We start from the raw sequence: 55,785 nt of genomic DNA, 5'->3' as shown, positions 1-55,785 counted from the left end.
CCGCGGCGAAGATCGCGCACCTGCGCGGGGACCGTACGACCGACTACTTCGGCTCGGACGCGGCGCTGCTGAACCGCCCGGGCGACCTCGACCACCTCCCGACCACGCAGTGGTCCCGGTCGGTTCCGGACGGCGGGGCGATCGGCGTGTTCCTCGGCGCCCGTACGCCGGTCCCCGACTGGCTGCCCGCATTCTGCCAGGGCCTCTCCGACCGCCTGGGCGCACCGCTGGAGTGGCTGCCCTGGTTCGACCGGGACGTCCCCGCCCCGGTCGGTCACATCGCGGCCCGCCCGGGCGCGCACACCATCGGCGACCTGGTGGGGGTCCTCCCCCGCTACCGGCTGGTCATCACGGACACGTACCACCTGGCCGTCAACGCGTGGGGCGCCGGCACCCCGGCGGTGTGCGTCGGCGCGCCCGAGCCGACCCCGAAGACGCACGACGACTACCTGACGCTGAGCGATGTGAAGAAGCACGTCTTCCACATGGCGTACGACGCGACGGACTTCTACCTGTCCACCCGGGAGGGGCAGGAGCAGGAGGCCGAGGCCGACCGGATCGTCCACCTGGTGGAGGGCGGCGGAGCGGACGCCGTCGCGGCGCGCATCCGCGAGCACGCCGACCACTCGGCGGCGGCCTTCACGCGGACACTGGCCTCAGTACTCGGCTAACCCCGCCCCGCCCACCCCGACCGCCCCGACCGCCCCGCTCGCCCCGCCCCGGGCCCGTGACGGCATCCGCCGACGGCGCGGCGGTCGTCGTCGGCATCGACGCCCGGCTCCGCCTCTCGGAGCCCCCGGTCCGCACCCAGCTCTCCCCCGCCGTCGGCACGACAGGCAGCACCCTCAATCGCGGGGAGGCCCTACGCGAGGCCCGCCGTCAAGGCCCCGCCGGGGCCGGTTCCGAGTCCCGCGTCCGCCGGAAGAGGGCGGTCCACAGGAAGGACTCCCCGAACCGCTCCGACTCCTCCGGCTCGTCCCGCATCCGCCGCAGTTCGACCTCGCTCAGCCCGGAGAAGATCCCCCGCAACGCCTCGGGCGTGTAGGCGAGGCCGCCCCGCAGTCCGCCGCCCTCGCGGTAGAGGTCCGCGTCGGACACCTCCGCCCCCATCCCGCCGTCCCCGGCGGCGAAACACGTGAGGCCGAACAGGCCCCCGGGCGCCAGGACCCCCTCCAGCAGGGTCAGGTAGCTGACGCGGCGGTGCGGGGGCAGGTGGTGGAAGCAGCCGGAGTCGTAGACGAGGTCGTACGGTCCGGTGAGGTCCCCACCGGCGAGGGCGAAGGCGTCCCCGCAGTGGAACCGCACGCCCTCGGCACCGGCTTCACGGGCCCGCTCCCGGGCCCACTCGACGGCCACCGGCGCGAGGTCGACCGCGTCGACCTCGAACCCGAGCGCCGCCAGGTACAGCGCGTTGCGCCCCGGGCCGCACCCCAGTTCGAGCGCACGCCGCCCGCCGATCAGCCCGTTGTCCGCCCAACTCACCAGGTTCTCGTCCGGTTTCGCCACGAAGAACGGCACCGGCCGGGAGCGGTCGGCGTAGAAGCCGTCCCACCAGTCGGCTCCGCGCTCCGTCCACCGGTCGGCGTCGGGCGTGAAGAGCCCGTCGAGCAGGGCGAGTACATCGTCGACGGTGCGTATGTTCCGGTCCATCCGGCCCCCTTCCGCGTCCCCCAACCCTAGGCCGAGGGGGATCGAAACGCCAGGTCAGAGGGGGTTGGCGGGCGTGATCGGGAGGCGCTCCACGGCCCGTCGCGCACCGGGGGCGCCGGTCGCCGGAGGACCACCCCACCCCTGCCCCGAAACGCCTTCGGCGCGCCGTCCAGGGGCCGTCACGCGGCGGTTCGGGACCACGCGTCAGGCGTTCTTCTGGCCCGCGTCGGCGGCCCTACCGCTCCCCCGTCCTGCGGGGCAGCCAGACCCACATCAGCAGCACTCCCGCTCCCAGCACCGCGGCGGCCACCCGGAAGGCCAGCGCGTAGCCCTCCGTCAGTGCCTGTGGTGTGGCGCTGCCGGCCGAACGAGCCGCCGCCAGGGTCGAGAGGACGGCCAGGCCGAGTGAACCCCCCATCGTGCGGGAGGTGTTGACGAGGCCGGAGACCAGTCCGGCCTCCTCGGGCGCCGCCCCGGACGTGGCCAGGGAGGCGAGCGGGGTCGCCGCCAGGCCCGCGCCGAGCATCATGAGGATGCCGGGGAAGAGGATCGCCGTGGCGTAGGAACCGTGGGAGGTCATCGTGGACTGCCAGGCGAAGCCCGCCACCGCGACCAGCGTGCCGAGCGCCGCCACGTTGCGCGGGCCGACCGTCGGCATCAGCCGGGGCGCGAGCTTGGAGCCGAGGATGACGGCGACGGAGCTCGGGACCAGGGCCAGGCCGGCTTCGAGCGGGGTGTAGCCGAGGACGTTCTGCGCGTAGAGGGTCATGAAGAACCACATGCAGAACATCGCGGAACCGCACAGGAACATCGAGACGTTCGCCGAGGCGACCGAGCGGACGCGCAGGAGTCCGAGCGGCATCAGCGGGCTCGCGGTGCGGGCCTCGACCGCGAGGAACGACCCGAGCAGCACCAACCCGGCGAACAGCGGCAGCAGGGTGGCCGGGGCGGTCCAGCCCGCCGCCTCCGTCTGGGAGATGCCGTAGGCCAGCGTGCCGAGCCCGGCCGTCACGAGCAGCGCGCCGGGCAGGTCGAGCCGCCGTCCGTCACCGGCGCGGCCCTCGGTGAGGAACCAGGCGGCGGCGCACAGCACCACGGCCCCGACGGGCACGTTGATCAGCAGCACCCACCGCCACGACAGCGTCTCCACGAGCAGCCCGCCGACCAGCCCGCCCGCCGCGCCGCCGCCGGCCCCGACCGCCGTCCACGTCCCTATGGCCCGGGCCCTGGCCGCCCCTTCGGGCACCGACGCCATAAGGATCGTCAGCGTCGACGGCGCCAGCACCGCCGCGCCCAGCCCCTGCACGGCCCGTGCGACCAGCAGCTGCCACTCCTCCTGCGCCAGCCCGCCGGCCAGCGAGGCGAGGGTGAACAGGCCGAGCCCGACGAGGAACATCCGCTTGCGGCCGTAGAGGTCCCCGGCCCGCCCGCCGAGCAGCATGAACCCGGCGAAGGCGATGGCGTAGGCGTTCACCACCCACTGCAGGCCCTGCTCGCTCAGCCCGAGACCGGTCCGCATCGACGGCAGGGCCACGTTGACTACGGACACGTCCAGCACGACGAGGAACTGACCGGCGCAGGTGAGCGCCACCACGAGCCACATCGGCGGCGTGCCGCGCGCACGCAGGCGGGACAGACGGGACCGGTGGGCGGCTGCGGGGGCGGGATCTGCGGATTCGAGCATGGGTGCATGCTCTCAACCCGCTTCCGCCCCGTGCATCGGGATATCGCCGGGCCCGGTCCTCGGTCCCGGGACTTACGACCGGGGCCGGCCCTGGCACCCAGGGCTCCATCGGCACGTCGGTGTCGAGCGCCGTGATCGGCATGGTGCTGGCCGGCACCGCGAACACCGTCGGCGGCGTCGAGATCCCGACCATGCACGGCTTCCGCGTCTCCTTCCTGATCGCGACGGGCGCGGTCGCCGTCGGCCTGCTCCTGGCGCTGTTCCTGCCGGGCCGCCGCCCGTCGGACAAGCAGCGGTTGTGTGCCGGCGGCGAGGAGGACGCGGCACTGGAGCGGGCCGAGCAGGTCCTGCGCGGCTTCCAGGGCCGGGTGCCGGCCGCCGACGGCTCCCCGGTCGCCCGCGCCAAGGTCACCTTGACCGACCGCCGCGGTCAGCAGGCCGGCGCGACCCTCTCCGCCGAGGACGGCAGCTACGCCCTCACCGTCCCCGCGCAGGGCTCCTACGTCGTGGCCGCCCGCGCCACCGGCCACGGCCCGCACGCCTCCTCCGCTTCCCACGCGGGCGACGAGCGGCCGGTCGGCCTGGACCTGCCACTGCCGGGCGAGACGGTCTCCGCCTGACCCCGCTCCCCACCCGTCCGGGCCCCCTGTCACCCCCGCGCCGGGAGTACGGGACCATGGGCGCCCGGACCGTCGTACGACCGAGAGGAACCCCATGACCGCGGCCCCGAAGCCCGAGATCCTGGCCGCGTTCGAGGCGGCGAAGGGGTTCATGCCCGTGGGCGAGGGGCTGGCCCTGTACGCGGCGGCGGTGGAGGCCGGGCGGCTCGGGCTGCCGCTCCTGGAGGTCGGCACGTACTGCGGCCGGTCCACGGTCCTGCTCGCCGACGCGGCCCGGGAGGCCGGGGTCAGTGCGCTCACCGTCGACCACCACCGCGGCAGCGAGGAGCAGCAGCCGGGCTGGGAGTACCACGACCCGGAGACGGTCGACCCCGAGCTCGGCCTGATGGACACGCTGCCCACGTTCCGCCGCACCCTGCACCGGGCGGGCCTGGAGGACCACGTGGTGGCCCTGGTCGGCCGCTCCCCGCAGATCGCGGCGATCTGGCAGACCCCTCTCGGCTTCGTCTTCATCGACGGCGGCCACACCGACGAGCACGCGACCGCCGACTACGAGGGCTGGGCCCCGCACGTGGCGGAGGGCGGTCTGCTCGTCATCCACGACGTCTTCCCCGAGCCGGAGGACGAGTTCACCGGCCAGGCCCCGTACCGCGTCTACCTGCGGGCGCTGGCCTCCGGCGCGTTCACCGAGGTCTCGGCGACGGACTCGCTGCGCGTCCTGCGGCGTACCGGGGCGGGCGTCTAGCAGAACGGCTGGGCGGGTGAACCGCGCGCGCCTCACCCCCTCCCGGTCGGCCCACGGGCGGCGTGGCGCGTCGTTCGGGCGACCGCCGCTGCCCAAGGATCCGGGCGCGTGGCACACACCTTCGCAGAGCTCGTCGAGAAGCAGCGCGCGGCGGACGAGGCGTACGCCCGTGTACGTCACCTGCAGGACGCGTACGGGCCGCCCACCCAGACCACGTGGAGCGGGCGCCAGACCACCACCTGGGAGACGGCCTGGCGCGCCTGGCGCGACCTCGCCCGGGACGTCCAGGCGGCGGTGACGGCGTACGCGAAGCAGGAGGAGACGCCCCGCCAGGAGGTGGAGGCCCAGGTGAAGGAGGCGGTACGGCACGGGGACGGCGGCGGGAACGACGCGTAGCCGGCACCCGTCGGGCCGCGCTCGGCCCGCTCTCCGCCCGGCACGGCCGCTAGGGTGGCAGACGTGTCGTACGCAGGCCCGGACTTCGAACCTCCCCAGCCCCGCCGCTCCCGCCGCGGCCCCCTGACCGTCGCGCTCGCCGCGCTGGTGCCGGGGGCGCTGCTCGGCTGGCTGGCGTACGCGACGGTGGGCGGCTCGGGGGACGGAGGGAACTCGGGGCGGGCGGCCGTACGGTCCTCCCCGCCCGCCGCGGCGGGCGCGCCCTCCGACGACGCCAAGGAGCCGAGCGCCTCCCCGGCGCCCTCCCAAGCGCCCTCGAAGTCCGCGCCCGGCGCCTCCGGACCGCTGAAGGGCAAGGTCGTCGTCATCGACCCGGGGCACAACCCGGGCAACTTCCAGCACGCGTCCGAGATCAACCGCAAGGTGGACATCGGGACGAACTCCAAGGAGTGCGACACCACGGGCACGTCCACCAACGACGGTTACACCGAGGCGCGGTTCACCCTGGACGTGGCACACCGGATGCGCACGCTCCTCGAAGAGCAGGGCGCCACGGTGAAGCTGACGCAGGACGGCGACCGGCCCTACGGCCCGTGCGTGGACGAACGGGCGCGGATCGGCAACGCGGCGAAGGCCGACGCCGTGGTGTCGATCCACGCGGACGGCTCGGGCGCCGGCAACCGCGGCTTCCATGTCATCCTGCCCGGCGCGGTCCACGCGGGCGCCGCGGACACCCGGGCGATCGTCGCCCCCTCCCGCGACCTCGGCGACCACGTCGTGGGCCGCTTCGCGGCCGTCACCGGCAGCGCGCCGTCCAACTACACCGGCGACGGCAGCGGTCTCGTCACGCGTAAGGACCTCGGCGGTCTCAATCTGTCAACGGTTCCCAAGGTGTTCATCGAGTGCGGCAACATGCGCGATAGCAAGGACGCGGCGTTGCTCACCAGCGGCGCGTGGCGACAGAAGGCAGCGCAAGGGGTCTCTGAAGGAATCGTGAGCTTCCTGCGCGGGTAGTCCCGGACCGGCGGATCCCGGCGGACACCCTGATCGGGCTGACGATAGGGTCCTCCTTACGATGAGGGGCCACCTCCGCGCTTCACACCGGAACCTGACGGCGGCATGGTGACAGCGACGCCTCTACCGACGACGAGACGACCTACGAAGGACCTGAAGTGAATATCCGCTCCCTCACTCGAGGCGACGGCGTGGTGATCGGAGCAGCGGTGTTGCTGTTCATCGCGTCGTTTCTCGACTTCTACTCGTCCGACGGTGCTCCGGAGGGCCTGGAAATGCCCAGCCTGTGGGGCAGCGGCCCGGTGCTGATGGGCGTTGTACTCGCGGGCCTCATCGGCGCCGCGCTCGTCGTCGTCGGCCGCGCTCTGACGCAGGCCCCGAAGGTCGCCGGTCTCGAACTCGGCCAGGTCGGCGCCGTCCTCACGGTCTTCGCCGCGTGGAGCGCCCTCGGTAACATCTTCGACCCGGCGAGCGCCAACAACAACTTCGGTAACTCCTCGGACGGTCCGGACGCCGGCATCGGCCTGATCCTCGCCCTGGTCGCCACGCTGCTGATGGCCGCCGCCGCTGTCGCCACCCCCCTCGTCCCGGCCCTCAAGGGCGCCCTCCTCCCGGCGCCCCGCCCGGCCGCCCCGCAGCCCTACGGCGCCCAGCCCCCCGGTGGTTACGGCTACCCGGGCGCGCAGCAGCCGGGCGGCTACGGCCAGCCGCAGCCGGGGCAGCCCGGACAGCCGGGACAGCCCTACGGCGGCCAGCCCCAGCAGGCGCAGGCCCAGCCGCAGCCCCCGGCCGGGGACTTCTCCCCGTTCTGGTTCGCGGTGCCGGTGCCGCGTCCGCTGTTCGCCGAGGACGGCTCGCCGACGCCCATCGCCGAACTCGCCCCGGGTACCTGGTACCTGGCCGTCGAGCAGCGTGGCGCGGCCCTGGTCGCCCAGACGCAGGACGGCCGCCGCGGCGTCCTCCAGGACACCTCGGGCATCCAGCGCGGCTGAGCGCCTTAGAGTCCTTAAGCGACGTACGGCCCCTCGCCCTTCCGGGTGGGGGGCCGTTGCCGTACAGTCGCCGCCGGAGCTGACCAACCGTCAGGTCATGAGCCTGGGAGGCGTCATGCGGCTCGGTCTCGCGCTCGGCTACTGGGGCCGCGGCCCCTCCCCGGACCATGTGCCCCTCGCGCGGGAGGCGGAGCGCCTCGGCTACGACTCCGTCTGGACGGCGGAGTCCTGGGGCTCGGACGCCTTCACCCCGCTCACCTGGATCGCGGCGCACACCTCGCGCATCCGCCTGGGCACGGCGGTCGCGCAGATGGCGGCCCGCCCGCCGACCACGACCGCGATGCACGCCCTCACCCTGGACCACCTCTCCGGCGGCCGCGTGATGCTGGGCCTCGGACTCTCCGGCCCCCAGGTGGTGGAGGGCTGGTACGGCCGCCCGTTCCCCTCCTCTCCGCTCACCGCCACCCGCGAGTACGTCGACGTCGTACGGCAGGTGCTGCGCCGCGAGGCCCCCGTCGAACTGTCCGGCCGCTTCCACTCCCACCCCTACCGGGGCCCGGATGCCACCGGCCTCGGCAGACCCCTCAAGCCGATCACCCATCCCCTGCGCCCCGGTCCGCCGGTCCTGCTCGGCGCGGAGGGGCCGAAGAACGTCGCCCAGACGACCCGGATCGCCGACGGCTGGCTGCCGCTGTACTGGTCGCCGACGCGGCCGGAGGCGTACGGCCCTGCGTTGGCCGACCTGCCCGAGGGTTTCCTGGTCGCACCGCTGGCCCAGGCCCGGGTCTGCGACGACGTCGGCGAGGGCCTGCTGCCCGTCAAGGCCATGCTCGGCTTCTACATCGGCGGCATGGGCCACGCGACCCGCAACTTCCACGCCGATCTGATGGCCCGCATGGGGTACGAGGAGGAGGCCCACCGCATCCGGGGGTTGTTCCTGTCCGGCCGCCGGGAGGAGGCGGTCCTCGCCGTCCCCGACGCCTTCGCCGACGAGATCTCCCTGGTCGGGCCGCCTGAACGTATCGCCGAGCGGCTGGAGTTGTGGCGCGAGGGCCCGGTGACGGACCTCCTCGTGCTCAGCTCCGACCCTCATACCCTGCGCATACTCGCGGAGTTGAACTCCTGAGCGAATCTCCGGGTTTCATCCGGACTTCAGGGGCAATCCGGAAGGTATGTCCCCTCGATATCGCAACGGTGCGACTCAAGCCGGCACGATCGTCGCGGTCGTGGCCGACATCATGGCCCTCATCCTGGGTCTGTGGATCCTGATGTACCTGCTGGACGCCAACCCCGGCAACTCGTTCGTCCAGTTCATCCACGACGCGGCCCGCTGGCTGGCGGGCTGGTCGCACGACCTGTTCACGTTCGACGAGGCGTGGGCCCGAGTGGTCTGCGGCTACGGTCTGGCAGCGGTGGTGTACCTGTTCATCGGCCACGCGATAGCCAATCGGGCCCACCGGCACTGAGAACGCCGCTCGGGGGCTCGTCCTCAGGGGCGCGGGGAACCGCGCGAGCAACCACCCGCTGCGCGCGCCCGCGAACCCGGCGAGCCCCCGAGCGCTCAGGCGCAGCAGTCCGCCTCGAGTCCCAGGGGCAACTGCTCCCCGCCGAACACCGCACAGGTCGCCTCGTGCCCGCCCAGCGCGGCCACGGCGAGCAACAGCGACCCGGCCGTCCACGTCGTGAGTTCCTGCGGCCAGATCGCGCCGTCGTCGAAGACGTACCCGGTCCAGTACAGCCCGCTCTCCGGATCGCGCAGGTGCTGGATCGACTGCAGGATCTCCAGCGCGCGGTCCGATTCCCCCATGGCCCACAGCGCGAGCGCGAGTTCGGCGGACTCACCCCCCGTGACCCACGGGTTGGGAACCACGCACCGCACCCCGAGTCCGGGGACGACGAACCGGTCCCAGCCCTCCTCGATGCGGGCCTTGGCGTCCGCGCCGGTCAGCGCGCCGCCCAGTACGGGGTAGTACCAGTCCATCGAGTACCGGTCCTTGTCCAGGAACCGCTCGGGGTGGTGCCGTATGGCGTGCCGCAGGGCGCCCGCGGCCAACTCCCAGTCCGGTTGGCCTTCTTCCCGTTGCTCGGCGATGGCCAGGGCGCAGCGCAGGGCGTGGTGGATCGAGGAGGATCCGGTCAGCAGGGCGTCAGCGGTCTCCGTACCGTCGTCGTCGCGCCGCCAGCCGATCTGCCCGCCCGGCTGCTGCAGGCGCAGCACGAACTCCACCGCCGCGTACACCGCCGGCCACATCCGCTCCAGGAACGTGTCGTCGCCGGTGGAGAGGTAGTGGTGCCAGACGCCGACGGCTATGTAGGCGACGAAGTTGGTCTCCCGGCCCCGGTCGGTGACATCGGTGAACTCCCCGTCGGCGTAGGCCGCGTACCAGGAGCCGTCCTCGTTCTGGTGCCGGGCCAGCCACAGGTAGGCCCGCTCGGCGGCCTCGTGCTCACCGGCGGTGTCGAGGGCCATGGCCGCCTCGACGTGGTCCCACGGGTCGAGGTGGTGCCCCCGGAACCAGGGGATCGCGCCGTCCTCGCGCTGCCCGGCGAGGATGCCGGCGACGGTCGCGGCGGCCTGCCCGGCGGTGAGGACCCCGGGCAGGACCAGATGTTCCGTCCGGGGAGTCGTCACGTGGCGTCCGCCCCGTTGCCGGAGAGACGCGGCAGGTGCGGCTTGGTCGCGTACGCCACGAAGCTCTTGCCGATCAGCGGGTTCAGCGCCTGCTCGGCGACCCGGGTGGCCAGGGGTTTCTTCATGATGTCCCAGACCAGCAGCTTGTGATACGCCCGCACCGGCAGCGCCTTGTCGTTGTCGACGCCGAACGCGCACTTCAGCCACCAGTAGGGCGAGTGCAGCGCGTGGGCGTGGTGGGTGCCGTAGGGCTTGAGCCCGGCCTCGCGGATCTTCGCGAGCAGCTCGTCCGCCCTGTAGATGCGGATGTGGCCGCCCTCGACCTCGTGGTAGGCGTCGGACAGGGTCCAGCAGACCTTCTCGGGGCCGTAGCGCGGGACGGTGACGGCGATGCGCCCGCCGGGCTTCAGCACCCGCACCATCTCGGCGAGGACGCCCTTGTCGTCCGGGATGTGCTCCATCACCTCGGAGATGATCACGACGTCGAAGGACTCGTCGGGGAAGGGCAGCGCGAGGGCGTCGCCCTCCATGGCCGTGGCGGTGGCGCCCTCGGGGGCCTCGCCGGCCTCCTTCATCGCCGCGAACCACTTGGCGACCTCGCGGATCTCGTCGGCGTTCTGGTCCAGCGCCACGACCTGCGCGCCGCGCCGGTAGCACTCGAACGCGTGCCGGCCGGCACCGCAGCCGAGGTCCAGGACACGGTCGCCCGGGGCGAGCGGGAACCGGGAGAAGTCGACGGTCAGCACGTGGCCCTGCTTTCGGAGTTGACGCCTGCTACATCTGTCGGTGCCGGAGATCCGGCACCTGCCGGGGCCGCGGGTTCGGCACCCGCCGGAGCCGCGCGGCCGGCAGCCCCCGCGGTCACGGAGGCGGCGCCCGCCGGCCTGGCCGGCCCGGCCCCCGTCGAGGCTGCGGGGCGGCCGGGCGTCCGGGGCGCGGTGCGCGCCGCGGAGCGTCCTGCCTCGCCCCCGGCCCGGGACATGGCCTCGCGGTACCGAGCCACCGTTCCCTCCGCGGCCCTGGCCCACGTGAAGTGCCGCAGTACCCGCTCCCGCCCGGCCGCCCCGAGCCTCGCGCGCAGCTCCGCGTCGCCGAGCAGCCGGCCGAGCCCGGCGGCCAGCGCCCCCGCGTCGCCGGGCGGCACCGCCAGGCACGTCTCGCCGTCGCGGCCCGCGACCTCGGGAATGGCACCACCGGTCGTGGCGAGCAGCGGCGTCCCCGTCGCCATGGCCTCCGCGGCCGGCAGCGAGAAGCCCTCGTAGAGCGACGGCACGCACGCGACCTGCGCCGAGCGCACGAGGTCGACGAGTTCGGCGTCGGAGATGCCCTTGACGAACTCGACGGCGCCGTCGAGCCCGTAGCGTTCCATCGCCTGGGCGACCGGCCCCTCGGCGGGACGCTTGCCGACGACGACGAGATGGGCCGCCGGGTGCTCGGTGCGTACCTTCGCCAAGGCCTCGACGAGGTGTACCAGGCCCTTCAGCGGGACGTCCGCGCTGGATGTCGTCACGATCCGCCCCGGCACGACCGGCACGGACGGATCCGGCGAGAACAGGTCGGTGTCGGCGCCGATGTGGACCACGTGGATGCGGTCCTGGCGGACGCCGAGGTGGTCGATGATCTCCTGGCGGGACGTACCGGAGACGGTGAGCACGGAGGGCAGGCGCCGCGCCACCCGCTTCTGCATGCGCGTGAAGGCGTACCAGCGCCGCACCGACCAGCGCCGCTGCCACCCGTCCGCCGCGTCCAGCTCCAACTGCCGGTCGACGGTGATGGGGTGGTGGATGGTGGTCACGAGCGGCGCGCCGACATCGCCCAGGAGGCCGTAGCCGAGGGTCTGGTTGTCGTGCACGACGTCGAACTCGCCGCGGCGGGCGCGCAGATGGCGGCGGGCGCGCAGCGAGAACGTGAGGGGCTCGGGGAAGCCGCCGGTCCACATCGTCCCGACCTCGAGCGCGTCGACCCAGTCGCGGTACTCGTCACGGCCCGGCGTGCGGAAGGGGTCCGGCTGGCGGTACAGGTCGAGGCTGGGCAGCTCGGTGAGGCTCAGCCCGTCGTAGCCCTCGTCGAGGACGGGGTACGGCTGGGCGCCGATGACCTCGACCCGGTGGCCGAGGCGGGCCAGTTCGCGCGAGAGGTGCCGGACGTAGACGCCCTGGCCGCCGCAGAACGGGTTCCCTTTGTAGGTGAGGAGCGCGATGTCGAGCGGTCGCAAGCCGTCGGCAGCGGGGTCCTCCGGGGCCCCGGCCTCCCTGGCCTCAGCGGTCACTCCGGGCCCCCTTCTCCCTGCACTGTCCCGCGAGATTACGCCGGGACGCTAATCTAGAACAAGTTTCAGACTTGATCGTCCGGAGGCTCTGAATCTACCGGCAGGTAGGGGCGCTGTGACCAGTGGATCAGGTGATTCACGCCACGGCCGGTGCCGTGCCATGCTGTGTGATCACTCGTCCTCACGGACGGTCACGGAACGGGACCGAGACATGCCCGCAGAAGCCAAGGTGAGCGCCAAGGTGAACAAGCCGGCCAAGGTGGAAGCCAGAGCCGCGACCGCCGACTCCCCTCCCCTCACGGAGCGGCAGGAGGCCCGCCGCCGCCGGATCCTGCACGCGAGCGCGCAGCTGGCCAGCCGGGGCGGGTTCGACGCCGTGCAGATGCGCGAGGTCGCGGAGTCCTCGCAGGTGGCGCTCGGCACCCTCTACCGCTACTTCCCCTCCAAGATCCATCTGCTGGTCGCCACGATGCAGGACCAGCTGGAACACATGCACGGCACGCTGCGGAAGAAGCCCCCGCAGGGGGAGACGGCGGCCGAGCGGGTCGCCGAGACGCTGATGCGGGCCTTCCGGGCCCTGCAGCGCGAGCCGCATCTGGCCGACGCGATGGTCCGCGCGCTGACGTTCGCCGACCGCAGCGTGAGCCCGGAGGTCGACCAGGTCTCCCGGCAGACGACGGCGATCATCCTGGACGCGATGGGCCAGGAGCACCCGACCCCGGAGCAGCTCTCGGCGGTCCGGGTCATCGAGCACACCTGGCACTCGGCGCTGATCACCTGGCTCTCGGGCCGCGCCTCGATCGCCCAGGTCAGGATCGACATCGAGACGGTGTGCCGGCTGATCGACCTGACCGCCCCGGAACGCCCCTGACACGCCGGGGACCTACGAGACGGGTTCCCTTCGCCGGCATGGTCCGGATCAGGTGATGGGGGTCGCCTTCCGGGCGCCCGGCCTTGCGGCCCTGCGTCCTTCCGGCCTCTCAGCCCTACAGTCGCAGTCGGCACCAGCGGAAGCCGAGGCTTCCGGCTGACGTCGGCTACTCCGGTCGGACTCCCTCACTCGCCTCGTAGGCCTATTTCGAGTATAGAACGCCCATGCGGGAACGTAACCCCTGAGAGCATGTTTTTCCGGGCATTCCAGGATGCCAGGCCAGGGCGACGCGGTTACTACGAGGACCGCCCCCGGGCGCTACTCCTCCGGCGGGAACACCGCTTCCCCGCTGCCCCCGAGCGTGATCACGATCGCCTCCACCGGGCAGCTCTCCGCCGCCTCCAGCACCCGCTCGTTCGCGTCCGTGTCCGCGGCCGCGGGACGCGACTGGCGGGCGGAGTCCAGGCGGAAGCCGTCCGGGGCGTGGTGGACACACTGGGCGGAGCCGATGCACAGGGAGCGGTCGACCTCGACGTGCCACCGGTCGCCCATCGCTACGCTTCCGCCGGCAGGTGGATCATCTTGTGCTCCAGGTACTCGCCGTACCCCTCGGGGCCGAACTCCCGCCCCAGCCCCGAGTTCTTGTAGCCGCCGAAGGGGCCCAGCATGTCCAGGCTGAAGGTGTTGACCGAATACGTGCCCGTGCGGACCCGCCGGGCGATGTCGATGCCGTGCTCGACGTCCGCGGTCCAGACGCTGCCGCTCAGCCCGTAGTCGGAGTCGTTCGCGATCTTCACGGCGTCGGACTCGTCGTCGTAGGGCAGCAGGCAGATCACCGGGCCGAAGATCTCCTCGCGGGCGATGCGCATGGAGTTGTCGACGTCGCCGAACAGGGTCGGTTCGACGTACCAGCCGCGGTCGAGGCCGGCCGGGCGTCCGCCGCCGGTGAGGATCTTGGCGCCCTCCTCCTGCCCGATGCGGATGTAGTCGAGGTTGCGCTGCTGCTGCCGCCGGGCCACCAGCGGGCCCACCTGGGTCGCCGGGTCCAGCGGGTCGCCGACGATCAGCGCACCGGCCGCGGCGGCCAGCGCGTCGGCGAACTCGTCGTAGCGGGAGCGCGGCAGGAGGATGCGGGTCTGGGCGACACAGGCCTGGCCGTTGTTCATCCAGGCCGCGGGCGCGATGCCCGCCACGGCCGTCTCGACGTCCGCGTCGGGCAGCACCACGGCCGCCGACTTGCCGCCCAGTTCCAGCGTCACCCGGGTGAGATTGCGGGCGGCGACCTCCATCACGCGCCTGCCGGCCGCGACGGACCCGGTGAAGGACACCTTGTCGACGCCGGGGTGCCCGACCAGGTACTCGCTCACCTCCCGGTCGGCGGGCAGGATGGACAGCACGCCCTCCGGCAACCCGGCCTCACGGGCGATCTCGCCGAGCAGATACGCGTCGAGCGGCGACTCGGGCGACGGCTTGAGCACCACCGTGCAGCCGGTGAGCAGCGCGGGGGCGAGCTTGGCGGCGGCGACGAACTGCGGGACGTTCCACGGGACGACGGCCGCGACGACCCCGACCGGCTCGCGCCGCACGAGGATCTTCCCCAGCACGCCGTCCCGCCGCTCCTCGTAGGGGAAGTCCCGCGCGACGGTGATCGCCGCGTCCCAGACCATCACCGCGCCGAAGGCCTGGGCGAGGACGCTCCAGGAGTACGGCGAGCCGTTCTGGGAGGAGATCACGCGGGCGATCTCCTCGTGCCGGGCGACGATCCCGTCCTTGATCCTGCTCACGACCTCGATCCGCTCGTCGAGGCTCGTCCGCGGCCAGGGCCCCTCGTCGAACGCCCGCCGCGCCGCCGCCACGGCCCGGTCCACATCCGCCGTCGAGGCGTGCGGGACGCGTCCGATGACCTCCTCGGTGTGCGGCGAGATCACCTCGATGACGTCCTGGCCCAGGGGGTCGGTCAACTCCCCGCCGATGAACAGCTGTCCGTGTTCCACGAGCTCGGTCATGGCCGACTGCCTCCCCAGGGACACTCTCTGACGATTCATCAGATACGCCCACTGATACCAGCCCCGCCCCGAGGAGTCCACGGACCGCACACCACGGGGAGCCCTCCCATGAGAACCTGTTCTAGTTATAGTGACGGGGAGTCGGCGACAGGGGAGTCCATGACACAGGTGACCGACCACCGCGGAGGCGTCCGCTCCCTCCGGGTCCCGATCCCGGACAACCCCCTCGGCCACACGCTGGTGTACGTCGTCGACACCGACCGCGGACCGGTGCTGATCGACACCGGCTGGGACGACCCGGAGTCCTGGGACACGCTCACCCGGGGCCTCACCGCGTGCGGCACCTCGCCGGCCGAGATCCACGGCGTGGTCGTCACCCACCACCACCCGGACCACCACGGCCTGTCCGGCCGGGTCCGTGAGGCGTCGGGCGCCTGGATCGCGATGCACGCGGCGGACACCGCGGTCGTACGGCGGACCCGGGAGGCCCGCCCCGAGCACTGGTTCTCGTACATGACGGACAAACTCGCCGCCGCCGGTGCGCCCGAGGAGCACCTCGCCCCCCTGCGGGCGGCCCGGCCCCGCGCCCTGCCCGGCCTCTCCCCCGCCCTGCCCGACCGCGACATCGCCCCCGGCGAACTGCTCGCCCTCCCCGGCCGCCGCCTGCGCGCGATCTGGACCCCCGGACACACGCCGGGCCATGTCTGCCTCCATTTGGAGGAGACCCACCCCGCCCAACTGCCGGGCCACGGCCGCCTGTTCTCCGGCGACCACCTGCTGCCCGGCATCACCCCGCACATCGGCCTCTACGAGGACCCGGACGACACCACCGTCACCGACCCCCTGGGCGACTACCTCGACTCCCTGGAACGCGTGGGCCGCCTCGCCCCCGCCGAGGTGCTCCCGGCCCACCAGCACCCGTTCCCCGGGGCCGCCGCCCGCGTGCACGAACTCCTCGCCCACCACGAGAGCCGCCTCACCGCCCTGCTGGCCCTGCTCTCCGAGCCCCTCACCCCCTGGCAGCTCGCCGAACGCATGGAGTGGAACCGCCCCTGGGACCAGATCCCGTACGGCTCCCGCACCATCGCCGTCTCGGAGGCCGAGGCCCACCTGCGCCGCCTGGTCAAGCTCGGCCGGGCGGAGGCGGTGCCGGGGAGCGAGCCGGTGACGTACGTGGCGGTGTAACGGGTCCTCCACCTTCCCTTCGGCGGACCCGCACCGGCGCTGAACGTACCCGCCTCATAAGGCACTTGGCGGTGTGCAGAGCCCCCTAGGATGGCCGGACGCAACACTCGCACGGGGAGAGATGCCCATGGGCACCGAACAGGCCGCACGCACCACGACCGGCGGCAGGGCCCTGGACGACCGGTCGGCCGGGCCCATGGTGCCGCGGCTGGTGCTGGGCGCCCGGCTCCGGCGACTGCGCGAGGAGCGGGGCATCTGCCGGGCGGACGCGGGGCACGTCATCCGCGCCTCCTCGTCCAAGATCAGCCGGATGGAGGCCGGCCGCCACGGCTTCAAACTGCGGGACGTCGCCGACCTGCTCACCCTCTACGGCGTGACGGACGAGGCCGAGCGCGCCACGCTGCTGGCGCTGGCCGAGCAGGCGAACACCCCTGCCTGGTGGCGGTACTACAGCGATGTCGTCCCCGCCTGGACCCAGACCTACCTCGGGGCCGAGCAGGCGGCGAGCGTCATCCGCTCCTTCCACGTCCAGCGTGTCCCGGGCCTGTTGCAGACCCCCGACTACGCACGGGCCTCCGTCCGGCTCGCCCACCCGGACGCGGGCGAGGGGGAGATCGAACGCAGGGTCGCGTTGCGGATGACGCGTCAGCGCGTCCTGCACCGGGAGTCGCCGGCCCGGCTGTGGGCCGTGATCGACGAGGCGGCGCTGCGCAGGCCGATGGGCGGCATCCGTGTGATGCGCGCCCAGCTCAAGCAGCTCATCGAGCTCTGCCGGCTTCCGCAGGTCACGCTCCAGATCCTGCCGTTCAGCGCGGGCGGCCATGCCGCGGAGGGCGGTCCGGTCACCATCCTGCGGCTGCCCGGTGGGCAGTTGCCCGACATCGTCTACCTCGAACGGCTGACTACGGCCGTCTACCCCGACCGGCCGGCCGAGATCGAGTGCTACTGGGATGCCATGAACCGGCTGGTGGTCGAAGCCGAGTCACCGGACGAGACGCCGACGACCCTCCACCGGATCCTTCAGGAGACCTGAGGCGTCAGCCTGGAGACGTGCGGCGTCAGCGTTTCCGGGCGACGCCGCCGTACTGGTGCACCTCCGCGGGCAGGCCCAGGGCCGCCGCGTCGGGACGCCAGCGCGAGCAGGAGGCCACGCCCGGTTCGAGCAGTTCCAGACCGTCGAAGTAGCGGGCGATCTGCTCGGGGCTGCGGAGGATGTAGGGGATCGAACCGCCGTCGTTGTACTGCTGGATGGCCCTGACGTAGTCCTCGCTGGTGTCGGTGGAGTCGTACTGCACGAGGTAGCTGCCCAAGGGCAGGGCGTCCACGAGCCGCCGCACGATCGAGCGGGCCTCGTCGTGGTCCTCGATGTGGCCCAGGATGCCCATCAGCATGAGGGCGACCGGCTTGTCGAAGTCCAGGGTCCGGCCGGCTTCCCGGATGATCGTGTCCGGCTCGCGCAGGTCGGCGTCGACGTAGTTCGTGACGCCTTCCGGTGTGCTGGTGAGCAGCGCGCGGGCGTGGGCCAGGACCAGCGGGTCGTTGTCGACGTAGACGATGCGGCTCTCCGGGGCCGCCCGCTGGGCGATCTGGTGGGTGTTGTCGACGTTGGGCAGCCCGGTGCCGATGTCCAGGAACTGGCGGATGCCCTCCTCGGCGGCCAGGTGGCGTACGGCGCGGGCGAGGAAGTAGCGGGCGGCGCGGGCCCCGGACTCGATGCCGGGGAAGGCCTCGCGGAACGCGTCACCGGCCACCCGGTCGACCTCGTAGTTGTCCTTGCCGCCCAGCCAGTAGTTCCAGATCCGGGCCGAGTGCGGCACCGAGGTGTCGATCTTGGGGAACGGCTCCTGCGTGGCGTTCTCCACCTGGTCGGTCATGGACGGCTCCTGGGTGTGGTCGGGAAGGCCCACGCTAGCCTGTCCGCGCCCCGGAGAGGATCAACTCCTCGGCAAATCGCAGGAGTTCGGCCTCCACCTCACTCGGCCAGGGCCTGCCGCGTGGGAGGGGCGGGCCGGCGAGGAGGGCTCGCGGCGCAGCACCCACGCCTCGTCGATCTCGTACACGTCGGCCCGGCGGCCCGAGCCGAGCAGCTTCCCTGGTGGTGTGGTCGGCATGGGGCGAAGCCGCCCCGGCCCAACCGGCGCCCTCGGCCGGTTTTCTACCGACAGGTACAGTAAGCGGGTCGTCATCACACCGTACGGGGGGAAGCCGGTGCAATTCCGGCGCTGACCCGCAACCGTGTACCGCCCGCCGAGGCGGTGAGCCGGATCGCCCCGTACGGTTCGTGACCGGCTCACGTGCCCGGCAGCCCGCCGGTGCACGGCACCGTCGAGGTATACGGAGCCGAGCCGCCGGGGTGTCCCGTGCTGCCCGGCTCCCCCACAGGGAGAGGCACCCGCCGATCATGAACGTCCGCCGCAGCGCCGCGGTCCTGGCCGCCGTCGCCGTGATCGGCGCCGCCACCCCGGCCGCCGCCGCCCCGTCCCCGTCGCCGTCCCAGGCGCTCCCCTCCGCCCTGTACGGCGACAAGGACCCGAAGTTCGACGGCGTCTGGCGCCAGTCCCTCGCGCTCCTCGCGCAGGACACGGTGCGGGTGAGGCCGGCCGCGAAGTCCGTCGAGTGGCTGGTGCGGCAGCAGTGCGCGGACGGCGGCTTCGCCCCGTACCGCCCCGACCCCGCCACGGCGTGCGACGCCAGGACCATGCTGGACACCAACGCCACCGCCGCCGCGGTGCAGGCGCTGGCCGCGCTCGGCGGGCACGACGACGTCACCGGCAAGGCCGTCGGCTGGCTGAAGTCCGTCCAGAACAAGGACGGCGGCTGGGGTTACGCGCCCGGCGGTGCCAGTGACACCAACTCGACGTCGATCGTCATAGGCGCGCTCGCCGCCGCGGGCGAGAAGCCGGACCAGGCCGAGAAGGACGGCGAGTCCCCCTACGACGCCCTGCTGAAGCTCGCGCTGCCGTGCGGCGGGGACGGCGACGGCGCCTTCGCGTTCCAGCCGGACAGGGAGGGCAAGCTCGCCGCCAACGCCGACGCCACGGCGGCCGGCGTACTGGGCGCACTGGGCAAGGGCATGGTCGTCAAACCCGGCAAGGGGCCCGAGGCGACCTGCGAGAACGCCACAACGCCCCAGCAGGCGGCGGCGAACGGGGCTGCCTATCTCACCGCCGTCCTGGCCAGGGACGACGAGCATCTGGTGTCCGCCCTGGGCGGTGCCGAGCCCCAGCCCGACCACGGCAACACCGCCGACGCGGTCGTGGCGCTCGCCGCGCGGGGTGACACGGCGCAGGCGGAGAAGTCCGTGCGGTGGCTGGAGAAGAACTCCGCGTCCTGGGCCGCGCGGAGCGGTCCGGCCGCCTACGCCCAGCTGATCCTCGCCGCCCACGCGACGGGCACGGACCCGCGCGACTTCGGCGGCGCTGACCTCGTCAAGCAGCTCAACGCGACGGGCCCGGCCCCGCTGAAGGCCGAGAAGCCGAAGGCCTCGGACTGGGAGCAGGACTCGGGTTCCTTCTTCGGGATCTGGTGGTACGTCGGCGTCTGCCTCGTCGCCGGCATCGGCATCGGGTTCCTGTTCACCGGCCGCAAGAAGAAGCAGCAGCCGTGATCCGCCGGGCCGTTCTCCTCGTCCTGGCCTCGCTCCTGCTCCTCTCGGGCGCGGGCCAGGCCCAGGCAGCCGGTTACCGCTACTGGTCGTTCTGGGAGCGCGACGGCGACCGCTGGGTCTACGCCACCCAGGGCCCGTCCACGACCCGCCCCTCGGACGGCGACATCCAGGGTTTCCGCTTCGCGGTGAGCGAGGACTCCGGGGACGCGGCCCGACCGCGCGGCCGGGCCGACTTCGCGACGATCTGCGCGAAGACGCCCGCACGGGACGGCGAGAAGCGAGTGGCCCTGGTCCTCGACTTCGGCACGCCGGGGGACGCCCCCCGGGGCGAGTCCCCGCCCGCCGCGAGAACGGCCTGCGCGCAGGTCCCCTCCGACGCGACCACGGCGGACGCCCTGGCGACGGTGGCCAAGCCGCTGCGCTACGACACCAACGCCCTCCTGTGCGCCCTCTCGGGCTACCCGGAGCAGGGCTGCGGGGAGCAGGTGTCGAAGAAGCAGCCCACGACCACGACCGAGCCCTCGCCCGCGCCCGCGCCCGGGAAGGACACGGCGGACGACGGCCCGTCCCTGGGCCTGTGGGCGGGAATCGGCGCGGTGGCGGCCCTGGGCGCGGCAGCGGTCTGGCAGGTACGACGGCGTGACCATGGCCAGTCCTAGCGGCACCCCACTGCGCCGGGACGCGCGAAGCCCCCGCCCCCCGGGCCGACACCCGGCGTCTCTCCATCCCGGCGCCTGGTGGCTCTGGGCGCTGTCCCTCGGCACCGCGGCCACCCGCACCACGAACCCCCTTCTCCTCACCCTCCTCATCGCGGTCTCCGCCTACGTCGTGGCCACCCGCCGCCCCGAGACCCCCTGGTCCCGCTCCTACGGCGCCTTCGTCAAGCTCGCCCTCGCCGTCCTGCTCATCCGCCTGCTCTTCGCGACGGTCCTCGGCTCCCCCGTCCCCGGCACGCACACCCTGCTCACCCTCCCCGAAGCCGGCCTCCCCGCCTGGGCCCAGGGCATCCGCCTCGGCGGCGAGGTCACCGCGGAGGCCCTCGCCTTCGCCCTGTACGACGGCCTGAAACTGGCCACGCTCCTCATCTGCGTCGGTGCCGCGAACGCCCTCGCGAACCCCTCCCGTCTCCTCAAGTCCCTCCCGGGCGCCCTCTACGAGATGGGCGTGGCGGTCGTCGTGGCCCTCACCTTCGCCCCGAACCTCATCGCCGACGTCCAGCGTCTGCGCGCCGCCCGCCGGCTGCGCGGCCGTCCGGACAGGGGCGTCCGGGGTCTGCTGCACGTGGGCCTGCCGGTCCTGGAGGGCGCGCTGGAGCGCTCGGTCGCCCTCGCCGCCGCGATGGACGCCCGCGGCTACGGCCGTACCGCGCGGGTCCCCGCCGCCGTCCGCCGTACCACCGCCGCCCTCACCCTCGGCGGTCTGCTCGGCGTCTGCGCCGGAACGTACGGGCTGCTCACGGCCGAAGGCGCCGGGTACGGCGTGCCCGTCCTGCTGGCCGGGCTCGCCGCCGCCCTCGCGGGCCTCAAACTCGGCGGTCGCCGCTCCCTGCGCACCCGCTACCGCCCGGACCGCTGGGACGCACGCGCCGGGCTGGTCGTCGCCTCGGGCGTGGCGGTCGCGGCCCTCCTCACCCTCGCCTCCGTCCGCGATCCTGCGGACCTGCACCCCGGCGTGGTCCCGCTCGTCGCCCCCACGCTCCCGCTCTGGCCGGCCGCCGCCGTCCTCCTCGGCCTGCTGCCCGCGTTCGTCGCCCCCGATCCCAAGGAGCCGTCGTGATCCGCTTCGAGGAGGTCTCCGTGACGTACGACGGGGCCGCCGAACCCACCGTCCAGGGCATCGACTTCGAGGTCCCGGAAGGTGAACTCGTGCTGCTGGCGGGCCCGTCCGGGGTCGGCAAGTCGACCGTCCTGGGCGCGGTCAGCGGGCTCGTGCCGCACTTCACGGGCGGCACCCTGCGCGGCCGGGTCACGGTCGCGGGCCGCGACACCCGCACGCACAAGCCGCGCGAACTGGCCGACGTGGTGGGCACGGTCGGCCAGGACCCGCTCTCCCACTTCGTCACCGACACCGTCGAGGACGAACTCGCCTACGGCATGGAGTCGCTGGGCCTCGCCCCGGACGTGATGCGCCGCCGCGTCGAGGAGACGCTCGACCTGCTCGGCCTCGCCGACCTGCGCGGGCGGCCGATCGCCACGCTCTCCGGCGGCCAGCAGCAGCGCGTGGCGATCGGCTCGGTCCTCACCCCGCACCCGGGCGTGCTCGTCCTGGACGAGCCGACCTCCGCGCTCGACCCGGCCGCCGCGGAGGAGGTGCTGGCGGTGCTGCAGCGGCTCGTGCACGACCTCGGCACGACGGTCCTCCTCGCCGAGCACCGCCTGGAACGGGTCATCCAGTACGCCGACCGGGTCGTCCTCCTGCCCGGCCCGGGCGCGCCCCCGGTGCTGGGCACCCCGGCCGAGGTGATGGCCGTGTCCCCGGTGTACCCGCCGGTGGTGGACCTGGGCCGGCTGGCGGGCTGGTCCCCGCTGCCGATGACGGTCCGCGACGCCAGGCGCAGGGCAGCCCTCCTGCGCCGGCAACTCGACCACGTGCCTCAGGGGCGCCGGCTCGACCACGTGCCTCAGGGGCGCGGGGAACGGCGCGACCAGCCACGACCGCCCCTCACCCGCCGCTTCTCCGCACGCCCCGCCGCGGCCGGCGCCACCCCCCACACAGCCGAGGTCCGAGCCCTCTCGGTGACCCGCGCCCGCATCCAGGCCCTGCGCCACATCGACCTCACCATCACCCCCGGCGAGACGATCGCCCTCATGGGCCGCAACGGCGCCGGGAAGTCCACCCTGCTCAACTCCCTGGTGGGCCTGGTCACCCCCGGCTCGGGAACCGTCCGGCTCGGCGAGGCCGTCCCTCACCGCACCGCCCCGAAGGGCCTCGTCCGCAAGGTCGGCCTGGTCCCTCAGGAGCCGCGCGACCTGCTCTACGCCGACACGGTCGCCGCCGAGTGCGCGGCGGCCGACCAGGACGCCGGCGCGGACTCCGGCACCTGCCGGGCCCTGGTCACCGAACTGCTCCCGGGCGTCACCGACGACACCCACCCCCGGGACCTCTCGGAGGGGCAGCGGCTCGCGCTGGCCCTGGCCGTCGTCCTGACGGCCCGGCCCCCGCTGCTCCTGCTGGACGAGCCGACCCGGGGCCTGGACTACGCGGCGAAGGCCCGGCTGGTCGGGGTGCTGCGCGGACTGGCCGCCGAAGGGCACGCCATCGTGCTGGCCACGCACGACGTTGAGCTGGCGGCGGAACTCGCCCACCGGGTCGTGCTGCTCGCCGAGGGCGAGGTGATCGCGGACGGGCCGACGGCGGACATCGTGGTCTCCTCGCCGTCGTTCGCCCCGCAGGTCACCAAGATCCTGGCCCCGCAGCAGTGGCTCACGGTCTCCCAGGTCCGCGCCGCCCTCCGTCCCGAGGCCACCCCGTGAGCACGCAACGGCAGGCGAGGGCCGTCCGTCTGGGCCCCCGCTCCCTCGCCGCCCTGACGCTGGTCAGCGGGGTCGGTGTGGCCGGTTTCGGCTGGCCCTTCCTCGCGCCGCCCACCTCGCGGCTCAGCGCGCACGCGCAGGACGCCCCTTGGCTCTTCGCGGGCCTGCTGGTGCTGCTCGTGGCGGTCGTGGCCGCGGCGATCTCGGAGTCCGGGCTGGGCCCGAAGGCGGTCGCGATGCTGGGCGTGCTGGCCGCCACGGGTGCGGCCCTGCGGCCGATCGGCGCCGGGACCGCCGGCATCGAGCCGATGTTCTTCCTGATGGTGCTGAGCGGCCGGGTGCTCGGGCCGGGTTTCGGGTTCGTCCTGGGTTCGGTGACGATGTTCGCGTCCGCGCTGCTCACGGGCGGGGTCGGGCCGTGGCTGCCGTTCCAGATGCTGGCGATGGGCTGGTTCGCGATGGGCGCGGGCCTGCTGCCCGGCCCGGACCGGCTGCGCGGCCGGGCCGAGCGCGCGATGCTCGCCGGCTACGGCTTCCTCGCCGCCTTCGCCTACGGCACGATCATGAACATGGCCGGCTGGCCCTTCATGAGCGCCCTCGCCTCGAACGTCGCCTTGGACCCGCACGCGCCGGTCGCCACGAACCTGGCCCGCTTCCTCGCGTACTGCGTGGCCACCTCTCTCGGCTGGGACCTGGGCCGGGCGGTCGTCACGGTCGTCCTGACGCTCACGCTGGGCCCCGCGGTCCTTCGGGCGCTGCGCCGCGCCACCCGCAGGGCGGCCTTCGAGACGCCGGTCACCTTCGACGCGCCCCCGGCGAGGCCGCGTCAGTGAAGCCCCCCACATGACTCACGTCACGTACGAGGCGAGGTCGTAGGCCCAGGCCCCGGTCAGGCCACCGGACCGTCGCCCCACGTGCGGCCATGCCTAGTAAAAGGGCTCGTTGCGAGCACCTGCCGGGCCTGTTTCTCTGGACGACCGCCCCCGCCCCCTGCGGCGAAGGGCCGCTCGCGGCCCGGCCGGGCGGGGGCCTCGGCAGCGCCTGCGGCGCCTGGGACTTCCGGCAGGCCGACCACTCGTGCCGAGCCGGGCCCACCCCCAGACCGAAGGCGGCGGCCCCCCGATCCCCGGGGCCGTCGCCTTCGCCATGCCCGTCCGGCACTTTCTGCCGCACGGGATGTTTCAGCCCGCACGGGTGCTTCAGCCCGTGCTCACCGGAAGTTCCTTCACCCCGTTGATCCACGCCGACCGCAGCCGCCGCGGATCCCCGACCAGCCTCAGCCCGGGCATGGCGTCGGCGATCGCGTTGAAGATGAGGTTGATCTCCAGCACGGCGAGCGACTTGCCCAGGCAGAAGTGAGGGCCGCCGCCACCGAATCCGAGGTGCGGGTTGGGGTCGCGGGTGACGTCGAAGGTGTCCGGGTCGTCGAAGACCTCGGGGTCGTGGTTGGCGGAGGCGTAGAACAGCCCTACTCGGTCCCCCTCGCGGATCAGTTTGCCGCCCAGCTCGGTGTCCTGCGTGGCGGTGCGCTGGAAGGCGGCGACCGGGGTCGCCCAGCGGACGATCTCCTCGGCCGCCGTCTGCGGGCGCGCGCCCTTGTACAGCTCCCACTGGCCGGGGTGGGTGAGGAAGGCGTGCATGCCGTGGGTGATGGCGTTGCGCGTGGTCTCGTTGCCCGCGACGGCCAGCATCAGCACGAAGAAGCCGAACTCGTCGGAGTTGAGGTTGCCCTCGTCCTCCGCCGCGACCAGTTGCGTGACGATGTCGTGGGCGGGGCACTGCTTGCGGTCGGCGGCCATGTTCATCGCGTAGGCGATGATCTCCGTGGCCGATTCGGCGCCGACCTCCTCGGTGATGGCGTACTCGGGGTCGTCGTACGCGATCATCTTGTTGGACCAGTCGAAGATCTTGTCGCGGTCCTCCTGCGGGACGCCCATCAGCTCGGCGATCGCCTGGAGGGGCAGTTCGCAGGCGACCTGGGTGACGAAGTCGAACGGGCCGGTGCGGGCGCGGGCGGCCTCGACGATGGAGTGGGCCCGGGCGCGCAGGCGCTCCTCCAGGTCGCGGATCGCCCGGGGCGTGAACCCGCGCTGCACGATCTGCCGGACCCGGGTGTGCTCCGGCGGGTCCATGTTCAGCAGGATGAGCCGCTGGGCGTCGATGGAGTCGCGCTCGATGTGCTCGTTGAAGCGGATGATCGCCGTGTTGAGGGACGACGAGAACAACTCCGGGTGCGTCGAGACGTACCTGACGTCGGCGTGCCGGGTGACGGCCCAGTAGCCCTCGTCCTGGAAGCCGGCGAGACCGGCGGGCTGGGGCACCCAGCAGACCGGCTCCACGCGGCGCAGCTCGGCGAACTCCGGCAGGGGCACGCGGTGGTGCAGCAGGTCCGGGTCGGTGAAGTCGAACCCGTCGGGCAGCGCGGGACAGGGCATGGGCGGCTCCCACCACTCGTACCGGCATCTCGGTCTGACGGCCCATCAGCTGTGCGGAGTTGCGGTGACGGTAGTAACGGGTTCTACAAGTAGCAAGGGGCACGGGCCCTCCAATTGTCCGCACGACCCTTGCGGTCACCGAGTGGGCCTCAGCACACTGCTTGCAGAACTAGAACGCGTACTAGTTCCGCTGAGCCTCCCGGAGAGGACCCGCACCCATGGCTGCCGAACCCGTGATCGTCGAAGCCGTACGCACCCCCATCGGCAAGCGCGGCGGCGCGCTCGCCAACCTGCACCCCGCCTACCTCCTGGGCGAGACCTACCGCGAACTCCTGGGCCGCACCGGCATCCCCGCCGACTGCGTCGAGCAGATCGTCGGCGGCACCGTCACGCACGCCGGCGAGCAGTCCATGAACCCCGCCCGCACGGCCTGGCTCACGATGGGGCTCCCCTACGAGACGGCAGCGACGACGGTCGACGCGCAGTGCGGCTCCTCGCAGCAGGCCTCGCACATGGTGGCCAACATGGTCGCGACGGGCGTGATCGACGTCGGCATCTCCTGCGGGGTGGAGTCGATGTCCCGGGTGCCGCTCGGGTCGGGCTCCAAGCACGGGCCCGGCAAGCCGTTCCCCGACGAGTGGAACGTCGATCTGCCCAACCAGTTCGAGGCGGCCGAGCGCATCGCCCGCCACCGCGGCCTGACCCGCGAGAACGTCGACGCGCTGGGCCTCGCCTCCCAGGAACGGGCCGCGCACGCCTGGGCGGAGGAGCGCTTCAAACGAGAGACCTTCGCGGTCCAGGTCCCCACGACCGAGGAGGAGCAGCACGCCGGGCAGGGCATGTGGCGCCTGGTCGACAAGGACGAGGGCCTGCGCGACACGACAGCGGAAGCACTGGCCTCCCTGAAGCCGATCATGCCCACGGCGGTGCACACGGCGGGCAACTCGTCGCAGATCTCCGACGGGGCCGCGGCGATCATGTGGGCGTCGAAGCGGATGACCCGCGCGCTGAAGCTGAGGCCCCGGGCCCGGATCGTGGCCCAGGCCCTGGTGGGCGCCGACCCCCACTTCCACCTCGACGGGCCGATCGACGCGACCAGGGCCGTGCTGGGCAAGGCCGGGATGTCCCTCAAGGACATCGACCTCGTCGAGATCAACGAGGCGTTCGCCTCGGTCGTCCTGAGCTGGGCGCGGGTCTTCGAGCAGCACCTGGAGAAGGTCAACGTCAACGGCGGCGCGATCGCGCTCGGGCACCCGGTGGGAGCCACCGGGGCCCGGCTCATCACGACGGCGCTTCACGAACTGGAGCGCGCGGACAAGGAGTTCGCACTGATCACGATGTGTGCGGGGGGCGGCCTGGCCACCGGCACGATCATTCAGCGACTGTAGACGCCCAGGTGGTGAAGCCCCCTAAGGCGCTCGCCGTGGCGGTGCGGCGACGGGGGATGCCTCCGCCGCGACGGTGAGTTCAGGCGGCTGAGCGTGCACGCCGCCGGCGAGTACCGGATCAGCTCGGAGTGCGGTCCTTCCGCGGCTCCGCACGCTCGCCGCCGAGCCCGGCGGCGGCCGTCGCCGGGCGCGCCCGCGGCCCCTGGAGCACGTACGTGAGGCCGAAGCCCGCGCCCACCACGACCGCTCCCCCGGCCGCGTCCAGCACCCAGTGGTTCGCCGTCGCGACGATCGCGGACACGGTGAACAGCGGGTGCAGCAGCCCCAGCGCCTTCACCCACCACCGGCGTGCCAGCACTGTGATCACGACGCCGCACCAAAGCGACCAGCCGAAGTGCAGGGACGGCATGGCCGCGTACTGGTTGGTGAGGGCCGTGAGCATGCCGTAGTCGGGCCGGGAGAAGTCCTGGACGCCGTGCACGGTGTCGATGAAGCCGAGTGTCGGCATCAGCCGCGGCGGGGCCAGCGGGTAGAGCCAGAAGCCGGCCAGGGCGAGCAGGGTGGCGAAGCCGAGGGCGGAACGGGCCCAGCGGTAGTCGCCGGGGCTGCGGCGGTAGAGGACCGCGAGGACGGTCAGCGGGACGACGAAGTGGAACGACTCGTAGTAGAAGTCGAAGAAGCCCCGCAGCCAGTCGATCGTGACGACGGTGTGGTTGACCCAGTGCTCGATGTCGATGCGCAGGGTGCGCTCGAGGTCGTGGACCTGCGTGCCGTGCTCCTCGGCCTCGGCCCGCCCGGCCGCGTTGCCACCCCCGTTGGCCGCGAGCCGGACCTGGGAGTAGGCGGCGTAGGTGACCCGGATGAGGAGCAGTTCGAGGAGGAGGTTCGGCCGGGTGAGGACCCGGCGCGGGAACGGCACCGGCGGTACGCGCCGGAGGCGGGACGGGACGGCGGGCGCGTACGCGGTCGGTACCGGCGACCGGTAGTAGGGCGAGGTGCGGGACAGGAACGGCACGGCGGTGGCGGCGGCGAGGGCGGCCAGCAGGACGAGGTTGGTGCGCAACGGCTCCGCCACCGGCACGTCCGGCAGCATCGTCCTGGCCGGCAGCGTCATGACGAGGACGACGGCGACCGGCCACACGTACCGGTCGCAGACTCGTCTGCCCGCCCGGCCGACGGCCGCGAGCAGCACCCACAGCAGTTGGTGCTGCCAGGCCGTGGGCGAGACGACGATCGCGGCGCAGCCCGTGATCGCGACGGCGAGGAGGAGCTGGCCGTCGTCGAAGTAGCGCACGGCGCGGCGCAGGGCCAGGACGGTGACCACCGCGCCGAGCGACAGGAAGAGCGTGGTCTCCGCGGGGCCGTTCAGGCCGAGCCGGAGCAGGGCGCCGTGCAGGGACTGGTTGGCGAGGTCGCCGGCCGGGCCGCCGAGGCCGACGCCCGCCATGTGGTGGACCCAGTAGCGGTGGGAGTCGTACGGCAGCGCCGCCCAGGCGAGCCCGGTGCAGGCGGCGAAGGTGACGCCGGTGGAGAGGGCGGCGCTCCTGCGGCCGGTGAACCACAGCAGGGGCGTGAACAGCAGCAACGTGGGCTGCAGCGCGGCCGCGACGCCGATGAGCAGGCCGCTGGTGCGCCGGCCGCGCGCGACGAAGCAGCCCAGCAGGACGAGCAGGACCGGGATGATGCTGGTCTGGCCGAGCCACAGGGTGTTGCGGACCGGCAGGGACAGCATCAGCAGGCTGATGGCGACGGGGGCGGCCAGCTGCGCCGTGCGGCGGCTGACCGGCTGGGGCAGGGCGCGGGCGGCGATCAGGCCGAGGGCCACGACCAGCAACAGCGTGCCGAAGGTCCAGCCCCAGCCGAGGGCCTGTTCGGCGGCACGGGTGAGGAATTTGAGGGTGAGGCCGCTGAAGGGAGTGCCGGTGAAGCGGGTCGAGTCGTAGAGCGATCCGCTCACCCGCAGGAAGCCGTTGGGCCCGAGCCAGGTCTCCAGGTCCGTGAGCCGCTCGCCGCGCGGGGTGGTGGGGACGACGGCCAGCTGCCGGGCGGCGAGGAGGGCGGCGATCAGCCACAGCCCGAGACGGACGGCGCGCAGGCGTGCCCGGGTTCCGCCGACGGCCGTCACTGCGAAGCCGTCCGCCGGGCCTCCGTCGTGATCCCCGCGAGTCACGTCTCGTCGGCCTCCGCATCAGTTCATCCCACATGTCCCGAATGCGGGAATTCCCCTCGCGCACCCTAAGGGGCTCACACCTCGCCACGGGGGAAGGCGCGGGCTACTCCACCCCATCCGGCACCCACTCCCTTTGCTTGGTTGACGATGGTTCGCCGCTTATATGACCGCCTCCCGTATGTGGCCACCTCGCGCCTATGGCCGCCTCCCGCGAAGGTGAGAAGGATCACACCAAGATCCAGCGGGAACTGCCCGGGGCCGGAGTCGGTGGGCCGTCCGCTGCCCGGTTCGGCGCCGTCGGTGGCGGCGTCGGACCACTGATCCCGGCGGGGCGCGGGGCGCGCGCACCAGTCCTCCGGCGCACCCTGGCGTCCCGGTGCGGAACCCCGGCCCGGCCGCGCTCGTTTCCCGCTGGTGAGCATCCCTGGCAGGCACAGAAAGGCAGCCGCATGAGCGAGTCGCACGTCTGGGACGAAGTCGACGCCTACTTCACCGCACAGCTCGCCCCGGACGACGAGGCCCTGGCGGCCGCCCTGCGCGAGAGCGACGCCGCCGGGCTTCCGCACATCAACGTCGCGGGCAACCAGGGCAAGCTCCTGCAGCTCCTGGCCCAGATCCAGGGCGCCCGCCACATCCTGGAGATCGGCACACTCGGCGGTTACAGCACCATCTGGCTGGGCCGCGCCCTGCCCGCCGACGGCCGGCTGGTCTCCCTGGAGTACGACCCCCGGCACGCCGAGGTCGCCGTCCGCAACCTCGCCCGCGCCGGCCTCGACAAGCTCGTCGAGGTGCGGGTCGGCCCGGCCCTGGAGTCACTTCCCAAGCTGGCCGACGAAAACCCGCCCCCGTTCGACCTGGTCTTCATCGACGCCGACAAGGTCAACAACCCGCACTACGTGGAGTGGGCGGTCAGACTCACCAGCACGGGCAGCCTCATCATCCTCGACAACGTCGTAAGGGGCGGCCGGGTCGTCGACGCGGACAGCACCGCCCCGGACGTGACGGGCACCCGTGCCGCGATCGAGCTGATCGCCTCCCACCCGAGGTTGAGCGGCACGGCGATCCAGACGGTCGGGATGAAGGGCTACGACGGATTCGCGGTCGCCCGCGTCCTGGCGTGAGCCCCGGCCGTCAAACCTCGTGGTAGAAGCCCACGTTGACGCTGCGCGGGGCGGTGCGGTCCTGGACGATGATCTCGCCGCTGCCACCCCGGGGCAGCGGGACGGTGCCGCCGTAGGCGAGGGGCTGGACGTACTCGCCGGCCGTCAGCCGGACCTCGGAGGACGGATCGGGCTGGGAGCCGCGCAGCCAGGTCACCTGCCAGGTCCCCTCGGGCCCGCACAGGAACTCCAGGTGGACGCGGGAGACGAACAGCCAGTCGTCCGGCGTGCTGAGCCGGCACACCGACTTGTCGCGGCCCACCCGCAGCACGGCACCCGGTTCACTGGGCGCGTCGGCCATGAGCATGCCGGCCGTGGCACCCTCCTCCGCCGCGGAGACAGCGGCCATGGTGAGTTCGAGCACGTGCGCTCCCCCTGAGACGTCCGGAACGGGCCTGTGGGCCCGCCGAATGATAGAACGCCTGGCCGGGCGGTGTCCGGCACAATGGCCTCATGACCGAGCGAAAGCCACCTGGCGTCGACTTCGAGATGGGGGTCCCCCCGCTCGAACGTAGTTGAGAGTGGGGGAGGGTCGACAAGCAGATCCGTGAGGCGGAAGACCGCGGGGAGTTCGACCGGTTGCCGGGGGTGGGCCGCCCGCTCCCGAGCGACGTGGAGAGCACGTACGACGAACTGTGGTGGGTGAAGCGGAAGATGGCCCGCGAGGGCTTCTTCGTGCTCCCGCCGGCGCTGGCCCTGCGCAAGGAGGCCGAGGACGCGCTCGAGGCCGCCCGAGCGGCGCCCTCCGAGCGGATCGTCCGGAAGATCATCGGCGAGATCAACGACAAGATCCGCGAGATGATGTACAAACCGCCGCCCGGCCCCCCGCTGGGAAAGAAGCCGTACGACGTCGAGGACGTCGTACGGCAGTGGCGGGAGCGCCGGGCGGACCGGTAGCCGGGTTGGGTCACCCGGGTCAGACGTGCAGCAGCCGTTCCGCCAGTTCCCGGTAGTCCTTCAGGGCCAGGCGGAGCTGCTCGGTGTCGGCGGACGACACCGGCTTGCCCTCGCCGCCCTCGACCGACTGCCAGGAGTGGCGCAGGGTACGGCGGCGCTCCGTCACGGCCTCGGTGAACCGGGCCGCGATCTCCTCCAGCACGTGATCGGCCTCCTCGACGGCGGCCCGGGGGCCGTCGACGAACCCGGCGACCGCGTGGTGCAGTTGCGCGCCGTACTTGTCGGAGGCGTCGTGGGGGAAGAGGTGCGAACCGGTGGTGCCGGCCTGGTGGGTGCCGCCGGGGTCTGTCCCGTGAGCGGCGGAGACGGCGGAGGCGGTACCGGTGGCACGGTCCGTCCCGGTGCCGTGCGCGCCGGTGCCGGTGCCGCGCGCGGCGGCGCGGTCCGCGTCCGTGCCGTGCGCGGCCGCGCGGTCCGCGTCCGTGCCGGATGCGTCACCGCGGTGCAGGCCGGTGCCGGGTGTGGCGGCGCGGTCCGTCTCCGGTGCCGTGCCGTGACCGGTGCCCAGGGCGCTCTCGCCACGGGCGTCCGGGGCGGTCGGCCTGTGGTCGCCGGGCGGTCGGGTCATGTCGGTCATGCCTCAGCTCTCCTTCGCCTGACGTCGGTGCATCGCCCACGGCATGTGCCCGCCGCGGCCCTCGGCCTTGCGGCCGCCGTTCAGTCCGGCACGGTGCCGTCCGTCGTGCGGTTCCTCCTCGTGCCGGCCGCCGGTGCGGCCTTCGCCGTCGTGCCGGGCCGGCCGCACCAGCTCCTCGAACAGGGCGCGGGCCGCCACCATGGCCTCACGCATGTCTTCCGTACCCTGGCCGCCGTCTCGCGCGTCTTCCGCGCGCAGGTGCGCCGCGCGGTGCACGCGCCGGTAGCCGTCCACGTGGTGGGCGTGGTGCACGGACAGCGCGGCCAGCTGTTCCTCGTACTGCCCGCCGTCCGGGAAGCCCCGGGCGCCGGCGAGCTCGGCGAGCAGCCGGTCCGCCTCGGCGACCGCCTCCCGCGGCGATTCGACGAACCGCTCCTGAGCGGCCGTCCAGCGCGCCTCGTACTGCTCGCGCTGTGCGGGCTCCAGCGGCCGCTCGCGCAGGTCGCCGTGGCGCTGCACGCGCTCGGTCAGCTCGCGCTCGGCGGCCTTGGTGTCGCCGTCGTGCCGTGCGACGACCCGCTCGTACTCAGGTCCGAAGCGCCGCTTCAGGCTCGGGCCTCGCCGAGGCCCGCGGGCGCGCAGGGTCATGGCGGCCGCGATGATGACGACGACCGCAGCAATCACGATCAAAGCAATGATCAGGCCAGTGGACATGAATGCCTTCCGGGTTCTCGGCCCAACCGGCTCTCCTCGCGAGCCGGTTCGGGGGGTCGGGTAGCCCGAAAGCACGGCTCCAAACGGCGCCCGGGCACAGCCGGGGCGCGACGCGGCCCCCGATCCATCCGGTTGCGGGACCGGTGGGGCGCCTGTGAAGAATGCGGTCCATGACCTGGACCGTGGCCCCGGAACCGTACGACTCCCCTGTCGCCGCCGCCCTCTGGCGGGCGTACTACACCGAGGTCAGCGACCGCTGGTACCTGCTGCACGAGGGGCGCCGGACCGACCCGGACGAGCTGGAACGGGAGATCGCCGCCCAGCCGGGCGCCGACTTCGCGCCACCGCGGGGCCGGCTGCTGGTCGCCCGGTACGACGGTGAGCCGGCCGGCACCGCGGGCGTACGGCTGCTGGACGGCACCACCGCCGAACTCAAGCGGGTGTTCCTGCACGCGTCGACGCGCGGCCGGGGCGGCGCCCCGCTCCTGGTCCGGGCCGCCGAGGACACCGCACGCGCGCTCGGTGCCACCCGGATCCTCCTCGACACCCGCAGCGACCTCGTCGAGGCCCGCGCCCTCTACGCCCGCCTCGGCTACACGGAGACCGAGCCGTACAACGACGACCCGTACGCCGGGCACTGGTTCGGCAAGCGCCTGACCTGAGTTCAGGCCACCCGGTCCGCCGGCCGCGCCTCGTACGGCCGCTCGCGCCGCGATCCGCACAGTTCCCCGTTCAGCTCGTGGACGAGCCGGACGAGGTCGGTCGGCCGGTCCGGCCCCCACCAGTCGCCGAGCAGCTCGGCGAGGGACTCCTCGCGGGCCCGGGCCAGCCGCTCGGTGACCTCGCGTCCCCGGTCGGTCAGCACGAGGTCGAGGCCCTCGCGCAGCGCGAGCCGCCGTGCCTCGACCTGGCGGACGGCCGCCATGATCAGGGGCAGTGGCACCGGCATGCGCTCGGCCAGCACGCCCGGCTCCACCGAGCCGTACCTGCGGATCCGCAGCAGCAGCCAGCTCGACGCGGGCAGCAGGTCGTAGCCCGCCCGGGCGGTGATCTTCCGGTAGATGTCGCGGCGTCCCGCGCGGGTGCCGAGCACGGACAGCGCGCGGCACACCTCGTCGTACGAGGACCGCTCGACGGGGTTGCTGGCCAGGGTCTCGGTGACGTCGGGCGCGGTGACCGAGTCGCGCAGCCGGTCCTCCTTGAGGAACCAGGCCAGCACGAAGCCGAGGAGCGCGACGGGGGCGGCGTACAGGAAGACGTCCGTGATGGCGACGGAGTAGGCGTGCAGGGCCGGCGGGCGCAGGCCGGGCGGCAGGGCGGCGATGCCGCGCGGGTCGGCCTCCAGCATGTCCACGGAGAGACCGGGAGGGAGTTGGGCCCCGCGGAACGCGTCGGTGAGCTGGTCGCCGAGGCGGCCCGCGAAGACCGTGCCGAAGACGGCGACGCCGAACGAGGCGCCGATGGAGCGGAAGAAGGTCGCGCCGGAGGTGGCGACGCCCAGGTCCTCGTACGGGACGGCGTTCTGCACGATGAGCACGAGGACCTGCATCACCAGGCCGAGTCCGAACCCGAAGACGAAGAAGAAACCGCTCAGTTCGGCGGTGGAGCTGTTCTCGTCGAGCTGGTGGAGCAGGAGCAGCCCGAGCGTGGTGATGCCGGTGCCGGCGATCGGGAACACCTTCCAGCGGCCGGTGCGGCTGACGATCTGCCCGGAGCCGGTCGAGGCCAGCAGCAGGCCCAGCACCATCGGCAGCATGTGCACACCGGACATGGTGGGGCTGATGCCCTGCACGACCTGGAGGAAGGTCGGCAGGTAGATCATGGCGCCGAACATCGCGAACCCGACGACGAAACTGATCACGGCCGCGAGCGTGAAGGTGCGGACGCGGAAGAGCTTCAGCGGCAGCACGGGTTCGGCGGCCCACCGCTCCACGGCCACGAAGGCGACGGCGAGGACGGCGCCCAGGACCGCGAGGCCGATGATCTGCGGGGAGCCCCAGCCCCAGGTCGTGCCGCCGAGGGAGGCGACCAGCACCAGGCAGGTGGCGACGGCGGCGATGAGGAAGGTGCCGAGGTAGTCGATGACATGCCGCTGGTCCTTGCGCGGGATGCGCAGGACGGTGGCGATCACGGCGAGCGCGACGATGCCGACGGGCAGGTTGACGTAGAACACCCAGCGCCAGCTCAGATGTTGGGTGAACAGCCCGCCGAGCAGTGGTCCGAGCACACTGGCCGCGCCGAAGACGGCACCGAACAACCCCTGGTAGCGGCCGCGTTCACGCGGGGGCACGAGGTCGCCGACGATCGCCATCGACAGCACGATCAGCCCGCCGCCACCGAGGCCCTGGACGGCCCGGAAGGCGATCAGCTGGGCCATGTCCTGTGCCGCGCCGCACAGCGCGGAACCGACGAGGAAGATCACGACGGCGGTCTGGAACAGTCTCTTGCGCCCGTACTGGTCGCCGAGTCTGCCCCACAGCGGGGTGGCGGCGGTCGCGGCCAGCAGATACGCCGTGACCACCCAGGACAGGTGATCCAGACCGCCGAGTTCACTGACGATGGTGGGCAGCGCGGTCGACACGACGGTCTGGTCGAGGGCGGCGAGCAGCAGGCCCAGCAGCAGGGCGCCGATGGAGACGAGTACGTTGCCGGGCACCTGCTCCTGAGCGGCGGTGCCCGTACCTGACGGTGTCGCGGCGTGCACATCCCCGGCCATGCGACCTCCCGAGGGTCCTGTGACATTTTCCATCGTGACCGCTGTGACCGGTTATGGCCCGCCGGGCCCTTTTGGAAGCGGTCGTTCCGGGGCTGGCCCGCCGCACCGTGGAGAAGATCTGGATAATCTCTGGAGTTCGCGAGGGGAGGGAGTAACGCGTGGAACCGCTGAACGGCCAATCGTGCCCGGAGTGCGGCGCACCGAGACAGCGGGACAACACTCCCTCCTGCGCCTGTACACACCGCGCCGCGGAGGCCCTGCGCGACGCCCGCACGGCCGAGGCCGCGGCGGCGGAGGACTTCGACCCGCTGCGGATCCGCCCCTATGTGGAGATCGACGGGGCGGGCCCCACCGGGCCGGACCCGCAGGCCCCGGGGCCGGGGGACGAAGGAGCGCGGCAGCGGCACCCCCTGCCGGCGACGGGAGACGCCCCGCGCCGAGCCCACGCGGACGACGACGCCCCGGCCGCACGGGCCGCCGCGCCCGGCGCGCGGACCGCTACGCCGGGCGCGCGGGCCACCCCACAGGGAACGCGGGCCGCACACCGTGACGGAGCGTCTCCGGACGCACAGGCCGTACGCCATGACGGCGCACCGGACGACGAGGCCGCCCCCGCCCGCGCGGGGCTCTCGCACCCCGAGAACCCTCACCCCGGGCACCCCAATCCCGAGCACCCCCAGCGCCCCACGCCGCCAGGGCAAGGCACCGCACGACAGCCCCTGGCGGAACCCGCGGAAGCATCGCGCGCCGAGCGCACCGGCCGGGCAGCCGAAGGCGCCCCGCGGCACCTCCTGGCGGACCCCGCCGAAACGCCACACACCAGGAGCACCGCGCAGGCAGCGCGAAACGCCCCACAGCACCCCCTCGCGAACCCCGCCGACGCGTCACACGTCAAGGGAACCGCCCCCGCGGCCGAAGGGGCGCCGCGCCAGGCTCGGCCGGACGTCCCCGCCGCGTCCCCGCGTGCGGAAACGTCACGCCCGGAGGGCGCCGTCCAGCCACCCTCCGCCTCCCCCTCCACTCCCCCTTCCCCCGCCGACGCCACCATGCCCCTGCGTCCGGTCGACCCGGACGCCACCACCGTGCTGCCCGCCTCCCCGGCCGCCACCTCGGTGCTCCCCACGCCCCTGGCCCCCGGCGCGACCGAGCTCAGCGTCACCGACCTGCGTCTTCTCGGCGGCACCGGAAGGACGGATCCCGGTGCGCCGGAACCGGGCGAGGGCGGGGCGCGCGGGTCCGGGCGCCGGCGTCGGACTCTGCTCCTCGCCGCGGCCGCCGCCTGTGTCGCCGTCGTCACGGGGGCGGGGTACGCGAGCGGCCTGTTCTCCTACGAGAGCCCCTCCCGGAACACCGCACTGCCGGACGACCTGAGGGCGAGCGTGCCGGACGCCCCGTCGAGCAGCGCGGCGTCCACCTCCCCGGAGAGCGGCGCGTCGGCCGTTTCGCCGGCCCCCGCCTCGCCATCGCCGTCGCCGTCGCGCAGCGGGAGTCCGTCGCCCTCCCCGTCGCCGTCCGCGACCAGCGCCTCGCCGAGCCCGTCGCGGCCACCCGGCCCGTCGGCGTCGAAGACGTCCGCCGGGCCGACCGGCCCGCAGGCACCCCCGGACGGCTCGCGCCAGAACGACCCTGTCGTCCTGCGCCTCGGCGACCGCGGCCCGGAGGTCAGCGAACTGCAGCTCCGTCTGGGCCAGTTGTACCTCCACGGCGGCGACGCCGACGGCACCTTCGACAGCGGCCTCCAGGACGCGGTCCGCACCTACCAGTGGTCACGCGGCATCCAGACCGACGACCTCGGCGTCTACGACCTGGAGACCAGGGCGAAGCTGGAGTCGGAAACCAAGGAGCCATGACCTGGCCGACGGCCCTACTGTGACGCGGTGACTACTCAGGTGATCGTGCTCAACGGCGGTTCCAGCTCGGGGAAGTCCGGGATCGTGCGGTGTCTGAGTGCGCACGTGTCATCGCCGCCCACGCCGGCTGATCGCGGGAGCGTCCCTCAGCCGACGTGGAGACGGATCGTCCCGTCCGCCGCGGCCTCCACGCGCACCCGCGTGAGGTCCGCCACGACCACGTCCGGCTCGTGGGACGCGGCCCGGGGCCCGACCCCGACGACCGTCATGCCGGCGGCACGCCCCGCCGCGATCCCGGCCCCGGAGTCCTCGAAGACCACACAGTCCGCGGGGGCGACGCCCAGCTCGGCGGCGCCCTTCAGGAAGCCCTCCGGGTCGGGCTTGCTCGCGCCGACGGACTCCGCCGTCACCCGCACCTCGGGCAGGCCCAGCCCGGCCGCGGCCATCCGCGCGTTCGAGAGCGGCACGTCGGCGGAGGTCACGAGCGCGTGCGGGAGCCCCCGCAGCGAGTCCAGGAACTCCGGCGCCCCGGGGATCGCGACGACACCGTCCGTGTCGGCCGTCTCGTCGGCGAGCATCCGGGCGTTGTCGGCGTGGTTCCGCTCCATCGGCCGGCCGGGCAGCAGCAGCGCCATCGAGGCGTAGCCCTGCCGCCCGTGGACGACCTTCATGACCTCGTCCCCGTCGAGCCCGTGGCGCTCGGCCCAGCGCCGCCAGACGCGCTCGACGGAGGCGTCGGAGTTGACGAGGGTGCCGTCCATGTCCAGCAGGAGGGCGCGGGCGGTGAGCACGGCGGTGGCCGTCATCGGCAGCTCCAAGGCTCGGTGCGCGTTCCGGCGCGGGAGAGGGGCGGACGACGGATCGCGCCCGTCACACCCCGGGAGGGACAAGGCGGCCCCGCCCGCCGGTCAGGGAGAACGGGCGAGGGCCACTTTGTTCCCCCACGGTACAAAACAATCCCGCCTTCGCGCCAGGGGGTCCCTCCGCGCGTTCACCCACTGTTCAGCTCACCCGGTCACGGCCTCCCACAGGCTCCACACCCCGAGCCCCAGCATCAGCAGCGCCGCGATCTGCGTGATCAGCCGCAGCGGCACCTTCCTCATCAGCGCCTTTCCGCCGACGATGCCGATCCCGGCCACGGCCCACAGCGCTAGCACCGCGCCCAGACCGACGGAGAGCGGGTCGTCGTAGCGGGCGGCCAGGTTCGCCGTCATGATCTGGGTGAGATCGCCGAACTCGGCGACCAGGATGAGCATGAAGCCCGCGCCCGAGACCTTCCAGAAGGACTGGTTCTCCGGCTTGCGGACCTCCTCCTCGTCCTCGCCCTTCTTCAGCATCAGCGTCGCGGCCCCTGCGAGGAACAGCACACCCGTCAGCGCGTGCACGATCTGCTGCGGCAGCAGCGTCAGCACACTGCCGGCCGCGACGGCGAGCGCGACGTGCAGCGCGAAGGCGGCGGCGACACCGGCGAAGACGTAGGAGGCGCGGTAGCGGGTGCCGAGGACGAGGCCGGCGAGAGCGGTCTTGTCCGGCAGTTCGGCGAGGAAGACGACACCGAAGACGACGGCCGTCACGGTCAGGCTGATCAAGGGTTCCTCAATCGGTCGGGGCTGCCCCACCGAGAGTGCTGAACCTTCGCACACGACACCTCGGCACGGCAGCACACTCGGCGCCCGCGCCGGAGGGCACGGGCGTGCACTGCTTGCCGAAGGTCTCGCTGGCGGGTCCGTGAAGGACCGGCCTCCGGGCGCCGGCTCAGGCGGGCTGAGCAGTATGTCGACGGTCCGGCGAAGAGCTACTCCCCTTCTGCGCCGTCCATCGTACGGGACGCGTCCGCATGGAAACTTTCCCCGTAAACCTTGTCATGTCATGGACGCGTCACTAACTTCTCACCGGGCGCACACCTGTGCGCAACACGGCACCGCGAGCATTCCCCTCGCTCGCAAGCCAACACCCCCTCTCCCCAGGGAGTTCCCATGCCCAGGTTCTACGCGCGTCGACGGCTCGGCGTGGCCGCGGCGGCCACCGCGCTCATATCCTCGGTGGCCCTCTTCAGCGCCCCCACGGCCTCCGCCGCCCTCCCCACCCCCGTGAGCGGCGCCACCGCCCGCTCCTACCTCGCCTCGCTCACCGTGGCGACCGAGAAGCGCACCGGCTACGACCGCGACCTCTTCCCGCACTGGATCACCCAGTCCGGCTCCTGCAACACCCGCGAGGTCGTCCTCGAGCGCGACGGCACGAACGTCCAGCAGAACTCCTCCTGCGCGGCCACCAGCGGCCGTTGGTACTCCCCCTACGACGGCGCCACCTGGTCCGCCGCTTCCGACGTCGACATCGACCACCTGGTCCCGCTGGCCGAGGCCTGGGACTCCGGGGCCGGCTCCTGGACGACGTCCCGCCGCCAGTCCTTCGCCAACGACCTCACCCGTCCGCAGCTCATCGCGGTCACCGACAACGTCAACCAGGCCAAGAGCGACCAGGACCCGGCCACCTGGATGCCCTCCCGGACGGCGTACCGCTGCACCTACGTCCGTGCCTGGGTCCAGGTGAAGTACTACTACGGCCTCTCGGTCGACTCGGCCGAGAAGTCGGCGCTGCAGAACCACCTCGCGAGCTGCTGACACGCGCGCGGATTTCGTGTCGGGACCTCCCCGCTGACCTCCGTCCTTCCGTACCGTACGGGGCGACGGAGAGGGGAACGACATGTCCGCACTGCGCCTCGGCCCGCTGCTGAGGTACACCGACGGCTCGTCCGCGACCGTGTGGGTCGAGACGAGCCGTCCGTGCGCCGCCGAGGTGCGCTGCGCCGACGGCGCCGGCGGCACGGCCCGCACCTTCCAGATCGCGGGCCACCACTACGCGCTGATCCCGGTGACCGGCCTGACGGCCGGCACGACCACCACGTACGAGGTCTTCCTCGACGACACCCGCGTGTGGCCGCTGCCGGGCTCGCCCTTCCCGCCCTCGGCGATCCACACCCCGGGCCCGGAGGGCGGCCTGCGGGTCGCCTTCGGCTCCTGCCGCTGGGCCTCCCCACCGGCGGGCGGGCACGACCCGGTCGGCCCGGACGCCCTGGACGCGCTCGCCACCCGTCTCACGGCCGACCCGGAGGGCGAACGGCCGCACGTCCTGCTGCTGCTCGGCGACCAGGTGTACGCCGACGAGACCTCCGACTCCACCCAGCGCTGGCTGGCCGCCCGCCGCGACCTGAAGGAGCCGCCGGGCAGCGGCGTCGCGGACTACGAGGAATACACGCACCTCTACTACGAGTCGTGGCTCGACCCGCGGATCCGCTGGCTGCTGTCCACCGTGCCCAGTTTCATGATCTTCGACGACCACGACGTCATCGACGACTGGAACACCTCCGCCGCCTGGCTCGCCGACATGCGCTCCACCGGCTGGTGGCGGGAGCGGCTGCTGAGCGGCCTGATGTCGTACTGGGTCCACCAGCACCTCGGGAACCTCTCCCTCGAGGAGCTCGCCGCCGACCCGGTGTACGAGGCGGTCCGCGAGGTCCCCGACGGCACCGATGTGCTGCGCACCTTCGCCGCCCGCGCCGACGCCGATCCGACCACGGTCCGCTGGAGCTACCGGCGCGACTTCGGGCGCGTGCGCCTGGTCATGATCGACAGCCGCGCGGCCCGCGTCCTGGACGAGCGGGACCGCGCCATGCTCGACCCGGGCGAGGACGCCTGGCTGCGCGAGCAGGTGCGGGCCCGCTCCGAGGGCTACGACCACCTCCTGCTCGGCACCTCACTGCCCTGGCTGCTGCCGCACCTGGTGCACGACGCCGAGGGGTGGAACGCGGCGCTGTGCCGGGGCGAACGGGGCGAGCGCTGGGCGCGGTTCGGGGAGAAGCTGCGGCGGGCCGCCGATCTGGAGCACTGGTCGGCCTTCCCCGAGTCCTTCGCCGGGCTGGCGGAACTGATCGCCGAGGCGGGCTCGGGGCGGGACGCGCCGGCGACGGTGTGCGTACTGTCCGGGGACGTGCACCACGCCTACGTCGCCGAGCCCTCCTGGTCCGGCTCCGGCCCGGACGCCCGGGTGGTGCAGCTCGTCTGTTCCCCCGTACACAACTCGGTCCCCATGTCGATGCGGCTGGCCTTCCGCATCGGGTGGAGCGCGATGGCCCGCGGCATCGGCCGCGGCCTCGCCCGGCACGGCCGTCTGGCGCGTCTGCCGGTCAGCTGGCGCAAGACGGGCGGCCCCTGGTTCGGCAACCAGCTCATGACGCTGACCCTGCGGGGCCGTTCGGCCCGGCTGCGACTGGAACAGGCCGAGGTGCAGAAGGGGACGGGACCGCGCCTGACGACGCTCGCGGAATCCGAACTCACCCCGTCACGACGGTCAGCGGAGCGGTCCTGAGACACGTTTCATCCCCGGCCCGAACGCGCCGGGGCTTCCCGCGAGATCGCCGGCAACTCACCCATTCCATCCGCTTGTCACCGCTGTTTGCCGCTTATTACCGCCTATTACCGCCTATTACCGCCTACTGTCGCCAATTTTCTGCTTACTATCACTTGTTGCAGCTGTGGCCCATGATGCTAGTGACGCATCCCACAGAGACCGTCAATCCTTGCCCACGAACCTCGGTTCCCGCTCCCGGCGACGGCATGATGAGGCGGACCGTCCGCTTCCTGCCCGGCGGACCGACGACACGCGCCCCCCACGCCCGGGAGTCCCACCCTTGTCTGCGTCGACCGAGGAATCCGCTCCGGCAGCGAATCCCCCGAGTGTCTCCGTCGCCCTGGTCGGCGCCGGGCCGCGCGGCACCAGCGTGCTGGAACGCCTGTGCGCCTCCGCCCCGGAACTGCTCCCGCCCGGCGCCCGGCTGACGGTCCACGTGATCGACCCGGACCCGCCCGGCCCCGGCCGCGTCTGGCGCACCGCCCAGTCGTCCGAGCTGCTGATGAACACGGTGGCCTGCCAGGTGACCCTGTTCACCGACGACAGCGTGGACTGCTCGGGGCCGATCCGCCCGGGCCCGAGCCTGCACGCGTGGTCACGCGGGGCACTCGGGCCGGACGAGTACCCGACCCGGGCCGACTACGGCCGGTATCTGGAGTGGGTGTTCGCCGAGGTCGTGCGGGGCGCACCGCCGGCCGTGCGCGTCGAGACCCACCGGGCCCGCGCGACACGGCTGGACGACGGCCCCGGCGGCCACCAGACCGTCACCCTCGACGACGGCCGCACCCTGACCGGCCTGTCCGCGGTGGTCCTCGCCCAGGGGCATCTGCCGGCCACGGCCGACCCGGACCGGCTCCGTCTCGCGGCGCACGCCGCCCGGCACGGCCTGCACCACATCCCGCCCGCCAATCCGGCCGACGTCGACCTCTCCCGCGTCCCGCCGGGCGAAGCCGTCCTGCTGCGCGGCCTCGGCCTCAACTTCTTCGATCACATGGCCCTGCTGACGACCGGCCGCGGCGGCCGCTTCGTACGGGACGGCCGGCATCTGCGCTACCTCCCCTCCGGCCGCGAGCCGCGGCTGTACGCCGGTTCCCGGCGCGGCGTCCCGTACCAGGCCCGCGGCGACAACGCGAAGGGCCCGTACGGCCGGCACACCCCCCTCGTCCTCACCCCGGAGGTGATCGCGGGCTTCCGCAAGCGCGCGGACTCCGGGGAGGCGCCCGATTTCCTCGCGGAGATATGGCCGTTGGTGGCGAAGGAGGTGGAAACGGTCTACTACTCCGCCCTGGTCCGGCGCACGGGGGGTGCCGGTCCGGAGTTCGCCGACCGCTTCCTCGCCGTTGCGCACGGAGACCCCCAAGAGGCCCTGGTGCTCGATGAGTTCGGGGTGCCGGTCGCTGACCGGTGGTGCTGGGAGCGGATCTCCCAGCCGCATGCCGGGCGGGAGTTCGCGCATCCCGGTGAGTGGCGCGACTGGCTGCTGTCGTATCTGCGCGAGGACGCCGCACAGGCCGCGCTGGGCAATGTGCACGGCCCGTCGAAGGCCGCTCTCGACGTGCTGCGCGACCTGCGGAACGAACTCCGGCTCATCGTCGACCACGGCGGTCTCACCGGTGCCTCCCGCCGGGATCACCTGGACCGCTGGTACACCCCGCTGAACGCGTTCCTCTCCATCGGCCCGCCCCGGCGCCGTATCGAGGAGCTCGCGGCCCTGGTGGAGGCGGGTGTGGTGCGGGTGCTCGGGCCGCGCCTGCACGTGAGCGACGAGGAGGGGGCCTGGGCGGCGCACTCACCCGACGTGCCGGGTTCGGCCGTCCGTGTGACAACGCTCATAGAGGCCCGTCTGCCGGAACCGGACCTTCGGCGCACCGCCGACGACCTCCTCGCCGGACTGCTGCGCACCGGACAGTGCCGCCCGCACACCGTGGACGGTTACGAGACAGGGGGGTTGGATGTCACCACACGCCCTTATCATCTGATCGACCGTCAAGGAGTTGTACACACAAGGCGGTTCGCCTTCGGCGTGCCGACAGAAGGCGTGCACTGGGTCACCGCCGCGGGGGCCCGGCCAGGTGTGGATTCGGTCACCCTTTCGGACGCGGACGCGGTCGCGAGAGCGGCTCTACGTGCGGCAGGGGCCGGGATCGCGCCCCAAGCGGAGGCAAAACCGTGGCCAAATGTTGAACTTGCAAGTATCAATTAGGCACACCTAACGTGGTTACTCATCGGTTCTGTCCCCGACCGGCTCTCCCCCAGGGCCGGCCAACCGTAGGAGACCCCACATGACCGCACGCCTCAACGGCGCTCAGCCGTATGCGCTCGGACTGTTCCGAATCGTCATCGGCCTGCTGTTCGCCTGCCACGGAGCCGTCGCGCTCTTCGGCGTCCTCGGAGGCGTGGACGGCAAGGGCGGCACCGTCGCGACCGGCGCCTGGCCGAACTGGTACGCCGCCGTCATCGAACTCGTCGGCGGCACCCTGGTGCTGCTGGGCCTGGGCACCCGGGTCGCGGCGTTCATCTCCTCCGGCGCCATGGCGTACGCGTACTTCAAGGTCCACCAGCCCGAGGGCCTGTGGCCGATCGAGAACCACGGCGAGGGCGCGGCCATGTACTGCTGGGCCATGTTCCTGCTGATCTTCACGGGCTCCGGCGCGTTCGGCGTGGACCGGCTGCTGTCGCGGCGCCCGTCCGCGCAGGGGCAGCGGTCCACCGACCAGACGCCGGTGGCGGCCTGAGCCGTCCGGGCCCGGCCGGTTCCGCGGAACGGCGCCTTCCCGTGCACCGGGGAGGCGCCGTTGCGTTGCTCCCCCACGCCCCGGCGGCCACCCACCCGAACGGCACCGTGAAGCACGCGACGCCGACCCCGGCGCCGCCCGGCGCGCCGTGGACCACGACCGAGGACGCCACGCCCCGCCGGAACCCCCAGTCGTGCCGGGCCCGCACCGCGCCCGCCCCACGCCGGTCGGCGGTGAAGTCCAGCCAGACCTCGCCGAACACGGCAGCCGGGTGACGACCGGGGCGGGCCGGGGCGGTAGGGACGGGCGGGTCGGGGCGGGGCGAGCAAGGACGAGTAGGGACGAGGTGAACAGCCGGTACCGAACATACGAGCCCCCCGTGAATCGCCCGTCACGCCCCGGGCGTACGCTGTATGGCTGTCATGGCCACTCCTGCCGCTCCCCCCGCGCCATCGCGGCACGGTCTGGCCCACGGGGGATCACGGGGAGTCGCGGTGCTGGAGCAGGTGGGGTCGCTGATCGGCAGCCCATGGATCTACGCGGTGGTGGCCCTGTCCGTCCTGCTCGACGTGTTCCTGCCCGTGCTGCCCAGCGGCATCCTGGTGATCACTGTGGCCACGGCGGCGGCCGCGGGCTCAGCGACCGACGTGCCCGACATCCTCGTCCTGACCCTGTGCGCGGCCACCGCCTCCGTCCTGGGTGACCTGGTCGCCTACCGGCTCGCCTGGCGCGGCGGGGACCGCCTGGACCGGGCGATCTCCCGCTCCCGACGGCTGACCAGCGCGCAGGAACGTCTCGGCGCGACCCTCGCGCGAGGCGGCGGCGCCCTCGTCGTCCTCGCCCGCTTCGCGCCCGCCGGCCGCTCGGTCGTCTCCCTCGGCGCGGGCGCCGCCCACCACCGCGCCCGCGACTTCCTCCCCTGGTCGGCCCTGGCCGGTCTCACCTGGGCCGCGTACAGCGTCGCCCTCGGCTACTTCGGCGCCCACTGGTTGGGCGCGAGCTGGCTGGCGACGGCGGTGTCGGTGGGAGCGCTGTTCGGGGCCGGTGCGGGGGCGGCGTATCTGATGCGGCGCGAGCCGCAGACGTCGTAGACCGGGTTCCGGCCCACCACCACGACCACTTCAAGACCTGGAAGCGGCTGAGACATTGACCACCACAGCGTCGGGGAAAGCCTCTCGAATAAGACGGATCGTGCTCGCCGCGAGACGCCACCCACGGGCGATGCTGTGGGCCGCGGCGGGCATGATCACTCTCGGGTTACTCGTCGCGCTCCAGGTCGCCGCGCGCCACCTCGGCATACCGGGGCCGATCACCATGCAGGCGCGCGAGGTGATCCACGCCCCGAAGTCCGGCTTCCTGCTGTACGCCAGCATGGCGCTGATGATGGTGGTGCTCACCTGGCGGCAACGGCTCATCGCCGCCGGTGCCGCGATCGGCATCGACCTCGTCTTCCTGCTGGTGCGGTGGGCCACCGGCGCCGAGACAACCGACGGCCACCCCTTCGGCAACGGCGCCCTGTGGGTGATCCTGGGCTGCGCGGTCATCGCCCTCACCCGCCGCACCGGCCGGGAACGGATCCTGATGCTGAAGGGCGTGGGACTCGGCCTGCTGCTGGTGACCGGCCGCAAGACCGGCGACACCTGGCTGCTCATCACGTCGGAGACCCTCCCGGTCACGCTCGATCCGTACCTCGCCATGGCCGATCACGCGCTGGGCAACCCGTCGTGGCTGGCGGGCCGGATCCTCAGGGCCTCCGGCCCGGTCGGCGAGCACGCTCTCGACTACGTCTACGCCCAACTCGCGGTGGCAGCGGTCGTCGTGGCGCTGTACCAGCTGCGCAACGTGGCGGCCGAGCAGCGCTTCCCGCGCCACCACCTGGTGCGCACCTTCCTGGTGATCGGCCTCCTCGGACCGGCCGTCTACATGGTCTACCCGGTGGTCGGCCCGATCTTCGCCTACGGCCCCGAGGGCGGGCACTGGGCGGCGGCCGACCTGTGGCCGGACACCCTGCCGCCGGTCACCACCCCGTACCAGATGCCCTTCGACGAGATCACGCCGCGCAACTGCATGCCCAGCCTGCACACGGCGTGGGCCACCGCGATCTTCATCCACTCCCGCAAGGGCCCACGCGGGCTGCGTCTCGCGGGCACGTTCTGGCTGATCGCCACACTCGCCGCGACCCTGGGCTTCGGCTGGCACTACGGCGTGGACCTCGTCGCCGGCGTCGTGTTCGCCTACACCATCGAGGCGGCGCTGCGCACGTTCGACCGCGGCTGGGACCGGACCGGGACCCTGCTGGTCGTCCACGGGACGGTGGTCTTCGCCACGCTCCTGCTGTCGTACCGCTTCGCTCCGCTGGAGATGGCCCGCTACCCGTGGATCTCCGGCCCGCTGCTCCTGCTGGTGATGGCCTCGGTGGTCTACGGCTACCTGCGGACCGTCAAGCTGTGGGAAGGGACCGTCACGCCGGCGCCCCGACCGGAGCCGCAGCCCGAGCTGGTCTGAGACTCCGCGGCTCCACCAGGGGGCCTAACCGGCCCTGCGGGCCCCGGCCCCCCGGACCTCCAGCCCGTCGAGCAGTTCGGCCGTCGCCTGCGCGACGGCCTCCACGGCGCGGTCGAACACCTCCTGGTTGTGAGCGGCGGGGGCGCGGAAGCCCGAAACCTTCCGCACGTACTGCAAAGCGGCAGCGCGCACGTCCGCCACCGTGGCCTCCTCGGGCAACGCGGGCGGACGAAGCGTCTTGATACTCCGGCACATGCCCCCAGTCTCACCCTTTCGGCCCCGGTGCGACAGCGATGCCTGCCATGACCGTCCGGAGGCGGCCACCGTCCCGGGGCCGACCGACGAGAGGAACCCTCCGTGGCGAACGAACTCACCGTGGCCGTCCTCGGCCCCGGCGGCGTCGGCGGCCTGCTCGCCGCCCTGCTCTCCCGCGCCGGCCACCGCGTGATCTGCCTGTCCGGCGAGTAGACCGCCCAGGCCCTGCGCACCGACGGCATCGAGGCCCTCAGCGCCGCAGGCCCCACCACCCGCGTCCTGGAGGACGAGACGGCGGCCCTGTGGGCGAAGATGTCGTTCCTGGCCCCGTTCGCCCTGCTGACCACCCTCCCCCGAGCTCTCGACTTCGCTCGACCAGGGGGACTCCCATCTGCCTCCCTCTCGGCGAGGTCCGCACCCGGCATCGCGACGAACTGACCGCCCTCGTCGAGGAGACGGCCGCGATCAGCCACGCCTGCGGCGGCCCGGCGGACCCCGCCCAGGCCCTCGCCCGCTACGACTCCTTCCCGCCGACGACGAAGTCGTCGATGCAGCGCGACGCGGAGGCGGGCCGGCCGCTCGAACTGGACGCCATCGGCGGCGCGTTGCTGCGTGCCGCCGAGCGCCATGGCGTGGCGGCGCCGGTGACCGCTCGGGTGGTGGGCGAGCTGACCGGGGGGCCGGCCGCGAGTGGTCCGGGTGGATCGGGTGGATCGGGGAGCTCGGGGAGCGGCTGATCCCGCGTCCTGGCGTTGGTACACCCGTTCGCATGAACCACAGGAAGGAACTCGCCCACCCAATTCGAACAGGCGTATCATTGGGCCGTGGCTACGACCTATGACTTTCCGAGTGACCTCCTCGCCGGTCAGGAGGAACTCCATCAGGTCCGGGCCGAGTTGTCGGCCCTGCTGAAGCGGCTTCCCTGGTCGGTGGAGCCACTCGACGGCTTCAGCGACGACACCGGCTGGCGCAAGGTGGAGCGTCCCGCCTCCCCCGGCTGGACCGCCGACGAGCAGGCCGAAGTGGAGAAGCTCCGCCGACGGGAACACGAGCTCGCGGTGTTCGTCAGCACCCACCGCTACTGGTCCGAACTCACCGGCCCGGAACGGGTCGCGGCCCGCTCGGAACTGAAGCACGCGCACGAGGCCCCGCCGGAGGAGACCGACGGAGCCTCGTGACGCCCGGGGGCGGCGCTTGCCGACCGGCTCTGGTGATCACAGAAGAGGCCCCCCGGGGGAAGTCCCTGGGGGGCCTGCTGCTGGATCCTGTGGGCGCGGACGGTTTCGAACCGCCGACATCCTGCTTGTAAGGCAGGCGCTCTACCCCTGAGCTACGCACCCGGCTCCCGGGTCACGCGCCCAGGACGAGTCGACAGCCTACATCGCCTGGGGGACTGTCCCGCAAACCCGTATGGCGGGTCCGCGTCGCGTGTCCGTATCGCGGCTCCTCATCGCAGGTCCCCATCCGGGCGGACGTCTCCTCCCGCGAGGTCCGCACCCACACCGGCGACGGCTCGGTCCGTCTGGAGTTCGGCGTCGTACCGGACCGCGTGGAGTCCCGCAGCGGCGACGGCTCCGTGACCATCGCCCTCCCCCGGGCCGCCTACCGCGTGACCACCGAGACCGGTGACGGCGGAGTGGATGTGTCCGTGCCCCGCGACGAGAACAGCGCCCATGTGGTGTCCGCCCGCACCGGCGACGGCAAAGTGACGGTCCGAACGGTGAACTGACCGGCCTGTGTGTTCGTCCTTAACCGGTGGGAGAATGACACCGGGCAGGGTGGACCACAGCACGGGAGAGGGATGTGACGGCGACACCAGCGCAGCCGTACTCGCCGTCGGTGCCGCGCGCCCGTCTCCCGCGCCGCCGCCTCCCCCGCACCCCGGGCCCGCTCCGCGACACCCTCGCCCTGACGGTGCTGCCCCTGCTGGCCGCCCTGGCCCTGCCCGCCGCCTTCGCGGGCGGGGGCACCCGGCGCTGGTTCGGCGGCCGGGCCGAGAACCAGCGGGCCGAGGCGCAGACCGCGAAGGACGCCGCCGCGGCCGCCTTCTACGAGCTCGACACCGCCCAGCGCGACCTGCGCATCTCGATCGAGACGATCACCGCGGTCGACGACTCCCCCGCCGCCCGCCGCGCCGTCGCCGACTTCGACGCCCTCGGCAGACGCATCGACGAGGCCAGCCACCAGTACATCAACGCCGTCGACGCCCACGACCTCGACCGCGACGACCTGGAGGCCTCCGCCGCCTCCCGCGCCCGCGCCGAGCTGACCGCCGCCAAGGAGGAACTCGGCCGGGTCAAGCAGGACCTGGACCGGTTCACCGACGGCCTCGGCCCCCTGCTCGGCAAGGCCGAGACCCAGCTGGCCCGTCTCGCCCCCGCGGTCGAACGCGCCCGCCAGGCCCTGCTCGCCGCCTCCAACGCCCTCGACTCCGTACGAGGCTCGGGTCTGAGGGCGGACGATCTCGCCGCCCGTCTGGCCGCCCTCTCACCGGAGCTCACCAAGCTGAACCAGGGCGCGGGCCAGCACGGCGTACCGCGGACCCTGGAGCGGGCCGAGCAGGTCACCCGCGAGGCCGAGGCGGTCCGTGTGGAGGCCGAGCGGCTGCCGGAGCGCGCGGCCGAGATCGACCACCGGCTGGTGTCCCTGCGGACCCGCGCCCAGGCCCTCACCACCCGCTCGGAGCAGGTCGACCCGATCCTGAGCGAACTGCGCCGCCGCTTCACTGCGGCCTGCTGGCAGGACCTGCAGCACGTCCCCGACATCGCCGCCGGGAACGTACGCCAGGCCGAGACGAAACTGGCCGAGGCCCGCACCGCCCGCGAAGAACAGCGCTGGCCCGACGCCACGGCCCTGCTGTCGACCGTACGAGCCCTCCTCAACAGCACCGACGAGGCCGTCTCGGCCGCCGGCGACCGCCTGCACCGCCTGAACGCCGTGCAGAAGGACCCCCAGCAGGAGATCGAACGCACCCGCTTCACCATCCGCGACGCCCAGCGCCTCGCCATGGCCGGCCGCAACACCCCCGACCCGCGCCATGCCCGCCCCCTGGACGACGCCGTCTCCCGCCTGGACCGCGCCATCGCCGGCCTCGACGGCCGCCACCCCGACTACTGGCACTTCCTCACGGAGACGGAAGCGGTACGCCGCGCCGTGGCCCACGTGGTCTCCCGGATCCGCGAGGAACGCGGAGCCGGCCATTGACCGTGCCGGTTAACCTGTGGGCATGCCTCGCTACGAGTACCGCTGCCGGACCTGCGGCGACACCTTCGAACTGAGCCGTCCCATGGCGGAGTCCTCCGCTCCCGCGGCCTGCCCCTCGGGTCACGACGACACGGTGAAGCTCCTCTCCACGGTCTCGGTGGCCGGCTCGGCCTCCGCCCCGGCACCGGCACCCCCCGCGGGCGGTGGGGGCGGCGGCGGCTGCTGCGGTGGCGGCTGCTGCGGCTGACGCCGTTCCTCAGGTTTTCTCAGGTTTCCTCAGGAGCCCTTCAGGTTCGGTTTCCTAGCGTGGCGGTATGACAGCCATCGCCGCGGACGCCGGACCGCAGTGGGTCAACGACCTCATGGACGCGCTGGGCGCGCCGGGTGCCGGTCTCGCCATCGCCCTGGAGAACCTGTTCCCGCCCCTGCCCAGCGAGGTGATCCTGCCGCTCGCCGGGTTCGCCGCCAGCAGCGGGCGGATGAGCCTGCTCGCCGCCCTGCTGTGGACGACGGCCGGCTCGGTGATCGGCGCGCTCGCGCTGTACGGCGTCGGTGCGCTGCTCGGCCGTGACCGGACGGTGGCCATGGCGGCCCGGCTGCCGTTGGTGAAGGCCTCGGACATCGAGCGGACGGAGGCGTGGTTCCTGCGGCACGGCACCAAGGCGGTGTTCTTCGGCCGGATGATCCCGGTCTTCCGCAGCCTGATCTCCGTGCCGGCGGGCGTCGAGCGCATGCGCCTGCCGGTGTTCCTGGGGCTGACCACGCTGGGCAGCGCGATCTGGAACACGGCGTTCGTCCTCGCGGGCTACTTCCTCGGCGCGAACTGGCATCAGGTCACGAGCATCGTCTCCGCCTACTCGAAGGTGGTCCTGGCCATGGCGGCGCTCGCGGTGCTGGTGTTCATCGCGCTGCGGGCGCTGCGACCGGGCGCAGGCCGCCGCCGGCTGGACGGACGGGTCCAGGCCGAGGGCCCGCGCCCGTCCCGCCTCGACGGTGGCGCCGGCGTCACCGAGGTGATCGCACCGTCCGCAGGAGCTCCCGCAGGATCCGCTCCCCGGCGAGGACGCCCCGCTCGGGAAGCGCCCTGATCGCGGGAGCCGTCCAGTCGGTGTCGGCCAGCTCCCCGTGCCCGGGGCGCCAGCCCTGGTCGGCCGCGAGGAGCAGGTCGGCGTCGAGCAGGGAGTCGCCGGCGGCGAGGGTGAGGTCGGCGCCGGTCCGGCGAGCCACCTCGCGCATCGCCGCGCTCTTGGTGAGCGGCTTGGGCACGGCGTAGATCTTGCGGCCCTGGAGGGACACGGTCCAGCCGCGGTTCTCCGCCCACACCGCGAGTTCCTTCACCCAGTCCTCGTGCAGCAGTTCACGCTCGACGACGAGGTAGGCGAAGAGGTCGTCGGCGACGCGGTGCTTGCGCACCCAGACCGGGTCGGCGGCCCGCAGCAGGTGCTCCTGCACCTCCGCCAGGGGCGCGCACTGGTCGGCCAGCCGTGCGGTCACCTGTGCGTGCCAGTCGGGGTCGGAGACGCCGTCCACCAGCAGGTGTCCGCCGTTCGCGCAGATCGCGTACGTGGGTGCGGGTCCCGGCAGGTTGATGCGCTGGTACTGCTTGCGCGTCCGGGTCGTCGTCGGCACGAACACGGCCGCGTCGCCCAGGTCGGTGAGGAGCTGGGCCGCCGTCTCCGTCATGTACGACAGCGGCTTGCTCTCGTGCACCTCCACGCACAGCAGCCGGGGCGCCCGGGCGTCCGGCATGGTCAGCGCCAGAGCGGCGGCGGAGTAGATCAGTGTGCGGTCGAGGTCGCTCGCGACGAGTGCGGGCATCAGACCGTCACCGCCTTGCCGTCGGCGCCGGTCGCGCCCCGGGTGTACCTGGGGTGGATCAGGCCGACGCAGGTGTAGGGCAGCTCGGCGACCTCCTCGACGGGCACGCCGCGTTGCTCGGCCAGCAGGCGGACGTGGTCGAGGTCGCTGCCCGCGCCGGCGCGTGCCAGGACCTTCCAGGGCACGCGGCGCAGCATCACCCTGGTGGTCTCGCCGACGCCGGGCTTGACGAGGTTCACGTCGTGGATGCCGTACTCCTCGCTGATGCGCTCGACGGCGGCCCAGCCCTCCCAGGTGGGCGAGCGGTCGGCGGCGAGCAGGTCCTTGGCCTGGGCGCAGGCAGCGTCGGCGACCTCGGGGAAGCGGGCGGACACGGCGTCCAGGAAGGTTACCGAGACGTCGGTTCCGGCGAGTTCGCGGTAGAACTTCGCGCCGTGGAAGTCGTGCGGTCCGACCAGGTCCGCGCGCAGCACGGTCCGTGAGATCAGGCCGGACACGGTCGAGTTGAGGCAGGCGGAGGGGATGAGGAAGTCCTCGCGGGTGCCGTAGGTCCGTACGCATGAGCCCGGGTCGGCCAGGACCGCGATCTCGGAGCTGAAGCCGGTGATGCCGTCGGACTTCTCGAACTCCGTAAGCGCCTGGGCGAGTTCGCGGGTGATGGCGCCCTTGCCGGTCCAGCCGTCGACGAAGACGACGTCCCGGGGGTCGTGGTGCTCGGCGAGCCAGCGCAGCGCGTTGGCGTCGATGCCCCGGCCGCGGACGATCGACACGGCGTAGTGCGGCAGGTCGAGGCCGTGCCGGTACTGGGCCCAGCGGCGCATGAGGATGCCGACGGGGGTCCCGGCGCGGGCCAGGGAGACCAGGACGGGGCGCGGGGACCGCTCCGCGAGGACCGTCTCGGTGACCACCCCGGCCGCCTGGGCGATGCGGGCCGCCGAGTCCTCCAGCGCGGCGTGGAACAGTCCCTGGTACTGCTCGCTCGGCTGGTACTCCACGGGCAGCGACTCCGCGTAGTGCGCGCCGCCGCTCTGGATCGCCTCCTCGCGCTCCTCGGTCGGCGCCTCCAGCGTCACGTCCGAGAGGTCCTGGAGCAGCCAGCCGACCTCCTCGGGCGCGTACGAGGAGAAGGCGGGGCCGCGCAGGGGCTCGGGCAGCATGGAGGGCCTTTCGGAGGCATGCGGGGGCTCGGGGACGTACGACGGTACGACGGCGAGGAGGACCCGCGGCGTGTGCGCGGCCAGCCGGGCCAGCAGACCGTCGGGAGCATGCAGGGCGGGGGTGTCCGCGGCCGAGTCGACGACGGCGACGACGGCGTCGAAACCGGCGCCCGCGACGTTGTAGGCGTACCGCTCCCCGGGTCCGTCCGCGGGGTCGTCGTGCGCGGGGAAGACCAGGCGGGTGCGTATCGCGTAGCCGGGGTCGTCGACGGCGAGGACGGGCGAGCGGGTGGTGGTGGAGTAGCGCACCTCGGCGTCCGTCGTCCGCTCCAGGGTCTCGGCGAGCCGCAGCGGGGCGTACATGAGCTCCTCGAAGCCCAGTACGTGCACGCGCCGGGCTCCCTGCGGCAGCGCCTCGGCGAGCCGGGCCGCCATCGCGGGCAGGGCGGCCTCCAGGCGCTCCCGGTGGGCGGGCGTGAACCCGTGCCGCCCGCCGTCCGGCAGGTCGCGGGGCCAGCGCAGGTCCACGCGGGTGATGTGGGGGCGGGTGCCGTTGTCGTCCGGGTGCGGGCCGGTGGGGGCTGGTCGCGCAGTTCCCGGCGCCCCCAAGGGGCTCGTTGCAACGCCTTCAAGGGGCGCGGGGCTGTGTCGAGATACGGCTCCGCCGCGGGGCGCGACCGGCCACGACGAACCGTCTTCCGTGGCGCTCCCGGACTCGTACCGCGCGACCAGCTCCTGCCCCTTCTCCAGCACCCCCTCGGGCAGCCGCACGGTTCCCGAGGCCGCCGTGACCAGGTCCACGCGGGCGTCGATCTCGCGGGCGAACTCCTCCAGCCGGCCGGCGTCGGCCGGCGAGCGCATGTCCACCAGCGCGACCACGACGTAGCGCCGCCGTGGACAGCGTCCGTGCAGGTCACGAATGGTGTTGAGGACGGTGTTGCCGGTGGAGAACTCGTCGTCGACCAGGACCAGCGGCCCCTCACCGGTGAGCAGCGCGGGGTCCTCCGGCAGCAGCAGGTGCGAGGTCGCGTGGGAGTGGGACTCCTCGAAGCCGCCGGCCGGGGCGACACCGGCGACCGGGCGGCGGGTGGAGTGCAGACAGGGGGCGAGGCCCAGCCCGTCGGCGACGGAGTGGCCGAGGCCGGTCGCGGTCTCCGCGTAGCCGAGGACGACGGCCGCGCGTGCCTCGTCGGCGCCCAGCAGCTCACGCACGCGGCGGCCGAGCGCGACGCCGTGCCCGTACACGACGGACGGCGACTGCGGTACGTGCTTGCCCAGCACGTTCGACACGAGCAGGTGGGCCCGCTTGGGGTTGCGGCGCAGGGCCAGCCCCAGCATGCCGGTCAGCCGGTCGTCGCCGGCGAGCTCGACGCCGAGCCGCTCGGCGACCCAGTCGCCGGACCAGACGCCGTCGGTCTGCCCGGTCGCCCCGGCCGGCCGGCCGGCCCGCGGGCTGTCGCGCACCTCGCGGTGCTCCCCCTCGTTCACTGCCTTGTCCATGAAATCCCTGCGTCGAGTCCACCGATGTACCCCAAGGGTCCCCGGCCCCCTGTGCTTCCGAGCCCTTCACACTCCGTGCCGTCAGTCCCGCAGCCCCGCCGCCAGCAGTTCCACAAAGCCGATGTCCTCGCCCGCCACGCCGAAAACCTCGGCGCGCAGCAGGGTCCGCTCGGCCCAGGCCCGGTGCGGCTTCACCTCGTTCATCTTGTTCGTGTAGGCCGACCTCAGCACGCCCCCGCCGCCGCGCTCGGGGCGCAGGATGTCCTGGGCGTCCGTGTACTCCTCGTGGCTGACGACCGACAGGGCGTGCACCGGAAGCACGTGGGAGGGGTGGATGCAGGTCTTGCCCAGCAGGCCGTTGGCGTGGTCCAGGGAGATCTCCCTCAGCAGGCCGTCCATGGCGTGCTCAATCAGCTTCTCGCGCAGTTCCGCCGCCTGCACCTCCAGGAAGGGGCTCTGCCGCAGCAGCGGCTTGAACATGCGCTCCTGGACGCGGAAGTACTCCCACACCGGCCCGGTCACGGTGAAGCCGGTCCCGTCGGCGCGGCCCAGCATGTTCACCACGTCGGCGATCACGGACGCCACGATCTGCACGTCGTAGGCCGTCATGTCGGGGCCTCTGCGCAGTCCGTAGGAGGAGCAGAAGTCCGTCACGCCGAGGCGCAGGGCGAGGACGCGGTCGCGGTACTTGTCGATCGCCCGGGAGATGCCCTCCAGGGTCTCCACGCGCGACTCCCGGTAGAGCAGCTCGGGCGACTCCAGCACGGGCATGGCGAAAAGGCGATGGCCGCTTTCGGCCTCGGCGGTCGCCAGCGCCTCGAGGAAGGGGATGCCGCGGTTTTCGGTGAACTTGGGCAGGACGAATCCGGACAGCAGCCGGACGGCGGGGCCGAGGCGTCGCACCAGGTCGGGAATCTGCTCGGGGACGCGGACGCGGACGAACAGCAGCGGCGGATCCGCGTCCGGGAGGCCGGCGAGGGCGGTGAGCTGGCGGACGAGGTTCTCCTCGCCCGGGCCGACGTCCGCGTCGTCGATCGAGTCCTCCAGGCACAGCACCATCGAGACGACGCCGCGCCCCGCCTGCTTGAGGATG

Annotated in this window: 50 protein-coding genes, 1 tRNA gene, 5 pseudogenes and 1 riboswitch (2 of these 57 running past the window's edge); of the genes and pseudogenes, 35 read left to right on the top strand and 21 right to left on the bottom strand. The window is 72.9% G+C overall.

The genetic code is table 11. The features are described from left to right. Positions 1–671, top strand: the 3' portion of a protein-coding gene (locus ACZ5TL_RS22290; protein WP_468591840.1) for a hypothetical protein. 526 nt of this gene lie to the left of the window's left edge; only the last 671 of its 1,197 coding nucleotides appear in the window; its start codon lies off the left edge, out of view; it ends in the stop codon at positions 669–671. A gap of 208 nt (positions 672–879) precedes the next feature. On the opposite strand, the gene ACZ5TL_RS22285 is transcribed toward ACZ5TL_RS22290, so the two are convergent. Both ACZ5TL_RS22285 and ACZ5TL_RS22280 read right to left on the bottom strand, forming a co-directional pair. Continuing rightward, positions 880–1,650: a class I SAM-dependent methyltransferase gene (locus tag ACZ5TL_RS22285; RefSeq protein WP_468591839.1), complete on the bottom strand. Its 771-nt coding sequence runs from the start codon at positions 1,648–1,650 to the stop codon at positions 880–882. Positions 1,651–1,885: 235 nt separating this feature from the next. Next, positions 1,886–3,334: an MFS transporter gene (locus tag ACZ5TL_RS22280; RefSeq protein WP_468591838.1), complete on the bottom strand. Its 1,449-nt coding sequence runs from the start codon at positions 3,332–3,334 to the stop codon at positions 1,886–1,888. A 35-nt stretch (positions 3,335–3,369) separates the two neighbouring features. Here ACZ5TL_RS22280 and ACZ5TL_RS22275 point away from each other — a divergent pair. The 7 genes and pseudogenes from ACZ5TL_RS22275 to ACZ5TL_RS22245 form a co-directional block, all read left to right on the top strand. Then, positions 3,370–3,954, top strand: a pseudogene (locus ACZ5TL_RS22275) (carboxypeptidase-like regulatory domain-containing protein); the annotation flags it as partial. A 94-nt stretch (positions 3,955–4,048) separates the two neighbouring features. Then, positions 4,049–4,699 carry a class I SAM-dependent methyltransferase gene (locus tag ACZ5TL_RS22270; RefSeq protein WP_468591837.1) on the top strand — a complete coding sequence of 217 codons (651 nt, stop codon included), beginning with the start codon at positions 4,049–4,051 and terminating at the stop codon, positions 4,697–4,699. A gap of 108 nt (positions 4,700–4,807) precedes the next feature. Beyond that, positions 4,808–5,095, top strand: a complete 288-nt coding sequence (locus tag ACZ5TL_RS22265; RefSeq protein WP_468591835.1) for a hypothetical protein — start codon at positions 4,808–4,810, stop codon at positions 5,093–5,095. A 63-nt stretch (positions 5,096–5,158) separates the two neighbouring features. Next, positions 5,159–6,109 (top strand): N-acetylmuramoyl-L-alanine amidase, encoded by a 951-nt coding sequence (locus tag ACZ5TL_RS22260; RefSeq protein ID WP_468591833.1) that lies wholly within the window; start codon positions 5,159–5,161, stop codon positions 6,107–6,109. A gap of 158 nt (positions 6,110–6,267) precedes the next feature. Further along, positions 6,268–7,101 carry a hypothetical protein gene (locus ACZ5TL_RS22255; RefSeq protein WP_468591832.1) on the top strand — a complete coding sequence of 278 codons (834 nt, stop codon included), beginning with the start codon at positions 6,268–6,270 and terminating at the stop codon, positions 7,099–7,101. 115 nt (positions 7,102–7,216) lie between these two features. Continuing rightward, positions 7,217–8,227 carry an LLM class F420-dependent oxidoreductase gene (locus ACZ5TL_RS22250; protein ID WP_468591862.1) on the top strand — a complete coding sequence of 337 codons (1,011 nt, stop codon included), beginning with the start codon at positions 7,217–7,219 and terminating at the stop codon, positions 8,225–8,227. 46 nt (positions 8,228–8,273) lie between these two features. Then, on the top strand, positions 8,274–8,567 hold the full coding sequence (locus ACZ5TL_RS22245) for a hypothetical protein (RefSeq protein ID WP_355829879.1): 294 nt from the start codon (positions 8,274–8,276) through the stop codon (positions 8,565–8,567). A 95-nt stretch (positions 8,568–8,662) separates the two neighbouring features. Here the strand turns inward: ACZ5TL_RS22245 and ACZ5TL_RS22240 are convergent, their stop codons facing one another. The 3 genes from ACZ5TL_RS22240 to ACZ5TL_RS22230 are packed head-to-tail and all read right to left on the bottom strand — an operon-like array spanning position 8,663 to position 12,002. Further along, complete coding sequence (locus ACZ5TL_RS22240; protein WP_468591831.1) at positions 8,663–9,733, bottom strand: prenyltransferase/squalene oxidase repeat-containing protein; 1,071 nt, start codon at positions 9,731–9,733, stop codon at positions 8,663–8,665. Then, positions 9,730–10,479 (bottom strand): class I SAM-dependent methyltransferase, encoded by a 750-nt coding sequence (locus ACZ5TL_RS22235; RefSeq protein WP_468591830.1) that lies wholly within the window; start codon positions 10,477–10,479, stop codon positions 9,730–9,732. The genes ACZ5TL_RS22240 and ACZ5TL_RS22235 overlap by 4 nt, the downstream gene beginning before the upstream one ends. Then, positions 10,473–12,002 (bottom strand): glycosyltransferase family 4 protein, encoded by a 1,530-nt coding sequence (locus ACZ5TL_RS22230; RefSeq protein WP_468591828.1) that lies wholly within the window; start codon positions 12,000–12,002, stop codon positions 10,473–10,475. The genes ACZ5TL_RS22235 and ACZ5TL_RS22230 overlap by 7 nt, the downstream gene beginning before the upstream one ends. 211 nt (positions 12,003–12,213) lie before the next feature. On the opposite strand from ACZ5TL_RS22230, the gene ACZ5TL_RS22225 reads away from it, so the two are divergent. After that, a complete protein-coding gene (locus tag ACZ5TL_RS22225; protein WP_468591827.1) occupies positions 12,214–12,873 on the top strand; it encodes a TetR family transcriptional regulator in 660 nt (219 codons plus the stop codon). Between the two features lie 318 nt (positions 12,874–13,191). Here ACZ5TL_RS22225 and ACZ5TL_RS22220 read toward each other — a convergent pair whose 3' ends face one another. Together ACZ5TL_RS22220 and ACZ5TL_RS22215 are read right to left on the bottom strand one after the other, a co-directional pair. Continuing rightward, on the bottom strand, positions 13,192–13,425 hold the full coding sequence (locus tag ACZ5TL_RS22220) for a ferredoxin (protein ID WP_468591825.1): 234 nt from the start codon (positions 13,423–13,425) through the stop codon (positions 13,192–13,194). Positions 13,426–13,427: 2 nt separating this feature from the next. Beyond that, entirely contained in the window at positions 13,428–14,879 is a 1,452-nt protein-coding gene (locus ACZ5TL_RS22215) for an aldehyde dehydrogenase (protein ID WP_468591824.1), read from the bottom strand. A gap of 159 nt (positions 14,880–15,038) precedes the next feature. On the opposite strand from ACZ5TL_RS22215, the gene ACZ5TL_RS22210 reads away from it, so the two are divergent. Both ACZ5TL_RS22210 and ACZ5TL_RS22205 read left to right on the top strand, forming a co-directional pair. Beyond that, complete coding sequence (locus ACZ5TL_RS22210; protein ID WP_468591823.1) at positions 15,039–16,064, top strand: MBL fold metallo-hydrolase; 1,026 nt, start codon at positions 15,039–15,041, stop codon at positions 16,062–16,064. A gap of 127 nt (positions 16,065–16,191) precedes the next feature. Continuing rightward, the gene (locus tag ACZ5TL_RS22205) at positions 16,192–17,097 is read left to right on the top strand and encodes a DUF5753 domain-containing protein (RefSeq protein ID WP_468591822.1); all 906 of its coding nucleotides are present in this window, start codon (positions 16,192–16,194) and stop codon (positions 17,095–17,097) included. A gap of 25 nt (positions 17,098–17,122) precedes the next feature. Here the strand turns inward: ACZ5TL_RS22205 and ACZ5TL_RS22200 are convergent, their stop codons facing one another. Next, entirely contained in the window at positions 17,123–17,938 is an 816-nt protein-coding gene (locus tag ACZ5TL_RS22200) for an SAM-dependent methyltransferase (protein WP_468591820.1), read from the bottom strand. A gap of 315 nt (positions 17,939–18,253) precedes the next feature. After that, positions 18,254–18,343, top strand: a riboswitch (adenosylcobalamin-variant (AdoCbl-variant) riboswitch). Between the two features lie 122 nt (positions 18,344–18,465). Here ACZ5TL_RS22200 and ACZ5TL_RS22195 point away from each other — a divergent pair. Genes ACZ5TL_RS22195 through ACZ5TL_RS22175 form a run of 5 tightly spaced genes read left to right on the top strand, consistent with a single transcriptional unit; the run spans position 18,466 to position 23,977 of the window. Then, complete coding sequence (locus ACZ5TL_RS22195; RefSeq protein WP_468591818.1) at positions 18,466–19,671, top strand: prenyltransferase/squalene oxidase repeat-containing protein; 1,206 nt, start codon at positions 18,466–18,468, stop codon at positions 19,669–19,671. After that, positions 19,668–20,330 (top strand): SCO2322 family protein, encoded by a 663-nt coding sequence (locus tag ACZ5TL_RS22190; protein WP_468591816.1) that lies wholly within the window; start codon positions 19,668–19,670, stop codon positions 20,328–20,330. The genes ACZ5TL_RS22195 and ACZ5TL_RS22190 overlap by 4 nt, the downstream gene beginning before the upstream one ends. After that, positions 20,317–21,447 (top strand): CbiQ family ECF transporter T component, encoded by a 1,131-nt coding sequence (locus ACZ5TL_RS22185; RefSeq protein ID WP_468591814.1) that lies wholly within the window; start codon positions 20,317–20,319, stop codon positions 21,445–21,447. The genes ACZ5TL_RS22190 and ACZ5TL_RS22185 overlap by 14 nt, the downstream gene beginning before the upstream one ends. After that, entirely contained in the window at positions 21,444–23,144 is a 1,701-nt protein-coding gene (locus ACZ5TL_RS22180) for an ABC transporter ATP-binding protein (RefSeq protein WP_468591813.1), read from the top strand. The genes ACZ5TL_RS22185 and ACZ5TL_RS22180 overlap by 4 nt, the downstream gene beginning before the upstream one ends. After that, on the top strand, positions 23,141–23,977 hold the full coding sequence (locus tag ACZ5TL_RS22175; protein WP_468591812.1) for an ECF transporter S component: 837 nt from the start codon (positions 23,141–23,143) through the stop codon (positions 23,975–23,977). The genes ACZ5TL_RS22180 and ACZ5TL_RS22175 overlap by 4 nt, the downstream gene beginning before the upstream one ends. 366 nt (positions 23,978–24,343) lie before the next feature. Here ACZ5TL_RS22175 and ACZ5TL_RS22170 read toward each other — a convergent pair whose 3' ends face one another. Continuing rightward, complete coding sequence (locus ACZ5TL_RS22170; protein ID WP_468591811.1) at positions 24,344–25,579, bottom strand: cytochrome P450; 1,236 nt, start codon at positions 25,577–25,579, stop codon at positions 24,344–24,346. 218 nt (positions 25,580–25,797) lie between these two features. On the opposite strand from ACZ5TL_RS22170, the gene ACZ5TL_RS22165 reads away from it, so the two are divergent. Further along, on the top strand, positions 25,798–26,967 hold the full coding sequence (locus tag ACZ5TL_RS22165; protein WP_468591810.1) for a steroid 3-ketoacyl-CoA thiolase: 1,170 nt from the start codon (positions 25,798–25,800) through the stop codon (positions 26,965–26,967). A gap of 118 nt (positions 26,968–27,085) precedes the next feature. Here ACZ5TL_RS22165 and ACZ5TL_RS22160 read toward each other — a convergent pair whose 3' ends face one another. Continuing rightward, positions 27,086–29,137 (bottom strand): bifunctional glycosyltransferase 87/phosphatase PAP2 family protein, encoded by a 2,052-nt coding sequence (locus ACZ5TL_RS22160; protein WP_468591809.1) that lies wholly within the window; start codon positions 29,135–29,137, stop codon positions 27,086–27,088. A 449-nt stretch (positions 29,138–29,586) separates the two neighbouring features. On the opposite strand from ACZ5TL_RS22160, the gene ACZ5TL_RS22155 reads away from it, so the two are divergent. Then, the gene (locus tag ACZ5TL_RS22155; protein WP_468591808.1) at positions 29,587–30,258 is read left to right on the top strand and encodes an O-methyltransferase; all 672 of its coding nucleotides are present in this window, start codon (positions 29,587–29,589) and stop codon (positions 30,256–30,258) included. Between the two features lie 10 nt (positions 30,259–30,268). Here ACZ5TL_RS22155 and ACZ5TL_RS22150 read toward each other — a convergent pair whose 3' ends face one another. Next, the gene (locus ACZ5TL_RS22150) at positions 30,269–30,661 is read right to left on the bottom strand and encodes an FHA domain-containing protein (protein ID WP_468591807.1); all 393 of its coding nucleotides are present in this window, start codon (positions 30,659–30,661) and stop codon (positions 30,269–30,271) included. An 89-nt stretch (positions 30,662–30,750) separates the two neighbouring features. On the opposite strand from ACZ5TL_RS22150, the pseudogene ACZ5TL_RS22145 reads away from it, so the two are divergent. Continuing rightward, positions 30,751–31,185: pseudogene (locus ACZ5TL_RS22145) on the top strand (DnaJ family domain-containing protein); the annotation flags it as partial. Positions 31,186–31,213: 28 nt separating this feature from the next. On the opposite strand, the gene ACZ5TL_RS22140 reads toward ACZ5TL_RS22145, so the two are convergent. Together ACZ5TL_RS22140 and ACZ5TL_RS22135 are read right to left on the bottom strand one after the other, a co-directional pair. Further along, positions 31,214–31,831 (bottom strand): hypothetical protein, encoded by a 618-nt coding sequence (locus ACZ5TL_RS22140; RefSeq protein WP_468591805.1) that lies wholly within the window; start codon positions 31,829–31,831, stop codon positions 31,214–31,216. Between the two features lie 3 nt (positions 31,832–31,834). Continuing rightward, positions 31,835–32,545 (bottom strand): hypothetical protein, encoded by a 711-nt coding sequence (locus tag ACZ5TL_RS22135; protein ID WP_468591803.1) that lies wholly within the window; start codon positions 32,543–32,545, stop codon positions 31,835–31,837. A gap of 170 nt (positions 32,546–32,715) precedes the next feature. Between ACZ5TL_RS22135 and ACZ5TL_RS22130 the strand changes: the two genes are divergently transcribed. Further along, on the top strand, positions 32,716–33,207 hold the full coding sequence (locus tag ACZ5TL_RS22130) for a GNAT family N-acetyltransferase (RefSeq protein WP_468591802.1): 492 nt from the start codon (positions 32,716–32,718) through the stop codon (positions 33,205–33,207). 2 nt (positions 33,208–33,209) lie between these two features. Here ACZ5TL_RS22130 and ACZ5TL_RS22125 read toward each other — a convergent pair whose 3' ends face one another. Beyond that, a complete protein-coding gene (locus ACZ5TL_RS22125; RefSeq protein ID WP_468591800.1) occupies positions 33,210–35,261 on the bottom strand; it encodes a DHA2 family efflux MFS transporter permease subunit in 2,052 nt (683 codons plus the stop codon). A gap of 158 nt (positions 35,262–35,419) precedes the next feature. Between ACZ5TL_RS22125 and ACZ5TL_RS22120 the strand changes: the two genes are divergently transcribed. Together ACZ5TL_RS22120 and ACZ5TL_RS22115 are read left to right on the top strand one after the other, a co-directional pair. After that, positions 35,420–37,111, top strand: a complete 1,692-nt coding sequence (locus ACZ5TL_RS22120; RefSeq protein WP_468591799.1) for a peptidoglycan-binding domain-containing protein — start codon at positions 35,420–35,422, stop codon at positions 37,109–37,111. Between the two features lie 27 nt (positions 37,112–37,138). Beyond that, positions 37,139–37,228 (top strand): annotated as a pseudogene (locus tag ACZ5TL_RS22115) (phosphotransferase-like protein); the annotation flags it as partial. Between the two features lie 29 nt (positions 37,229–37,257). Here ACZ5TL_RS22115 and ACZ5TL_RS22110 read toward each other — a convergent pair. Together ACZ5TL_RS22110 and ACZ5TL_RS22105 are read right to left on the bottom strand one after the other, a co-directional pair. Next, on the bottom strand, positions 37,258–37,917 hold the full coding sequence (locus ACZ5TL_RS22110) for an HAD-IA family hydrolase (protein ID WP_468591798.1): 660 nt from the start codon (positions 37,915–37,917) through the stop codon (positions 37,258–37,260). 201 nt (positions 37,918–38,118) lie between these two features. Further along, the gene (locus tag ACZ5TL_RS22105; RefSeq protein WP_468591797.1) at positions 38,119–38,700 is read right to left on the bottom strand and encodes a TMEM165/GDT1 family protein; all 582 of its coding nucleotides are present in this window, start codon (positions 38,698–38,700) and stop codon (positions 38,119–38,121) included. A gap of 387 nt (positions 38,701–39,087) precedes the next feature. On the opposite strand from ACZ5TL_RS22105, the gene ACZ5TL_RS22100 reads away from it, so the two are divergent. From ACZ5TL_RS22100 to ACZ5TL_RS22070, 7 genes are all read left to right on the top strand, one after another. Further along, the gene (locus ACZ5TL_RS22100) at positions 39,088–39,732 is read left to right on the top strand and encodes an HNH endonuclease family protein (RefSeq protein WP_468591796.1); all 645 of its coding nucleotides are present in this window, start codon (positions 39,088–39,090) and stop codon (positions 39,730–39,732) included. 82 nt (positions 39,733–39,814) lie between these two features. Then, complete coding sequence (locus tag ACZ5TL_RS22095; RefSeq protein WP_468591794.1) at positions 39,815–41,476, top strand: alkaline phosphatase D family protein; 1,662 nt, start codon at positions 39,815–39,817, stop codon at positions 41,474–41,476. A 322-nt stretch (positions 41,477–41,798) separates the two neighbouring features. After that, entirely contained in the window at positions 41,799–43,721 is a 1,923-nt protein-coding gene (locus ACZ5TL_RS22090) for an FAD/NAD(P)-binding protein (RefSeq protein ID WP_468591792.1), read from the top strand. A 79-nt stretch (positions 43,722–43,800) separates the two neighbouring features. After that, positions 43,801–44,253 carry a DoxX family protein gene (locus ACZ5TL_RS22085; protein WP_468591791.1) on the top strand — a complete coding sequence of 151 codons (453 nt, stop codon included), beginning with the start codon at positions 43,801–43,803 and terminating at the stop codon, positions 44,251–44,253. 65 nt (positions 44,254–44,318) lie between these two features. Beyond that, positions 44,319–44,528 (top strand): hypothetical protein, encoded by a 210-nt coding sequence (locus ACZ5TL_RS22080; RefSeq protein WP_468591790.1) that lies wholly within the window; start codon positions 44,319–44,321, stop codon positions 44,526–44,528. Positions 44,529–44,747: 219 nt separating this feature from the next. Beyond that, positions 44,748–45,344, top strand: coding sequence for a DedA family protein (locus tag ACZ5TL_RS22075; protein ID WP_468591788.1), 597 nt, complete (start codon positions 44,748–44,750; stop codon positions 45,342–45,344). 130 nt (positions 45,345–45,474) lie between these two features. Next, the gene (locus ACZ5TL_RS22070) at positions 45,475–46,758 is read left to right on the top strand and encodes a phosphatase PAP2 family protein (RefSeq protein WP_468591787.1); all 1,284 of its coding nucleotides are present in this window, start codon (positions 45,475–45,477) and stop codon (positions 46,756–46,758) included. A 24-nt stretch (positions 46,759–46,782) separates the two neighbouring features. Here the strand turns inward: ACZ5TL_RS22070 and ACZ5TL_RS22065 are convergent, their stop codons facing one another. Continuing rightward, positions 46,783–47,013 (bottom strand): DUF2277 domain-containing protein, encoded by a 231-nt coding sequence (locus tag ACZ5TL_RS22065; RefSeq protein ID WP_468591786.1) that lies wholly within the window; start codon positions 47,011–47,013, stop codon positions 46,783–46,785. 102 nt (positions 47,014–47,115) lie between these two features. Here ACZ5TL_RS22065 and ACZ5TL_RS22060 point away from each other — a divergent pair. Together ACZ5TL_RS22060 and ACZ5TL_RS22055 are read left to right on the top strand one after the other, a co-directional pair. Then, positions 47,116–47,750 (top strand): annotated as a pseudogene (locus ACZ5TL_RS22060) (ketopantoate reductase family protein). Between the two features lie 87 nt (positions 47,751–47,837). Next, positions 47,838–48,191 carry a hypothetical protein gene (locus ACZ5TL_RS22055; protein WP_468591785.1) on the top strand — a complete coding sequence of 118 codons (354 nt, stop codon included), beginning with the start codon at positions 47,838–47,840 and terminating at the stop codon, positions 48,189–48,191. Positions 48,192–48,281: 90 nt separating this feature from the next. Here the strand turns inward: ACZ5TL_RS22055 and ACZ5TL_RS22050 are convergent. Continuing rightward, positions 48,282–48,353, bottom strand: a tRNA-Val gene (locus ACZ5TL_RS22050). A 125-nt stretch (positions 48,354–48,478) separates the two neighbouring features. Between ACZ5TL_RS22050 and ACZ5TL_RS22045 the strand changes: the two are divergent. From ACZ5TL_RS22045 to ACZ5TL_RS22030, 4 genes and pseudogenes are all read left to right on the top strand, one after another. Then, positions 48,479–48,742: pseudogene (locus ACZ5TL_RS22045) on the top strand (DUF4097 family beta strand repeat-containing protein); the annotation flags it as partial. A gap of 74 nt (positions 48,743–48,816) precedes the next feature. Then, positions 48,817–50,217, top strand: coding sequence for a hypothetical protein (locus tag ACZ5TL_RS22040; protein ID WP_468591784.1), 1,401 nt, complete (start codon positions 48,817–48,819; stop codon positions 50,215–50,217). A gap of 22 nt (positions 50,218–50,239) precedes the next feature. Then, positions 50,240–50,464, top strand: coding sequence for an FmdB family zinc ribbon protein (locus ACZ5TL_RS22035; protein ID WP_468591783.1), 225 nt, complete (start codon positions 50,240–50,242; stop codon positions 50,462–50,464). A 67-nt stretch (positions 50,465–50,531) separates the two neighbouring features. Then, positions 50,532–51,305, top strand: a complete 774-nt coding sequence (locus ACZ5TL_RS22030) for a DedA family protein (protein ID WP_468591782.1) — start codon at positions 50,532–50,534, stop codon at positions 51,303–51,305. Here the strand turns inward: ACZ5TL_RS22030 and ACZ5TL_RS22025 are convergent. The 3 genes from ACZ5TL_RS22025 to ACZ5TL_RS22015 form a co-directional block, all read right to left on the bottom strand. Next, complete coding sequence (locus ACZ5TL_RS22025; protein WP_468591781.1) at positions 51,223–52,035, bottom strand: HAD family hydrolase; 813 nt, start codon at positions 52,033–52,035, stop codon at positions 51,223–51,225. The genes ACZ5TL_RS22030 and ACZ5TL_RS22025 overlap by 83 nt on opposite strands. Beyond that, on the bottom strand, positions 52,035–54,692 hold the full coding sequence (locus ACZ5TL_RS22020) for a phosphoribosyltransferase (RefSeq protein WP_468591780.1): 2,658 nt from the start codon (positions 54,690–54,692) through the stop codon (positions 52,035–52,037). Before ACZ5TL_RS22020 ends, ACZ5TL_RS22025 begins: the two co-directional genes overlap by 1 nt. 81 nt (positions 54,693–54,773) lie before the next feature. Then, positions 54,774–55,785: the 3' portion of an HpcH/HpaI aldolase/citrate lyase family protein gene (locus ACZ5TL_RS22015; RefSeq protein WP_468591778.1), read on the bottom strand. The gene runs 155 nt beyond the window's last position; the window shows 1,012 of its 1,167 coding nt (coding positions 156–1,167); its start codon lies beyond the right edge, outside the window; the stop codon is at positions 54,774–54,776.

This window comes from Streptomyces sp. NPDC033136, from assembly GCF_055578235.1.
Note: the sequence above shows the minus strand (reverse complement) of the source record. Positions and strands in the feature narration are given on the sequence as shown.

What these genes read in the sequence shown, in the direction of transcription:
- ACZ5TL_RS22085 (WP_468591791.1), top strand. Translation starts at nt 43,801, where the DNA reads ATGACCGCACGCCTCAACGGCGCTCAGCCGTATGCGCTCGGACTGTTC.
- ACZ5TL_RS22195 (WP_468591818.1), top strand. Translation starts at nt 18,466, where the DNA reads ATGAACGTCCGCCGCAGCGCCGCGGTCCTGGCCGCCGTCGCCGTGATC.
- ACZ5TL_RS22185 (WP_468591814.1), top strand. Translation starts at nt 20,317, where the DNA reads ATGGCCAGTCCTAGCGGCACCCCACTGCGCCGGGACGCGCGAAGCCCC.
- ACZ5TL_RS22215 (WP_468591824.1), bottom strand. Translation starts at nt 14,879, where the DNA reads ATGACCGAGCTCGTGGAACACGGACAGCTGTTCATCGGCGGGGAGTTG.
- ACZ5TL_RS22065 (WP_468591786.1), bottom strand. Translation starts at nt 47,013, where the DNA reads ATGTGCCGGAGTATCAAGACGCTTCGTCCGCCCGCGTTGCCCGAGGAG.
- ACZ5TL_RS22155 (WP_468591808.1), top strand. Translation starts at nt 29,587, where the DNA reads ATGAGCGAGTCGCACGTCTGGGACGAAGTCGACGCCTACTTCACCGCA.
- ACZ5TL_RS22110 (WP_468591798.1), bottom strand. Translation starts at nt 37,917, where the DNA reads ATGACGGCCACCGCCGTGCTCACCGCCCGCGCCCTCCTGCTGGACATG.
- ACZ5TL_RS22210 (WP_468591823.1), top strand. Translation starts at nt 15,039, where the DNA reads ATGACACAGGTGACCGACCACCGCGGAGGCGTCCGCTCCCTCCGGGTC.
- ACZ5TL_RS22030 (WP_468591782.1), top strand. Translation starts at nt 50,532, where the DNA reads ATGACAGCCATCGCCGCGGACGCCGGACCGCAGTGGGTCAACGACCTC.
- ACZ5TL_RS22125 (WP_468591800.1), bottom strand. Translation starts at nt 35,261, where the DNA reads ATGGCCGGGGATGTGCACGCCGCGACACCGTCAGGTACGGGCACCGCC.
- ACZ5TL_RS22205 (WP_468591822.1), top strand. Translation starts at nt 16,192, where the DNA reads ATGGGCACCGAACAGGCCGCACGCACCACGACCGGCGGCAGGGCCCTG.
- ACZ5TL_RS22140 (WP_468591805.1), bottom strand. Translation starts at nt 31,831, where the DNA reads ATGACCGACATGACCCGACCGCCCGGCGACCACAGGCCGACCGCCCCG.
- ACZ5TL_RS22250 (WP_468591862.1), top strand. Translation starts at nt 7,217, where the DNA reads ATGCGGCTCGGTCTCGCGCTCGGCTACTGGGGCCGCGGCCCCTCCCCG.
- ACZ5TL_RS22270 (WP_468591837.1), top strand. Translation starts at nt 4,049, where the DNA reads ATGACCGCGGCCCCGAAGCCCGAGATCCTGGCCGCGTTCGAGGCGGCG.
- ACZ5TL_RS22035 (WP_468591783.1), top strand. Translation starts at nt 50,240, where the DNA reads ATGCCTCGCTACGAGTACCGCTGCCGGACCTGCGGCGACACCTTCGAA.
- ACZ5TL_RS22020 (WP_468591780.1), bottom strand. Translation starts at nt 54,692, where the DNA reads ATGGACAAGGCAGTGAACGAGGGGGAGCACCGCGAGGTGCGCGACAGC.
- ACZ5TL_RS22285 (WP_468591839.1), bottom strand. Translation starts at nt 1,650, where the DNA reads ATGGACCGGAACATACGCACCGTCGACGATGTACTCGCCCTGCTCGAC.
- ACZ5TL_RS22225 (WP_468591827.1), top strand. Translation starts at nt 12,214, where the DNA reads ATGCCCGCAGAAGCCAAGGTGAGCGCCAAGGTGAACAAGCCGGCCAAG.
- ACZ5TL_RS22200 (WP_468591820.1), bottom strand. Translation starts at nt 17,938, where the DNA reads ATGACCGACCAGGTGGAGAACGCCACGCAGGAGCCGTTCCCCAAGATC.
- ACZ5TL_RS22245 (WP_355829879.1), top strand. Translation starts at nt 8,274, where the DNA reads ATGTCCCCTCGATATCGCAACGGTGCGACTCAAGCCGGCACGATCGTC.
- ACZ5TL_RS22070 (WP_468591787.1), top strand. Translation starts at nt 45,475, where the DNA reads ATGCTGTGGGCCGCGGCGGGCATGATCACTCTCGGGTTACTCGTCGCG.
- ACZ5TL_RS22025 (WP_468591781.1), bottom strand. Translation starts at nt 52,035, where the DNA reads ATGCCCGCACTCGTCGCGAGCGACCTCGACCGCACACTGATCTACTCC.
- ACZ5TL_RS22100 (WP_468591796.1), top strand. Translation starts at nt 39,088, where the DNA reads ATGCCCAGGTTCTACGCGCGTCGACGGCTCGGCGTGGCCGCGGCGGCC.
- ACZ5TL_RS22170 (WP_468591811.1), bottom strand. Translation starts at nt 25,579, where the DNA reads ATGCCCTGTCCCGCGCTGCCCGACGGGTTCGACTTCACCGACCCGGAC.
- ACZ5TL_RS22165 (WP_468591810.1), top strand. Translation starts at nt 25,798, where the DNA reads ATGGCTGCCGAACCCGTGATCGTCGAAGCCGTACGCACCCCCATCGGC.
- ACZ5TL_RS22220 (WP_468591825.1), bottom strand. Translation starts at nt 13,425, where the DNA reads ATGGGCGACCGGTGGCACGTCGAGGTCGACCGCTCCCTGTGCATCGGC.
- ACZ5TL_RS22130 (WP_468591802.1), top strand. Translation starts at nt 32,716, where the DNA reads ATGACCTGGACCGTGGCCCCGGAACCGTACGACTCCCCTGTCGCCGCC.
- ACZ5TL_RS22095 (WP_468591794.1), top strand. Translation starts at nt 39,815, where the DNA reads ATGTCCGCACTGCGCCTCGGCCCGCTGCTGAGGTACACCGACGGCTCG.
- ACZ5TL_RS22135 (WP_468591803.1), bottom strand. Translation starts at nt 32,545, where the DNA reads ATGTCCACTGGCCTGATCATTGCTTTGATCGTGATTGCTGCGGTCGTC.
- ACZ5TL_RS22280 (WP_468591838.1), bottom strand. Translation starts at nt 3,334, where the DNA reads ATGCTCGAATCCGCAGATCCCGCCCCCGCAGCCGCCCACCGGTCCCGT.